The organism is Planomonospora alba, from assembly GCF_039534085.1.
GTDB lineage: Bacteria > Actinomycetota > Actinomycetes > Streptosporangiales > Streptosporangiaceae > Planomonospora_B > Planomonospora_B alba.
Map to the genome: position 1 here is coordinate 1 of NZ_BAAAUT010000052.1, position 50,278 is coordinate 50,278.

Below are 50,278 nucleotides of genomic sequence, written 5' to 3' on the forward strand. Positions count from 1 at the left end.
GGCCCGAGCCGGCCGGCCGGGACGGCCCCCCCCCCCCCGCCCGGCCAGGGCGCGCCGGCCGCCCCCCGCGGGGCGGGCGGCGGTGGGCGGCCGGCGGTGGACGGCCGCGCCGCGTGCGGGACGCTTCCGCGTGCGGACACTCCCGCGGATGCCGTCCGGCGGATCCCCGAGGACGTCAGCCGGCGGCGCAGGGGGCGCCGTTGAGGCTGAAGGCGGCGGGCGCGCCGGTGCCGCCGGTGTGGGTGCCCTGGAAGCCGAAGTCGGCCGAGGCGCCCGGCGCGATGGTCCCGTTGTAGGAGGCGTTCCTGGCCGTCACCTGCCCGCTGGAGGGTGAGACGGTGGCGTTCCAGGCGGAGACGACCGTCTGCCCGGCGGGGAGGGCGAACGCCAGGGACCAGCCGCCGATCGGGGAGGAGCCGGTGTTGGTGATCCGCACCGAGGCGGTGAACCCGGTGTTCCAGGCGTTCACGGTGTAGGCGACGCGGCACCCGGTGCCCGGCGTCACGGTCGGGGTCGCCGTGGGGGTCACGGTGGGCGTCGCGGTGGGCGTCGCTGTGGGCGTCGCTGTGGGGCCGCCGCCGTCCAGGCCGAAGAACCGGATCGCGGCCTCGGCCATCCCGCCCATCGGCAGGTTGTGCCCGACGCCCTGCAGGCTGACGGCCTCCACCGGGGCCTGGTCACCGGCGGTCCCGTAGCGGGTGCGCGTCCAGCCCGGGCGCGGGCTGTCGCTGAGCACCGGGGTCTGGCCGATCCCGTGGACGTTCGTCCACTGCTTGATCTGCTCCTGGAAGTTCGGGTAGCGGAGCGTGCCGTCCTCGGTGCCGTGCCAGATCTGCATGCGGGGGCGCGGGCCGCTGTAGCCGGGGTAGGCGGCGCGCACCAGGTCGCCCCACTGCTGCGGGGTCCTGACCACCTGCCCGTTGGCGCAGGCGCTGTTCCAGCTGGAGCCGTCGGTGGTGGCGAAGCAGCCGAACGGCACCCCCATGAACGCCGCCCCGGCCTTGAACACGTCGGGGTAGTCGCCCAGCAGGACGTTGGTCATCATGGCGCCGGAGGAGGCGCCGGTGACGTAGACCCGGTCGGGGTCGCCGCCCAGCCGCTGCAGCACGTACCGGACCATGGACATGATCCCCACCGGGTCGCTGCCGCCGTCGCGGCGGAGCGCCTGCGGGGAGGAGACGTCGAAGCAGGAGCCGCTCCGCGTCGCCGACGGGTACACGACGACGAAGCCGTACCGGTCCGCCAGGGAGGCGAACTCCGTGCCCGAGTGGAAGGCCGGGCCGGAGCCGGTGCAGTAGTGCACGGCCACCAGGACCGGGGGCCTGGCCTGCACCCGGTCCGGTACGTACAGGTGCATCCGCAGGTTGGTCGGGTTGGTGCCGAAACCGGTCACCTCGGTCAGGGTCGCCGAGGACGCCGGGGAGGCCGCGGTGACGACCCAGGCCGCGACGACCGTCAGGGCGGCGGCCACCGCTCCCAGCACTCTGCTTGTCATCCTCATCCGCTGTCCTGTTCTCCCGTGCAGGGCCGCGGGAACCGGCGACCCCTTGAAAGCTTCGGAATAGCATCGAAACTTTTCAACAGGCAAGGAGGGGCCGCATCGCGTGAGGATGCGGCCCCGCTCACCTGCGGCGGGACGGCCGGGCGGGATGAGGGAGGGTGAAAGTTTCGTGCGGATGGCCGTGGGCGGGGGCAGTCCGCACGGCCGCCCGCGGGGCCGGCGCCGCATGGCGGCCCCGCCCGGGGCCGGTGCCCGCCGTCAGAGGTCGGCCGGCAGAAGGCGGCCGGTGATCCAGTCCGTCACGAGGGCGAGGACCTCCGGGTCGGTGGGCCTGCGGACCTGCTGCTTGTAGCCGCGCAGGCCGCCGTCGCCCTCCCCCTCGCGGCGGAGCAGGTGGCTGACGCCCGGCACGAGGACCGTCGTGACGTCGCCGTCCACCAGGGCGGCGATCGTCTCCAGGTCGGCGGGGTCCACCTGCACGTCGTTGGCCCCGGTGACGGCCAGGACGGGCACGCGCAGCGCGCGCAGGTGCGGCGCGGGGTCGAAGGCGATGAACTCGCGGGTCCAGCGCGCGTTGGTCTTGCGCCCCTGGATCCAGGCGACGTCGGTGGTCGTGGCCTTGATCCTGGACACCGCCTCGGCCTGCTTGGCGATCACGTCGGTGCGCAGTACGCGCAGGACGAGGCGGACCGGTGCGGGCAGGTCGCCGGCGATCTGCCGGGTCTGCCAGGTCAGGGTCTCCTCGCCGGTCTTCGCCATGCCGGCCAGCAGCACGATCCCGGCCAGGTCCGCCGTGGGTTCGGCGGCCAGGGCGGTGGTGATGACGGCGCCCTCGCTGTGCCCGATGACGAAGACCGCCGAGGGGTCGATCTCCGGGCGGCTCCGGAGCCAGTCCAGCGCCGCCCGCGCGTCGTCGACGTTGTCGTGCAGTCCGGCGGCGAGGTAGTCGCCCTGCGACTCCCCGACGCCGCGCTTGTCGTAGCGGAAGGAGGCCACTCCGGCGCGGGCCAGGGCGTGCGCCAGGTCGCGGCTGGTGCCGATGCGCATGCTCCTGTGGTTCGCGTCCCGGTCCAGCGGGCCCGAGCCGGTGATGACCAGCGCCACCGGGTGCGGCCCGGCTCCGCCCGCGCCCGCGGGCGGGAGGGCCAGGGTGCCGCCGAGGGTCAGGTCCCCGGAGGGGAAGGTGACGCGCTCCTCGGCGGCGGGCTCGGGCAGGCCGGCCGCGGCGCGCACGCGGTCGGCGAGGGCCTGCGCGTCGGTGTCGCCGACCATCAGCTCGGTGTAGCCGGCGCCCTCCAGGGTCACCCGCACGGCCGGCGTGCCGCGGCGGGCGACCACGAAGGTCCGGCCTCCCTGCCGCCGCCAGGTCCCGATCTTCGTCCGGCCGGGGACGGCCAGGCCGGGGGCGCGCAGTCCGCGGACGCCGGTCACGGGGTCGTCCACGACGGCGACGTCGCGGACCGCGGAGAGCGGCACGCGGATGTCCCCGTGGACCCCGGCCACCTTCTCGCTCCCGCTGAGCGCCACCACGAGCTCGCTCCCGGTCACCGTCATCGTCGCCATCGTGCGTCCTTTCCCTTTCGCCTGGTCATGAGTATTCTCATATTTGAGATTGATGTCAAATGTGAGAGCATTGGGTCGTGAAGACCACGAAGACGACGAGTGTCGACCTCCTCCTCCACCCGGTACGGCTGCGGATCATCCAGGCGCTGCTCGGCGACCGCCGCATGACCACCGCGGCCCTCGCCGCGGAGCTCTCCGACGTCTCCACCGCCACGCTCTACCGCCACGTGGCCGCGCTGGCCGACGCCGGCGTCCTGGAGGTCACCGGGGAGCAGCGGGTGCGCGGCGCGGTGGAGCGCACCTACGCGCTCCACCTGCCGGCGGCGCAGCTGGACGAGGAGGAGCTGGCCGCGATGACGCCGGGGGACCACCGGCAGGCGTTCATGGCCTTCGTCGCGGGCCTGCTGGCCGGCTTCGACCGCTACCTGGAGCGGGGTGACACCGACCTGCGCCGCGACGGCGTCGGCTACCGGCAGACCGCCCTGTGGCTCTCCGACGAGGAGTTCGCCGCCTTCGTGGCCGACCTGCGCGCGGTGTTCGAGGCCAGGGCGGCCAACGGGCCGCGGGAGGGCCGCACGCGCAGGATGGTCACCACCGTGCTGATGCCGTCCGTGCCCTGACCGCACGGCGCGGTGCTAGTCGGGGTGGTGCTGGTGCTGCAGGTAGGCGGCGGTCTCGGGGTTGGCGGGGAAGTACGCCTCGATGGCCAGCTCGGCGACGGTGATGTCGAGGGGGGTCCCGAACGTCGTCATCGTGCTGAAGAAGGCCAGCTCGCGGTAGCCGCGGCGGAGCCTGAGCGGGATCACGATCTGCCCCGGGCCCGTGCCGATCTCCGGCTCCGGCTGGTCGCAGGGGTAGCCGTCGAGCTCCCGCCAGAGCTCCGTCAGCTCGGGGTCGGCGGTCAGGCTGATCTGGCGGCGGAGCCGGTGCAGCAGGTGGGCCCGCCACTCGCCCAGGTTGAGGATCCGGTGTGCGATCCCCTTGGGGTGCAGGCTCAGCCTGAGCACGTTGACGGGCGGCTCCAGCAGCTCCGGCGCGACGCCGCGCAGCAGCAGGCCGGTGGCGGGATTGCGGTCCACCAGGTTCCAGCGCTGGTCCACGACTACCGCGGGGTACGGCTGGTGCCCGCCGAGCACCTGGCCGATGGCCTCGCGGACGGCGGCCATCTCGGGGGAGTTCAGCGGGGTCTCGGCGAAGACCGGGGCGAAGCCCCCGGCGAGCAGCAGGTGGTTGCGCTCGCGGAGCGGCAGCTCCAGCTCCTCGGCGAGGTGGAGGATCATCTCGCGGCTGGGCTTGGAGCGGCCGGTCTCCACGAAGCTCAGGTGGCGGGTGGAGATGTCGGCCTGGATGGCGAGGTCGAGCTGGCTCATCCGGCGCCGTTCCCGCCACTGGCGCAGCAGTTCGCCGACGGGGCGGTTCGCGCTGGTGGTGGCCACGGTCGACACGATAGTCGGCGATGATCGGCGAAACCATTACGTGTCGCGTAACGGCACCACTGACGCGACAAGCGGGGTGGTATCGCGGATACCGGCTGTAAGTCCCTTGATCCATCGCAAATGCTGACTGTCTATCCTGTTGATCCTGGAAAGTGCGAGAACTAGGGTGAGGTGCCGTGGCGACGTTCCGGATCAGCGAGGCCGCGGCGCTGCTCGGGGTCAGCGCCGACACCGTCCGCCGGTGGGTCGACGCGGGCAGGCTCGCGGCCCGGCGCGACGAGCACGGCCACCGGGCCATCGCCGGTCCCGACCTCGCCGCGTTCGCGCGCGCGCAGGCGGCCCGCGACGAGCACGGCGGCAGCACCTCCTCGGCGCGCAACCGCTTCCGCGGGATCGTGACCGAGGTCGTCAAGGACACGGTGATGGCCCAGGTGGAGATCGCCGCGGGGCCCTTCCGCGTGGTGTCCCTGATGAGCCGCCGGGCCGCCGACGAGCTCGCCCTGGAGCCCGGCGTGGTGGCGGTCGCGGTGGTCAAGTCGACCACCGTCGTCGTCGAGGTCCCCGACACCCCCTGACGCTGGAGGCGGAGTGAGACTCGTCCGGGCCGTCCTGGCCCTCCTGGTCGCCCCGGCCCTGCTGGCCGGATGCGGGTCCCCGAGGGCCGGGCACGAGGGGCGGCGGACGGTCACGGTGTTCGCCGCGGCCTCGCTGACCGGGGTCTTCACCGAGCTCGGCGCGGCCTTCGAGGCCGCGAACCCGGGCGTGGCCGTCAGGTTCAACTTCGGCTCCAGCGCCACCCTGGCCCAGCAGATCGTGCAGGGCGCCCCCGCCGACGTGTTCGCCGCCGCCAACCCCGCCACCATGAGGACCGTGACGGACGCCTCCCTGGCGGGCCCGCCCGCCGTGTTCGCCCGCAACCGGCTCCAGATCGCGGTCCCCGAGGGCAACCCCGCCGGGATCACCGGCCTGCGCGACCTCGCCGACCCCCGGCTCAAGGTCGCTCTGTGCGCCCCCCAGGTGCCCTGCGGCGCCGCGGCGACCGCGGTCCTGGCCGCCGCCGGGGCCGAGGTCACCCCGGTCACCCTGGAGCAGGACGTCAAGGCCACGCTCACCAAGCTGGAGCTCGGCGAGGTCGACGCGGCCCTGGTCTACCGGACCGACGTGCTCGCCTCCGGAGGCGGGGTCGAGGGCGTCGACGTCCCCGAGGCGGGCGAGGCGGTCAACGACTACCCGATCGCGGTGCTGAGGGACGCCCCGGCCGGGGAGCCCGCCGAGCGCTTCGCCGCCCTGGTCCGCTCCCCGCGGGGCGGGGAGGCGCTGGCCCGGGCCGGGTTCGAGGTCCCGCGGGCATGACGGGCACCGTACGGCGCGCGGGCGGGGCGGGACGGCCGGGAGGCCGGGCCCCGTGGCCGCTCGTCGTCCCGGCGGTGGCCGGGCTGGCCTTCCTCGTCCTGCCCCTGGGCGGCCTGCTGGTGCGGGCCCCGTGGCCGGAGATGGGGGCGCGGCTGGCGGAGCCGCTCGTGCTGGAGGCGCTGCGGCTCTCGCTGGTCACCGCGACCGCCGCCACCGCGGTCTGCCTGCTGCTCGGGGTGCCGCTGGCGTGGCTGCTGGCCCGGGGGCGCTTCCCCGGGCGGCGGCTGGTCCGGGCGCTGGTGACGGTGCCGCTGGTGCTGCCGCCCGTGGTCGGCGGCGTCGCCCTGCTGCTCGTCCTCGGCCGCAACGGGTCGGCCGGCCGCTGGCTGTACGAGACGTTCGGGATCTCGCTGCCGTTCACCACGGCGGGGGTCGTGCTCGCCGAGGCGTTCGTGGCCATGCCGTTCCTGGTGATCAGCGTCGAGGGCGCGCTGCGGGCGGCCGACCTGCGCTACGAGGAGGCGGCTGCCACCCTGGGGGCGTCCCGCTGGCGGATCTTCACCCGGGTCACGCTGCCCCTCGTCGCGCCCGGCGTCTCGGCCGGGGCCGTGCTGTGCTGGGCCCGGGCCCTGGGCGAGTTCGGGGCCACCATCACCTTCGCCGGCAACTTCCCGGGCCGGACGCAGACCATGCCGCTGGCGGTGTACCTCGCGCTGGAGACCGACCCCGAGGCCGCGATCGTGCTCAGCCTGGTGCTGCTCGCGGTCTCCGTGCTCGTGCTGGCCAGCCTCCGCGACCGGTGGGCGGGGACGCCGTGACGGCTCCGGGCGCGGGCGGCCGCGAGGGCGTGCAGCGGGACGCCGCGACGGCGTCGGACGGGCCCCGGGGAGAGGCCATGATCACGAGCCGGCTGGTGGTGGAGCGGCCGAGGTTCCGCCTCGACCTGGAACTGGACGTCGCCGCCGGCGAGGTGGTCGCCCTGCTCGGGCCCAACGGCGCGGGCAAGACCACGGCCCTGCGCGCGCTGGCCGGGCTGCTCCCGCTCTCCGCCGGGCACATCCGCCTGGACGGCGAGCCGCTGCACACCGTGCCCGCCGAGCGCCGCCCGGTCGGCATGGTGTTCCAGGACTACCTGCTCTTCCCGCACCTGTCCGCGCTGGACAACGTCGCCTTCGGCCCGCGCTGCCAGGGCATGCGGCGGCGGCGCGCCCGCGAGACCGCCCGCCAGTGGCTGGCGCGGGTCGGCCTCGCCGGGTACGAGGACGCCAGGCCCCGGGAGCTCTCCGGGGGCCAGGCCCAGCGCGTCGCCCTGGCCCGGGCGCTGGCCGTACGGCCCCGCCTGCTCCTGCTCGACGAGCCGCTGGCCGCCCTCGACGCGCACACCCGGCTGGACGTCCGCGCGGCGCTCCACCGCCACCTCGCCGACTTCGACGGCGCCGCCGTCCTGGTCACCCACGACCCGCTCGACGCGATGGTGCTGGCCGACCGGCTCGTCGTGGTCGAGGACGGCGCGGTCGCCCAGCAGGGCCCGCCCCCGGCCGTCGCCCGGCACCCGCGCACCGAGTACGTCGCCCGGCTCGTCGGGCTCAACCTGTACCGGGGCGTCGCCGACGGGCACGCCGTACGGCTGGACGGCATCACGCTGAGCGCGGCCGAGTCCTGCACCGGCCCGGTCTTCGTCGCCTTCCCGCCCACGGCGGTCGCCCTGTACCGCACCCGCCCGGACGGCACGCCCCGCAACCTCTGGGAGGCGGTGGTCGGCGGGGTGGAGCGGCACGGCGACCACGTCCGGGTCCTGCTCACCGGCCCGGTCGAGGCCTCCGCCGACGTCACCGCCGCCGCGGTCGCCGACCTCGGGCTCCGCCCCGGCGAGCGGGTCTGGGCCGCGCTCAAGGCCACCGAGACGCACGCCTACCCGGCCTGAGCACCGCGCCGCCCGCCCGCCGGTGCCGGTTCGCGCCCGTCCGTCCGTCCGTGCCCACCCCACCCGTCCGTGCCGGTTCGAGCCCGCCCCGCCCGCGTCCGTCCGCCCGCCCCGTGGACGCGGACGGGCGCGCGTCAGGCGGTCCGGGCGCGCGCCAGCGCCGCGCGGATCTCCCGCGCCGGGTCGCCCTCGTGGTACACCCGCTCGCCGTCCTCGATGCCGTCCAGGAACTCCTGGTAGCGCACGGCGTACGTCAGGTGCCCGAGCGGTCCGGCCAGGGCCAGAGCCCTGCCCGGATCGGAGCCGGGCACGCACGCCGACCAGGCCGCCGTCCAGGCGTCCGCGGCCTGCCGCCGGAGCCGCTCCGGCAGGAAGTCACGCGCGCGCAGGCCGTCCAGGACGGGGTTCCCGGCGTGGCTGTCGGCGAAGTCGACCACGGCGGTGCGCCGCCCGTCCGAGCGCCAGTTGCCGGGGTGGAAGTCGGCGTGCACCACCGTGCGCGGCAGGCCGCACTCCTCCAGGGCGCGGACCCGTGCGGGCAGCGCGTCGGCCAGCCGCCGCGCCGCGGACCGCTCGTCCTCGGCCAGCGGGGCCGCCGCCGCGCCGTCGAGCAGCGCGTGCACGCGCTCGGGCAGGGTGCGGGGCGCCCGGTCCGGCAGGCCGTGCGGGGTCCGGTCCAGGCGCTCCGCGACCGCCGCCTGGACCTCGACCCAGCGGCCGATCATGGTGCTGACCACGTCCGGCGGGGCGTCCCAGCAGTCCTCGCCGGGCAGGTGCGACAGGAGCGTCCAGCCCCGCTCGCGGTCCTCGGCCAGGACCGCCGGGACGATCTCCGCGTCCACGTCCGCGAGCAGGCCGATCGGCTCCGCCTCGGGGGTCGTGAAGGCGGGCGTCGCCTTGAGCCAGACGGGTCCCGAGGCCGTGGGGATGCGGAACAGGCCCGACAGGTTCCAGGTCTTCACCTGGCGGGGCGGCCCGGCCGGCGGCAGGCCCGCCGCCCGCAGCGACGCCTCCGCCCACGCCAGGGCCCGCCGCAGGCCGTCGGCGGTGGCCCAGCCGGACCGGCGCGGGGCGGGGTCCAGCAGGCCGCCGAGGTCACGGGGCGGCGGGCCGAGGAGTCCCGGCCGGGGCCGCCCGAACGCCTCGGCGTGGTAGGTCACGTGCCCGCCCCCGGCGTGCGCGCCGCCCTCGACCCCCACCAGGCGCAGCACCATGACCGGCACGCCGAGGGCCGCGGTGAGGTGCGCGGCGACCGGTTCGACGTCCGCCCACCACGGCGTGGCCACCGGGAAGGGCCCGAAGGTCCCCAGACACGTCTCGCCCGCCGTCACCACCGCACCGGCCGTGCGGTCCCGCTGTCCGTCCATCCGGCCAGTGTGGCCCGCGGACGGGCCCGGCCGCGAGTGGTTTGTCCGGCGCCCGCCGTACGGTTCAGGCTCTCGCGGTACGGCTCGGGCCCCGCCGTCCGGTTCCGGCGCCCGTGGTCAGCGGCCGCGGGCCCGGGCGGACAGGCGGCCCGCGATGCGCTCCATCTCCGTGCCGAACGGGTTCTCCTGGACGAGGTAGGTCCAGGTCGCGGTGGGGCGGGTCAGGCCCGCGCCGTCGAGGTCGAGGCCGTCGGCGGTGATCTCGGCGCTCTCGAAGGCGGCGACCGAGCGGGAGCCGACCTCGTCCAGCATGCGCCGGTAGGCGGCGACGGCCTCCTTGTGGAACTCGTCGAGCGGGTTCGCGCGGCCCAGGACGCGCAGGTGGATGCCCTCGCGCACCTCGGCGAGGTGGGCCAGGTGCTCGGCCCAGCAGCGGTCGAGGTGGAACAGGACGATCTGCCGGGCGGCCTCGTCCAGCACCTCCTCGGCCCCGCCTCCCGGGCTCCCCAGTCTCTCCACCAGCTCGGCCCAGCGCCCGGGGGCCGCCGAGGCGAGGGCTTCGGAGGCGGCCCGCCCGCGCAGGACCTTCCCGCGGCGCTCCAGCACCTCCTCGCGCTGGCGCTCCAGCAGGCGCGTGTAGCGCCAGGTGTTGCGGTGGATCTCCAGGTTGACGCCCTCGGCGACGCGCTGGGCGTGCGCGACGAGCCGCGCCGGGGGCACCCCGCCGCGGTACTCGTCGGCGACGTAGTGGGCGATCAGGTCGTCCTCGCCGCTGACGAAGAAGACCGAGCCGCCGGGGTCGCCCTGCCGCCCGGCGCGGCCGCGGAGCTGGTCGTCCAGGCGGCTGGCGGCGTGCCTGCCGGAGCCGATGACGTACAGCCCGCCCAGGGCGTCCACCCCCTCCCCGAGGCGGATGTCGGTGCCGCGCCCGGCCATCTGGGTGGAGACGGTGATCGCGCCGCGCTCCCCGGCCCGGGCGATGATCGACGCCTCCTCGGCGTCGTTCTTGGCGTTGAGGACCACGCATTCCAGGCCGCGCCCGGCCAGCGTCAGCGCGAGCCGCTCGGACTCGGCCACGTCCGGCGTGCCGACCAGGACCGGGCGGCCCGTGGCGTGCACCTCGGCGATCTCCTCGACCAGCGCCCGATCCCGCTCCATGGCGTGCTCGAACAGCCGGTCCGGCGCGTCGGCGCGGACCAGCGGCCGGTTCGGCGGGACGACGGCCACCTTCAGGTCGTAGAACTCGCGGAGCTGGTCGCCGACCGCCACGGCGGTGCCGGTCATCCCGCACCTGACGGGGTAGCGGGTGATCAGCCCCTGGACGGTGATCGAGTCGAGGATCTCCCCGGTCTCCGAGGGGGGCAGCGCCTCCTTGGCCTCGACCGCCGCCTGCAGGCCGTCCGGCCAGCGCTGCAGCAGCGCCACCCGGCCGCGCGACGGGTTGACCAGGTGGACCCTGCCGTCGCGCACGATGTAGTCGACGTCCCGGGTCAGCAGGGCGTGGGCGTGCAGGGCGAGGCTGACCTCGGCCAGGGTGCGCGGGTCGTCGTACAGCTCGACGCCCAGCGCCTCCTCCACGGTGTCGATGCCCTTGGAGGTCAGGTGGACGTTGCGGGCCTGGTCGTCGATCTCGTAGTGGTAGCCCTTGACCAGCCGCCGGACCAGCGCCGCCGTCTCGGGCACCGCGCCGCCCGGGTCGGCGGCCCCGGCCAGCACCAGCGGCACCCGCGCCTCGTCCACCAGCACCGAGTCGGCCTCGTCGACGAGCGCGACCTCCGGCTCGGGCACGATCAGGTCCGCGGCGTCGGTGCGGAGCCGGTCGCGCAGCACGTCGAAGCCGATCTCGCTGACCGAGCCGTAGGTCACGTCGCAGGCGTAGGCGGCGCGGCGCTCGTCCGGGGTGGAGCCCTGCCCGATCCAGCCGACCGAGACGCCCAGCGCCTCGTACAGCGGGGCCATCCACTCGGCGTCGCGCCGGGCCAGGTAGTCGTTGACCGAGATCACGTGGACCCGCCTGCCCTGCAGCGCGTAGCCCGCGGCGGCCATCGCCCCGGACAGGGTCTTGCCCTCGCCGGTGGCCATCTCCGCGACGTGGCCGGCGAGCAGGGCGAGCGTGCCGACGAGCTGCACGTCGTACGGGCGCAGCCCGAGCGTGCGGTCGGCGGTCTCCCGCAGCAGGGCGCAGAGGGCGGCCGGGTCGTCCGCCTGCGGCTCGGGCAGCTCGTCGAGGGAGCCCAGGCGCTCGGAGTGGGCGCGGGAGGCCGCCACCGTGCGTTCGAAGGGCGTCAGGTCGACCGAACCGGGGCGTTCCAGGAACCGCCTGACGAACTGCTTTATCGAGGCCACGTTCCCTCCAACGTCCGCTCCCGGGGCCGCGTTCCCCGGCGGGCCCGGCCTCCACCGTACCGATCCCGGGTCCGCGCGGGCGGTGGGCCCGGGATCGGATCGGACCGGGCGGCGTCTGCGGGTATCTTGTCCCCGCCACCGAGTGCCCGCCGCCGGCGGGACCGTGCCGCCGAAGGTGAGGGCGATGACCGCTGACGAGACAGCCGTGCCGCCTCCCGCGCGGGCCCGCGCGGGCCGCTGGAGCGCGCAGGGGTGGGTCAACGTCATGCTGCTGGGCATGGCCCTGCTGCTGTGCGTGTCCGCGGTGACGGGCGCCACGGCCCTGCAGAACACCGCGGAGGTGTCCAACCGGCTGGCCGACCAGATCTCACCGGCCCGGGTCGAGGCGGAGCGGCTGCAGGCCGCCCTGCTCAACCAGGAGACCGGCCTGCGGGGCTTCGTCATCACCGGCCGGGACGAGTTCCTCGAGCCGTACATGACCGGCCGGCAGGCCGAGCAGCGGTCGATGGGCGAGATCAGGCGGCTCATCTCGGACGGGCGGCTGCTGCGCGAGCTGGTCGAGGTGGAGCGCCGTACCGCGCTCTGGCGCGCACAGCACGCAGAGCCGATGATCGCGCTGATCCGGGAACAGGGACCGGAGAAGGTGGGCGCGGCCCAGGTGGAGGCGGGCCGGGAGGCGTTCGAGGCCGTCCGCGCCGCGCTGGAGGCGCAGAACGCCGCGTGGACGCGGGTGCGCGACGACGCGCGCGCGGACCTGGAGCAGTCGCGCGTGGTGCGGGACGCCGCGTTCCTCGGCATCCTCACCGTCCTGCTGTTCGCGATCATCGGGGTGGCGGTGCTGCTGCGCGTGGTGGTGTTCCGCCCGCTGGAGCGGCTGGGCGCCGCCTCGCGCCGGGTCACCGGCGGGGACTTCGCCCACCACGTGGACACCGGCGGCCCGGCCGACATCGCCGCCCTCTCCCACGACATGGAGGCGATGCGCGAGCGGATCGTGGCCGAGCTGGAGGAGACGCGCCTGGCCCGGCAGCAACTGGAGGAGCAGGCCACCGAACTGCGGCGCTCCAACGCCGAGCTGGAGCAGTTCGCCTACGTGGCCAGCCACGACCTGCAGGAGCCGCTGCGCAAGGTGGCCAGCTTCACCCAGATGCTGGAGCAGCGCTACGGCGAGCAGCTCGACGACCGGGCCAAGCAGTACATCGCCTTCGCCGTGGACGGCGCCAAGCGCATGCAGGTGCTCATCAACGAGCTGCTCACCTTCTCCCGGGTGGGCCGCGTCACCCGGGAGCCGGTGACGTTCGGCCTGGAGGAGACGGTCTCCATGGCGCTGCGCAACCTCACCGCCGCCGCCGAGGAGTCCGGGGGGCGGGTCGAGGTCGGGACGCTGCCCCGGATGACCGGCGACCGCTCCCAGTTCGTGATGCTCTGGCAGAACCTGATCGGCAACGCGCTGAAGTTCCGCCATCCCGACCGCGCCCCGGTGGTGCGGGTCGACGCGCGGCGCGAGGGCGCGGAGTGGCTGATCAGCGTGGCGGACAACGGCATCGGCATCGACGCCCGGTTCGCCGACAAGATCTTCATCATCTTCCAGCGGCTGCACAACCGGGAGGCGTACGAGGGGACGGGCATCGGCCTGGCGATCTGCCGGAAGATCGTCGAATACCACCGGGGGAGGATCTGGCTCGACACCGGTTACACGGACGGATCGCGCTTCTTCATCGCCCTGCCCGTGACCGACGAGGAGGAGGAGACCGGGCCGTCCGGCGGGGAGCCGGCCGTCGCGGAGCCGCAGGAGGGGGCGGTCGCGGGCCTGTGACGTGCTTTTCCGGCAGAAGGTTGGTCTGTTGGGGTATGCGATGAATCACCCCGTGAAACCGCTTCCGCCGGGATGGCCGCGTGTCAGGATGATCTCCGGTTTCCCTCGAACGGAGAGAGAAGAAATGCGTAAGACCTCGGTCGCCGCGGCCCTGGCCGGTGCGGCGGCGCTCCTGCTCGCGGCCTCCCCCGCGCCCGCCCTCGCCGCGCCGTCCTCGCCGGCGGCCCTGACCGCCGCCCCGGCTCTGGCGGCCGGATCGGGCCTGAAGACGGTGTACGGCTGGGCGAAGCGGTCCGGCGACTCCGCCATGATCGTCACGCCGCACCGGGCGCACCGCGAGGGCGCGAAGGGCGACTGGCATCTCGGCAGGCGCGCCGGCGCCCCTGTCAGGATCGACTACACCGAGGGCCTGGACTACCGGCAGATCAACAGGAAGTGTGGTTACGGCCCGTCGTCCCGCAAGAGCCGCAACACCCGCAGCGCCTCGGCGACGGGCGCGGCGAAGTGCACTCCCGGTGACCTCTACCTGCGGCTCCGCAAGGGCCGCGTCCCGGTGAAGGTCGTCTACGACCCCGCGGGCCCGATGGCGGTCAGGGTCCACGAGCTGGTCGGGCCGTGACGGCGTCCGGCGTGCCGCGGGGGCCCGCGCGCCGGATCGGTGCGGATCGGCCGCCCGTACCTGACATGAGATGACAGGTACGGGCGCCAGGATCGGCGCCATGACCATCACAGCGAAACTTCTCGCCGTCACCATCGACTGCGCCGAGCCCAAGCGGCTCGCGGAGTTCTACGCGACCGTGCTCGGCTACGAGGTCCAGTACGCCGAGGACGAGTACGCCGGCATCGGCGACGGCGCCGACGACACGGTGCGCGTCTACTTCCAGAAGAACACCGAGCGCAGGCCCGCCGCCTGGCCCGGCCCGGACAAGCAGTTCCACCTGGACGTGCGGGTCCCGGACGTGGAGCAGGCGGTCGAGGACTACCTGAAGCTGGGCGCGAGCAAGCCGGACTTCCAGCCCGGCGGGGAGAACTGGACCGTGCTCGCCGACCCGGAGGGCCACCTGTTCTGCGTCTGCCCGATCCCCGGCCAGGCATAGCCCTGATCGGCCCCGGATCGCGGCCGCCCGCCCGGCCGCGATCCGGGACCGCGCCGCGCACGCCGGACGGACATGTCCCTCATGTCCCACGGCACCGCCCGGGGAGAGGGGTCCTCCCCGCCCACCCGCCGGACGGCGCCGGGAACCACGGCCCGGTGCTGATCGTTCGCAAGGGCGGTCACATCAATCTGATCGGAGAGAGGAAACCGTGGTCTTCAAACGGATGCTGGGAGCCCTCGGCGTCGGCGCCCCCTCGGTGGACACCGTTCTGGCCACCCCTCGCGTGCGGCCCGGCGAGCTGCTGCGCGGCGAGGTCCGCCTCAAGGGCGGCGACTTCGACGCCGCCATCGAGCACGTCACCCTCGGCCTGGTCACCCGGGTCGAGGCCGAGTACGGCGAGGGCGAGGGGGTCGGCCTGATCGAGTTCCTGCGCACCGAGGTGTCCGGGCCGTTCACCCTGCGCACGGGCGAGGACCGCGTCATCCCCTTCCAGTTCCCCGTCCCGTGGGAGGCCCCGGTCACCGAGGTCATGGGGCAGCCGCTGCACGGCATGGCCATGGGCGTGCGCACCGAGCTGGCCATCGCCAAGGCCGTCGACAAGGGCGACATGGACCCCTTCCAGATCGAGCCGCTGGCCTCCCAGCAGGCCGTGCTGGAGGCCTTCGCCCGGCTGGGCTTCCGTTTCAAGGGCGCCGACCTGGAGATGGGCCGCATCCACGGCGTCGACCAGCGGCTGCCGTTCTACCAGGAGATCGAGTTCCACCCGCCGGCGCAGTACGCCGGGCAGGTCAACGAGGTCGAGCTGACCTTCGTGGCCGGCCCCGCCGGGATGGACGTCGTGCTGGAGGCCGACAAGCGCAGCGGCCGGTACGGCTCCGGCGGTGACGCCTTCGGCCGCTGGAGCGTCTCGCACGCCGAGGCCCCGCACCGGGACTGGGCGTCCGAGATCGACGGCTGGCTGGCCGCGCTGTCGCAGTACGCCGCCGGCGGCTTCCACGGCCACCACGACCCGTACGCCCACGGCGGCCACCACGGCGGTCACCATGGCGGGCACCACGGCGGCGGGGCCGGCCTGGCGGCGGGCCTCGCGGCGGGTGCGGTCGCCGGTTTCGTCGCGGCCGAGGTGGTCGACGAGATCGGCGACTTCTTCGAAGGCGACGAGGAGTGACCGGACCGGGGAGCGCGGCGGCGTCCCGCCCAGGGCGGGCGGGAGGCGCCGGGCGCTTCCCGGGGCGCCGGGTCAGGAGAGCGGCTCACCGGTGAGCTCGGCCAGGCGCCGTTCGACGGCGGCGAGCCGGTCGGTGAGCGAGGGGCTCTGCAGCAGCTCGGCCAGCTGGTCGGCCTCGTCCTCGTCGAGTTCTATGGTCTGCGCGGGGACGTCGGGATCAGCGCTTCCGTAGACGAGGAGGGTGCGCCGCTCGTCGCCGTGGTCGATGACGCCGAGCCGCTGCCCGTGCCGGGTCTCGCACTGGTGGACGGTTCCGGTGCCGGGGATGGTCGCTGGGATGATCTCCATTTCAGATGGCCTCCGTTCGGTGGTGAGGGGACGGGATTCGGCTCGGCCTGTCCGGTCTCGCCGTACCAGTGGGCCAGGCGGCCCCGCCGGCCGACCGCGCGCAGGCGGCGCTCGGCGGCCTCGCGGGTGGCGCCGGTGGCGACGATGAGCAGCTCGTCCCCCTCCCGCAGCCGCGTGTCGGGGGCGGGCACGCACGTGGTCCGGTCACGGATGATCAGGCTGATGGCCGACGGCGGGGGCAGCCGCAGCTCGGCGATCTCCACCCCGTGCAGTCGGGAGCCGGGCGGGATGGAGACCGTGAGCAGCTCGGCGTCCAGCACGTCCAGCGGGGCGGACTCGATGTCCGCCTCCCGCGCCTGGTCCGGCTGGGCCAGTCCCAGCAGCCGGGCCAGGCCCGGCAGCGTCGGCCCCTGGACCAGGGTGAAGATGACGACGAGGACGAAGACGATGTGCAGCAGCCGCTCGCTGCCGGGCACGCCGGCCACCACCGGGAAGGTGGCCAGCACGATCGGCACGGCGCCGCGCAGACCCGCCCAGGAGATGAACGCCTGGTCCCGCCAGGGGACGCGGAAGGGAAGCAGGCAGAGCACCACGGAGACCGGCCGGGCCACCAGCAGCAGGACCAGGCCGACGACGAGGGCCGGCAGCAGCGCGCCGGGCAGCCGGCCGGGGTCGACCAGCAGGCCGAGCATGACGAACAGGCCGATCTGGGCCAGCCAGGCGGCGCCCTCGGCGAAGGAGCGGGTGGCCGCGCGGTGCGGCAGCACGGCGTTGCCGAGGACGATCCCGGACAGGTAGGCGGCGATGATGGCGGAGGCGCCCGCCGCGCCCGCGGCGGCGAAGGCGATGATGCCCGTGCCCATGGTGGCCAGCGGGTACAGGCCGCTGGCCGGGAGAGCGGCGTAGCGCAGGGCGATCACGCCGGCCCCGCCGACCAGCAGGCCGATGACGGCTCCGACGATGATCTGGTAGACCATCTGCCCGCCGATCGCGAGGGGGTCGGGCACGCCGCCGGACGCGCTGAAGACCAGCACCAGGATCACGGTGGGGGCGTCGTTGAAGCCGGACTCGGCCTCCACCATCGCCGACAGCCGCTTCGGCAGCGGCAGCGAGCGCATCACCGCGAAGACCGCCGCCGCGTCGGTGGAGGAGACGATGGCGCCGATCAGCAGCGCCAGCTGCCAGTCCATGCCCAGCAGCAGGTGCGCCCCGGTTGCGGTGACCAGCACGCTGACGACCACCGCGGCGGTGGCCAGCAGCGCGGAGGGGGCCAGCAGGCGGCGCAGGCCGGACCAGCGGGTGCTGAGACCGCCCTCGACCAGGATGACCGCCAGCGCCGAGGTGCACAGCGTCTGCGCCAGCTGCGCGTCGTCGAAGCGGATGCCGAGGACGTCCTCGCCGAGCAGCACGCCGAGGCCGAGGAAGAACAGCAGGCTGGGCAGGCCGAGGCGGCCGGCCGTGCGTGCCGCGACGATGCCGGCCACCAGCACCAGCCCGCCGGCCAGCAGGACCCCGTACAGCTCCGGCAGAGTCATGACGACGCCCTCCCGGTCCCCCAGCCGCCGGGCGGCGACTGATCGCGCTGCTCCGCCCCTGTCGCGCCGGGTCCCCGGCCCCGGCGGTCCCGATGACGGCCGTCCGCGGGCGGGGGCGCGTCACCCGCGGCGGAGGCGGCCTTTGCACGGGGTCCCCCTACCCGCGCAGCGGCGGCGTTACCGGCCCGGCCGCGCGCCGGCGCAGGCAGAGGCCGTGTGGCAGGCCGTGCGGCCGGCTGTACGGCCGGCCCGGCGGCCGGGCCGGCGTGCGTGCACGTGGTCGTCGGATCCGTCCGCGCCCCCGTCACGCGAAGTACCTCAGCGCGGCGCAGACCCAGGCCAGCACACTCGTGCTGGGAGAAGAAGACCTCCGCTCCGGGGGCCGGCATCACCCCGGCGGCGATGAGCACCACTTTGGCCTTGTCCGCCTTCCCCGTGGCGATGAAGAAGAACGCCACCACGAAGACGGCCAGCACGACGGCGGCGCTCATCGGCCGCTCCCCGGGGGGCCGGTCCGGGCCCTGGCGGGGTTGAGGGCCGAGGCGTCGCGGCGGGCGGACGCCGCTGACGGTTCCGGGAGCCGGGCGCGCCACGAGGGCGTCGTCAGGGGGAGGTCGTACACGGCAGTGCCTTTCGGTGGTCGTTCGCATGCGCGGTGTGGCGGACCGCGCGGATGAGGAGCCGGGACGACCCGGCGGGGTGGTGCGCGGGCCGTCAGGATCGGGCGCTTCTCCTCTCGGAGGGGCGTATCCGTTCAGCTCCGGAGCCCTCGGCTCGGGAGCGGAACCCGTTCCGCTCCGGGGCGGTCCGGCCGCGGCCGTCCGCGAAGCCCTCCGCCCAGCGGATCAGGTCGCTTCCGAAGGGGATCTCGATCCGGGTGAGCTCGACGGAGGCGATGCCGACGCCCCACTCCCGGGTGCGGATCTGAAAACCGCCAGGCGCTCGCCGGCGGGGACGAGGCGGACGGAGGAGACGGCGAGGAAGGCCAGGACCAGGCCGCCCGCCACGATCCACAGGTGCGGGCCGTCGACGGCGGCGATCGCCTGTGGCAGGATCGGCGGCGTCGGCGTGCCGTGCGCGGGCACGGTCATGACGTCTCCCTCCTGTGGTCGTGGCGGCGGCCCTTCCATTCTCGTGAATACGGACAGATGGGACTATCGGGTCTGACACCCATTTCCATCGGGAAGCGGTATGTACGGCGGCGCGGGCGGGCGCGGGGACGCCGGACGCACATGGGGGGCGCCCCGCATGGACAGACCGGCCGCGCCCCGGTGAGGCTGGAGACATGAACGATCGCACCGACCGGCCCGCCGCGGGGGAGCGGCCGGCCACCGCCGAGGGCCCGCCGGACCCGCCCCCGGGGCGGCGCACGCCCGCGCAGTCCCTGTTCTGGCGGCTGTTCGCGATCAACGGCCTGGTCTTCACCGTCGGCACGCTCGTCCTGGCGCTCTCCCCGGCCACGGTGTCCTCACCGGTCCTGCTCACCGAGATCCCGGTCCTCACCGTCGGGCTGGCGCTGATCCTCACCGCCAACGCGCTGCTGCTGCGCCGGAGCCTGGCCCCGCTCGACGCCCTGGCCGCGATCATGCAGCGCGTGGACCTGCTCCGCCCGAGCGACCGGCTCGCCGTCAGCGGCAACGGTGACCTCACCCACGTGATCGGAGCCTTCAACGCCATGCTGGACCGCCTGGAGAACGAGCGCAGCGCGGCCAGCGCCCACGCGCTCGCCGCGCAGGAGGGCGAGCGGCAGCGCATCGCCCGCGAACTGCACGACGAGATCGGCCAGAGCCTCACCGTGGTGCTGCTCGGCCTGAAGCGGGTGGTGGACCGCGCGCCCGAGGAGCTGCGCGAGGAGCTGCACGCCGTCCAGGAGACCGTCCGCGCCAGCCTGGACGAGGTCCGGCAGGTCGCCCGCCGGCTCCGGCCGGGCGTGCTGGAGGACCTCGGGCTGACCAGCGCCATGAACGCCCTGGTCGCCGACTTCTCCGCGATGAGCGGCGTGCCGGTGACCCGCCGCCTCGACCCGCGGCTGCCCCCGCTGGGCGAGGACGCCGAGCTGGTGCTGTACCGCATCGCGCAGGAGGGCCTGACCAACATCGCCCGGCACGCCGCCGCCTCGCGCGTGGAGTTCTCGCTGCGCAGGGAGCGCGGCGCCGTGGTGCTGTCCATCGCCGACGACGGCCGCGGCGGCCCGATCCGGGAGGGCGCCGGCATCCGCGGCATGCGTGAGCGCGCCCTGCTCATCGGCGCCCGGCTGGCCATCGACCATCCGGCGGGGGGCGGGACCGAGGTGCGCCTGGCCGTACCGGCCGGAGGAGGGCGGGAGTGACCGTGGAAGAAGCGATCGGGGAGGAGGCGGCCGCGGAGGGGCGGCGCGCGACCCGCATCCTGCTCGCCGACGACCACGCGCTGGTCCGGCGGGGGCTGCGGCTGATCCTGGACGCCGAGCCCGACCTGACCGTGGTCGCCGAGGCGGGCAACGGGGCCGAGGCCGTCGAGCTGGCCGACGCCCGCGAGGTCGACCTGGCCGTCCTCGACATCGCCATGCCCCGGATGACCGGCATCCAGGCCGCGCGGGAGATCTCCCGGCGCGCGCCGGGGATCCGCCTGCTCATGCTGTCGATGTACGACAACGAGCAGTACCTGTTCGAGTCCCTGCGCGCCGGCGCCTGCGGCTACGTGCTCAAGTCCGTCGCGGACCGGGACCTGCTGGAGGCGTGCCGGGCCGCCATGCGCGGTGAACCGTTCCTCTACCCCGGCGCGGTCACCGCGCTCATCCGCGACTACCTGAGCCGCGACGACCTCGCCGAACGGCCGCCCGCCAGCGTGCTCACCCCGCGCGAGGAGGAGATCCTCAAGCTCATCGCCGAGGGGCACTCCTCCAAGGACATCGCCGACATGCTGGTCATCAGCGTGAAGACCGTCGACCGGCACCGCGCCAACATCCTGAGCAAGCTCGGCATGCGCGACCGGCTGGAGCTGACCCGCTACGCCATCCGGGCCGGCCTGATCGAGCCGTGACCCCGGCCGTTCCGGGCAGCGGAGCGGCCGGTGCGGACGGCCCGGGGAAGGGCGGGGCGGCCGGTGCGGACGGTCCGGTGGAGAGCGGGGCGGTGCGTCAGAGAACCAGGCAAACTGGTCAATTCTGATCTCGGATGCCATTACCCGCGCGTCAGGCGCTCTAAGCTGGGTGGATGACCCGACAACCGTTCCTCCCCCCCTGCCCGGCTTCCCCTGGTGGGTGGCGATGACCTGGGTCGGGGTCCTGATCGCCCTCGCCGGCGCGCTCGGCTACGCGCTCGGCGCCGCGCTCCAGCAGCTCGAGGCGGTCAACGAGGGCGCCTCCCTGAAGCTCATGAGACGCCCCCGCTGGTGGGTGGGGGGCGTCATCGGCTTCACCGGCGCCTCCCTGCACGCGGTGGCGCTGAGCTTCGCCCCGCTGGTCGCGGTGCAGCCGGTCAGCGTCGCCACGCTGGTCTTCGCGGTGCCGCTCGCGGCGATGCTGCACGGCAGGAAGGCGCACCGGGCGGAGATCATCGGGTCGGTCGCGGTGGCCGCCGGTCTGCTGGGCCTGCTGCTGCTGGTCCCCTCGCACACCGTGACACCGCACATGACGGGCCGGGAGGCGTTCGGCTTCCTCGGCTGCATCGCGCTGGTCGTGCTGGTGACCCACCTGGCCGGGCGGAAGGCGCGGGGCCCGGCCAAGGCGCTGGTCCTGTCGATCGCCGCGGGCGCGGTGACGGCCAGCGTCTCCACCTTCGTCCGGGTGGTGGGCGGCAACTTCGGCGGTGAGTGGGCCAACCTGCTCAGCTGGTTCACCGTCGCGGTCCCGGTGCTGCTCGTCTGCGCCGTCGTGCTGCTGCAGAAGTCCTACGAGGTCGGCTACTTCGGCATCGCCTACGCGGGGGTCCAGGTGGTCGACCCGATCACCTCGGTCCTCGCCGGGGCGATCCTGCTGGACGAGGCGATGCCGTCCGGCTGGGGGAACGTGCTGCCCGCGCTGCTCGCCGGCGCGCTCATGGTCTGGGGGACCATGACCCTCGGACGCCTCGCCCCGGACCACAAGGCCCCCGCGCCGGAGCCCGCTCCCGCACCCGCCGCGGAGGACGTCGTGGACGGCACCATGAAGGACGCGGCGCCGTCCACCGGGGACGAGACGGTGGACGACGCGGTGGGGAGCGCCGCGGGGGGCGTCCCGGTCAGTCCGTAGGCGGGCGCCAGCCGAAGACCTCGTCCGCCGCGCCCGCCGCCTTCCCGGGGGCGATCCGCGCGGCGAGCGCCATCGCGGTGTCGCGCAGCCGTACGGCCAGCGGGTTGCGGACCATCGTGGCGCGGCAGACCGCGGCGGACCGGGAGACCAGCGTCGAGGTCCGCGCCAGGCGCGCGGCGGTGTAGCCCGCCAGCCGGGCGGTGAGGTCGCCCGCGGGACCGTCGCCGGGCCCGGCCGCATGGGCCAGGACCACCGCGTCCTCGATCGCCTGGCAGGCGCCCTGGCCGAGGTTGGGCGTCATGGCGTGCGCGGCGTCGCCCAGCAGCGCCACCCTGCCCCGGTGCATCGCCGGCAGCGGGGTCGCCAGGTAGTGGACGTCGTTGCGGAGCACGCTCTCCGGGGCCGCCGCGGCGAGCAGTTCCGGGATCGGGGCGTGCCAGGTGCCGAACAGGCGCCGCAGCTCCGCCAGGCGCGCGGCGCCGTCGCCGGGGTCGCCGCCGGGCGGGACGGTGTCGGTGGCGTAGCAGTAGGTCAGCCCGCCGGCCAGCGGCATGATCCCGAAGACCCGGCCCGCGCCCCAGCTCTCGGACGCCTGGCCGGGCACGCCCTCGGCGGGCACGAGCAGCCGCCAGCTCGTGATGCCGGAGTAGCGCGGGCCGGGGTGGCCGGGGAACAGCGCGCGCCGCACGGGGGAGCGGATGCCGTCGGCGGCCACCACCAGGTCGGCCGCCGTCCGGCCCGCGGCGGACGTCACCTCGCCGGTCTCCGGGTCCACCCCGGTCACCTCGGTGCCCAGTCGTACCGTGCCGGGCGCCAGCCGCGCGACGAGGGCGTCGGCGAGCTGGGCGCGGCGCAGCAGGACCGTCAAGTCGCCGTGCCGGGCGAAGAGGGCCTCCGCGCTGGTCTTCGCCAGCCACCGGCCGCTCGCGCTCCGCACCCCGCCGTCCCCCTGGACGGCGGCGAGGGCGCGGACGTCGTCACCGGCGCCGATCGTGTCCAGGGCCCGGAGCGCGTTGGCCGCGACGGCGAGCCCGGAACCGACCGGTTCCAGCGAGGCGGCCCGCTCCAGCACCGTCACGTCCCAGCCGCGCCGTTGCAGCGCCGCGGCCGCCGTCAGCCCGCCGATCCCGGCCCCGATCACCACTGCCCGTGCCATGCCCCACTCCTCACTACGGATGTAGTTACCGTACTACTCCTGTAGTTGAACTACAAGTGTAGTATCCGAGGATGAAGTCCCAGCGGGCGGAACTCGTGGCCGAGACCGCCATCACCCTGCTGGCCGAGCGCGGGATGCGCGGCCTGACCCACCGGGCGGTCGACGAGGCGGCCGGTCTGCCGCCCGGTTCGACGTCGAACCTGGCGCGCACCCGCTCGGCTCTGCTGGAGCTGGCTCTCGCCCGGCTCGTCGAGCTGGAGACGGAGCACTTCGCCGCGTCCGCGGCCGGCCTCCCCGGGGCGCCCCCGGACTGGAGCGGGACCCCGGGGCCGGGCGGGCGGGCCGGGACCGGCGGGTCGGAGGCTCCGGACGGGCGGGTCCGCGCGGGCGGGCCGTCCGCCCCCGGCGGGGAGGGCGGGCCGGGGGCGCTGGAGGTGCTCGCCGAGGCCATGGCCCGGGCGCTGTGGGCGCAGCTCACCGCCGACCGCCGCCGCACGGTCGCCCGCTACGAGCTCGCCCTGGAGGCGACCCGCCGCCCCGAACTGCGGGCGGTCTACGACCGGGCGGGGGCCGGGTTCCGCGAGCCCGCCGTCGCCCTGCTCGCCGCGGCGGGCTCCGCCGACCCGGTACGGCACGGCCGCCAGCTGGTGGTCTTCGCCGAAGGGGTGATGTTCGACGCCGTCGTCGGGGCCGGTGCGGAGCCGACCCTCGACGACCTCCGCCTCGGGATCGGGGAACTGCTGCGCGGGATGCTCTCCTGATCGCCGGGGCGGGGCCGCGCGGGGCCGGGCGGTCGCCGGGGCGGGGATCAGGCGGTCGCCGGAGCGGGGGCGGCGCGGGCGAGCAGGCGGGCGCGGCAGGCGGGCCACTCCTCGTCGAGGATGCCGAAGTAGACCGTGTCCCGCCAGGTGCCGTCGGGCCGGCGGCGGTGGCGGCGGAGCGTGCCCTCCCAGGTCCCGCCGATCCGCCGGATGGCGGCCTGGGATCGGGTGTTGAGGCAGTCGGTCTTCAGCTGGACCCGGTTGAGGCCGAGCCGGCCGAAGGCGTGGTCGATCAGGAGGATCTTGCACTCCGTGTTCACGGCGGTGCGCCAGACGGCTCTGCCGTACCAGGTCCAGCCGATCTCGACGCTGTGGTCGAAGCCGGGCGTGTCGATGTAGGTCGTCCAGCCGACGGCCCGGCCCGTCTCCTTGAGGATCACCGCGAACGGGAGGTGCCGGTCGTCGCCGATCAGGTCCCGCGCGATCGCGGCCAGCTCCGCCTCGGTCCGCGGGGCGGCGGCCGGGAGCCAGCGCCACACCTCCTCGTCGCCGCCGCCCGCGGCGAAGAGGGCGGGGACGTGGCCGGGGGCCAGCGGTTCGAGCCGTACGGCGGCGCCGTCGAGGATCACGGGGGAGGGCATGGTCGCGGTCATGCGGACGACCCTAGGGAGGCGGGTGGTCCACCGGTAAGGACCACTTCGCGGTCTTTGCGGGGTGCCACCCGTGGCGGTCCGTGGCCGGTCGTGGACGCTCCGGGGCGGGCGGGCGATCCCGGAACGCGAGTCCGGGGTCCCTGTCGACATGCATACCGTCCGGTCGGTACGCTCCTGGGGAGAATGTGAGGAGGACCCCGTGGACTTCGGGTTCGATGCGAGGACCGAGGAGCTCAGGCAGCGGCTGCTCGCGTTCATGGACGAGTGCGTGTATCCGGCGGAGGCGGAGTTCGAGGCCCAGGCCGGCGCGTCGGGCTGGAGCCCCCCGCCGCTGCTGGAGGAGCTCAAGGCCGAGGCGCGCCGCCGCGGCCTGTGGAACCTCTTCCTGCCGGGCGAGCACGGTGCCGGGCTGACGAACCTGCAGTACGCGCCGCTGGCCGAGATCATGGGCCGGTCGCCGCGGATCGCTCCGGCCGCCACCAACTGCGCGGCCCCGGACACCGGGAACATGGAGGTCCTGGCCGAGTTCGGCGACGAGCGGCAGCGCAAGGAGTGGCTGGAGCCGCTGCTGCGCGGGGAGATCCGCTCGGCCTTCGCGATGACCGAGCCGGCCGTCGCCTCCTCCGACGCCTCCAACATCTCGCTCTCCATCGAGCGCGACGGCGGCGAGTACGTCATCAACGGCCGCAAGTGGTTCGCCTCCGGCGCGATGAACCCCGGCTGCCGGATCCTCATCGTGATGGGCAAGACCGACCCCGAGGCGCCCAAGCACCGGCAGCAGTCGATGGTCCTGGTCCCCACCGGCACCCCCGGCGTGCACGTCCGGCGCGGCATGCACGTGTTCGGCTACACCGACGCCGACCACGGCGGGCACGCCGAGATCGACTTCACCGACGTCCGGGTCCCCGCGGAGAACCTCATCGGCGAGGAGGGCGGCGGCTTCGCGATCGCCCAGGCCCGCCTCGGGCCGGGCCGGATCCACCACTGCATGCGGCTGATCGGGATGGCCGAGCGGGCCGTCGACCTGATGTGCGAGCGCGCGGTGTCCCGGACCACGTTCGGCAAGCCGCTCGCCCGGCAGGGCGTCGTGCAGGACTGGATCGCCGAGTCGCGGGTGAGGATCGAGCAGCTCCGGCTGCTGGTGCTGAAGACCGCCTGGCTGATGGACACCGTCGGCAACCGCGGCGCCCACACCGAGATCCAGGCCATCAAGATCGCCACCCCGCGCGAGGTGGAGTGGATCCTCGACAAGGCCATCCAGGTCCACGGCGCCGGCGGCGTCAGCCAGGACTTCCCGCTGGCGGGCCTGTGGGCGGCGGCCCGGTCGCTGCGCCTGGCCGACGGCCCGGACGAGGTCCACAAGCGCTCCCTCGCCTACCGGGAGCTGAAGAAGCACATGACCCCGCCGTCCGCCTGAGGCGGACGGCGCCGCGCCGCCGGGCGGCCCCGGTGGCCCTCTCGCTGGATCCGATGGGAGATCTGTGATGACAGAGGAAGAGGTCGAGGCGCTCGCCAGGGGGTTCCTGGCGGCGCACGACCCGGGTGGCGACCGGCTGGAGTTCCTGCGCGCCCGGTTCGACGCCGGGCTCGCGTGGGTGCACTTCCCCGAGGGACTGGGCGGCCTGGGCGTCCACCGGGAGCTGCAGCAGGCCGTGGACCGCGTGCTCGCGGGCACGCCGCAGCCCGACGTCGGCGTCCAGGGGATCGGTCTCGGCATGGCGGCGCCGACGATCCTGGCCTTCGGCACCGAGGAGCAGAAGAAGCGCTTCCTGCGGCCGCTGTGGACGGGCGAGGAGATCTGGTGCCAGCTCTTCAGCGAGCCCGGCGCGGGCTCGGACCTGGCGACCCTCGCCACGCGGGCCGTGCGCGACGGCGGCGAGTGGGTGGTGGACGGCCAGAAGGTGTGGACCTCCGGCGCGCACCACGCCCGCTGGGCGATCCTGGTGGCCCGGACCGACCCGGACGTGCCCAAGCACCGGGGCCTGACCTACTTCGTCTGCGACATGCACGCGCCGGGGGTCGAGGTCCGGCCGCTCCGCCAGATCACCGGTGAGGCCGAGTTCAACGAGGTCTTCCTGACGGGCGTGCGGCTCGGCGACGACCTGCGGCTGGGCGAGGTCGGCGACGGCTGGCGGGTCGCGCAGACGACCCTGATGAACGAGCGGGTCGCCATCGGCGGCGGCCCGGTACGGCGCGGCGGCGGCATGATCGGCGTGGTGGCCGAGACCTGGCGGAACCGCCCTGAGCTGCGCACCCACGACCTGCACCAGCGCCTGCTGCGGCTCTGGGTGGAGTCCGAGGTGACCCGGTTGGCCGGCGCCCGGCTCCGCGAGCAGCTGGCGGCGGGGCAGCCGGGGCCGGAGGGCTCCGGCATGAAGCTCTCCTTCGCCGCGCTCAACCAGGCGCTGTCCGGGTTCGACGTCGAGCTGCACGGCGCGGAGGGGCTGGAGTACGACGACTGGTCGTTCCGCCGCTCCGACAGCGTGGACTTCTTCGGCCGCGGCCCCGGCTACCGCTACCTGCGCGCGAAGGGCAACTCGATCGAGGGCGGCACCTCGGAGATCCTGCGCAACATCGTCGCCGAGCGCGTGCTGGGCCTGCCGTCGGAGCCCCGCGTCGACAAGGACGTGCCCTGGAAGGACCTGCCCCGGTGAGCCCCCTGATCCCGGGCCGGGCCGTCGGCGGAGCGGAGCGCGGGCGGCGGGTGCTCCGCGCGGCGAGTGAGGAGTGCGACCAGTGACACTGCTGTACACCGAGGTCGAGGAGGAGCTGCGGGCCTCCGTGCGGGACCTGCTCGCCGACCGGTGCGGGCCGGAGGCCGTGCTGCGGCGCGCCGAGTCGGACGCGCCGTACGACCTGGAGCTGTGGAAGACGCTCTCCCGGGACATCGGGGTGGCGGGCCTGCTGGTGCCGGAGCCGTACGGCGGGGCGGGCGCGTCGGCGCGCGAGGCCGCGGTGGTGCTGGAGGAGCTGGGCCGGGCGATCGCGCCGGTGCCGTTCCTCGCCAGCGCCGTGCTGGCGACCAAGGCGCTGCTGGAGATCGGGGAGGAGGACCTGATCCAGGAGCTCGCCTCCGGTGACGTCACGGCGGCGCTGGTGGTGCCGCTGGCGGCCTCGCCGTACCGGTCGCTGCCGGAGGCCGTCACCGTCGGCGCGGACGGCACGCTGCACGGGCGGGTGCGCGGAGTCGCGGGGGCGGAGGTCGCCGACGTGCTGCTCGTCCCGGTCGGTCCCGGCGCGCTCTACCGGGTGGAGGCCGCGGACGCCCGGATCGAGACGGTGCCCTCGCTGGACCTGACCCGGCCGGTCGCGACGGTCACCTTCGACGGTGCCCCCGGGGACGTGATCGGGCACTTCGAGAGGCGGACGGTGCTGGCGTTCGGGGCCGGGCTGCTCGCCTCCGAGCAGCTCGGCACGGCGCAGTGGTGCCTGGACACGACGCTGGCCTACATCAAGGAGCGGCACCAGTTCGCCCGGCCGGTCGGGTCGTTCCAGGCGATCAAGCACCGGATGGCGGACCTCTGGCTGGACGTGGTGCGGGCCCGCGCCGCGGCCAGGAACGCCGCCGACCGGCTCGCGGCGGACGCGGACCCGCAGGAGGCCCTGACGGCGGCGGCGGTGGCCGCCTCGTGGTGCTCGGAGGTGGCGCTGCACGTCGCCGAGGAGAGCGTGCAGCTGCACGGGGGCATCGGCATGACCTGGGAGCACCCGCTGCACCTCTATCTCAAGCGGGCCAAGGCCGGGCAGATCGCGCTCGGCACGCCCGGCGCCCACCGGGACGCCCTGGCCGGCCTCGCGGACCTGCCCGCGCCCGTCGGCTGAGCCCGGTCCGCGGCGGTCCCGGGGTCCTTCCGCCCCGGGGCCGCCGCGCCCCTCCCGGCGTCCGTGCCCCTCGCCGGGGAGGGCTACCGCTCCCCGGAGGGCTCCCCGAGGGGACGGAGCGAGGCGAGCAGCAGATCGGCGAAGTAGGCGCCGAGCTGGGCGCCGGAGATCGGCCCCTCCGGGCGGTACCAGGTGTTGAGGTGGTGGACCGAGCCGAAGAAGAAGTCGACCACGATGTCGGCGGGGGTGTCGTCGCGGAAGACGCCCTCGCGCTGGCCCTCCAGGACCAGGTCGCGGAAGCGCTCGTGGTAGACCCGGCGCTCGGCGCGCACGCTCTTGCGGGTGTCGGGCGCCAGCAGGTGCATCGAGCGGAAGAAGATCTTGGAGTCGTCGAGGTTCTCGACGGAGGTCCGCACGACGTCGGCGGCGGCCCCGTAGAGGCGCTCGGCCACGGTCCCGGGGCCGTCGGCGAACTGGAGGAGCCGCTCCATCTGCATGCGGAGGACCCGGCCGTAGATCTCGCGGAGCAGGTCGTCCTTCGAGTTGAAATAGTGGTACATGGCGCCCTTGGTGACGCCCGCAGCGGATACGATCTCCTGTACCGAGGTGCTCTCGAATCCCTGCTCGGCGAAGAGGCGGGTGGCCTCGCTGAGCAGCCGCTGCCGTACCGGCTCCTGGTCCTGGGCCATGCTGCTTCCCCCTAGATGTGGTGAGAGAAGCATACCGACTGGTCGGTCGAAGTGTTCGCCGGTGACCCGCGCGTGTTACTTGCGTCACCTTTGCCGACCTGGAGCTCCCGCTTGGGTACGGGTTATCCGAGGATCTTCACCGTGGCAGATCCCTGCCTTCCGACCACTCGAACTGTGGGGGTTCGTTGTGCCTGGCGGATCTATCTACGTGCCGCCCGATGACCAGGTTCACGGGTTGTCACCGCAGGTGATGTACGAGCAGAACTGGCACAAGGAGGCCAGGGAGCGCTGGAAGGCACGGGGCCTGAAGGCCGTCGGCGGCGTGGCCGCGGGCGTCGCGCTGGCCTACCGGTTCGGCCTGTCCCCGGTGGTGTCCGGGCTCGTGCTCGGCCTGCTGGTCGGCGCCGCGGACCTCGCCTGGTCCTGGTGGTCCTTCCGCTCCACCGCGGTCTGGCGGGGCAGGCGGCGGGGCGAGGCCGTCACCGGCAGGCTGCTCCGCCGCCGGCTGCGCAGGCACGGCTACCAGGTCCTCGACGGCCGGGCCGTACCGGGCCAGGCCTCGATCGACCACCTCGTCATCGGCCCCGGCGGGGTCTGGGTGGTGGACAACGAGGCGTGGGACCCCGAGACCGAGATCGCCACCTACGGCGGGCGGCTGTTCTTCGGCGAGAAGTACGGGTCGAAGGAGGCCAAGGCGCTCGTCGAGGCCGCCGGAGCGCTGGCCGGGGTGCTCGGCCGCGAGGCGGGCGTCCCCGTCACGATCGAGCCGCTGCTGGCCGTGCACGGCGGGCAGCTCGTGCACGGCACCGAGCGCCGGCGCTCGGTCACCGCCGAGGGCGTCACCCTGCTGCGCCCCCGGCACGTCGCCTCCTGGATCCTCGGCACCCCGCACCAGCGGCTCGACGGGAGCCAGGTGGAGCTGCTGGCCCGGACGGCCGCGCGGGTGCTGCGGCGCATGGGCTGACGGCGCTCCGGCGTCCGCCTCCGTCTCCCGCCCGGGACCGGAGGCGGACCCGGCTCAGGCGAGCTCCTCGACGAAGGCCGCGAGCTGGGCGACGTTCCGGCACTCGTGCATCGGCACGACCGCGCCGTAGGCCGTCGCCGCCGAGTCGCCGGTGTCCCACTGGGCGACCGGCTCCGGATTGAGCCAGTAGGCGTGCCGGGCGCCGGAGACCAGGCGCCCGAGCGTCTCCAGCGCGGGCGGCTGGTAGTTGGACCGGGCGTCGCCCAGAATCAGCAGCGACGTCTTCGGCCCGACGGCGTCGCCGTACCGCTCGGCGAAGCGCTCGAACGCGCGGCCGTAGTCGGTGCGGCCGAAGCGCACCATGTCGGCCTCGTTCGCCAGCCGGGTCATCGCCTCGGCCACGTCGGCGCCGGGGACGAAGAAGCGGGTGATCTCGTCCACGGTGTCCACGAAACCGAACGCGCGGACCTTGGTGAACTGCTCGCGCAGCGCGTAGGTCAGCAGCAGCGTGAAGTGGGCGAAGGAGGCGACCGAGTCGCTGACGTCGCAGAGCACGACCAGCTCCGGCTTGTGCGGCCGGCGCGGCTTGAGGTGCGTGGTCAGCGGCACGCCCCCGGTGGACAGCGAGGCCCGCACGGTGCGGCGGAAGTCCAGCCGGCCCCGGTGGCCGAGCCGGTGCTTGACGGTGAGCCGGGCGGCCAGGCGGCGCGCGAGCGGGTGCACCTCGCGGCGGAGCCGGGCGAGGTCGGCCCGGGTGACGCGCAGGAAGTCGACCTGCTCCAGCGGGGGCCGCACGGCCGAGCGCGCGATCCTCTCGATCCCGGACTCCTCGGCGATCCGGCGCCGGACGTCGGCGGAAACGGCCTCCTCGAACCGCCTGATGCCGCGGGTGACGCGCTCCCTGGCGACCTTCTCGGCCAGGCCGCCGCGCTCGGCCCCGGCCAGCACCTCGGCCAGCAGGCGGGCCATCAGGGTCTCCGGGGACAGCGCCCGCAGCACCGGGTAGGAGAACCAGTTCTGCCGTCCGGGGCTCGCCGGCTGGCGGCCGAAGCGCTCCACCATCTGGCGGGCGAAGGCGTTCAGCTCGCCCTGCGCCCGCCCGTCCGCCAGCAGCAGCCCGGCCAGCCGGTCGCGGAGCTCGGGGATCTCCGCGGTCCGCGGGTCCGTCCCGGCGGCGGGGCGCTCGCCGTGCAGGCCGGTGGTGGAGGGCGGGAACCACAGGTCGAAGAGCGTGTCGAAACCGGGCCGGTGGGAGGGGCGCTTGACCAGCGTCGCCGCGTAGGCGGCGCGCAGCGACTCCCGCTCGGTCAGGTCGATCACCTGCAGCGCCCGCACCGCGTCCAGCCCCTCGGCCAGTGACACGGGCAGCCCCGCCTCGCGCAGTGCGTGCACGAAGCCGACGTGCCGGTCCACCAGGCTCACGGCGCCTCCTCCGCCGGCCGCGGGAGCGCGGGTGCGCCCGCCGCGCCGGGTCCGCGCGGGGCGTCCGCAGCCCCCGGGGCGGCCGGGCGGCTCACAGGCCCAGCTCCTTGCGGGCCCGCTCCTGGTCGGAGGCGTGCTTGAGCACCACGCCGAGCGTCGCGGCGGTCGTCTCCTCGTCCAGCGCGGTCCGGCCCAGCGCGAGCAGGGTGTTGGCCCAGTCGATCGTCTCGGCGATCGACGGGGACTTCTTCAGCTCCAGGGAGCGCAGCGTGGCGGCCGTGCGGGCGAGCTGCTCGGCCAGTCCCGCCTCGATCAGCGGCACCTGCGCCAGCACGATGTCGCGCTCGCGCTCCGGCGACGGGTAGTCCAGGTGCAGGTAGAGGCAGCGCCGCTTGAGCGCCTCCGACAGCTCGCGGGTCGCGTTGGAGGTCAGCACCACGTACGGCCTGCGCACCGCGGTGACCGTGCCGAGCTCGGGGATCGTCACCTGGAAGTCGGACAGGACCTCCAGCAGCAGGCCCTCCACCTCGACATCGGCCTTGTCGGTCTCGTCGATCAGCAGGACCGTGGGCGTCTCGGCGCGGATCGCCTTCAGCAGGGGGCGTTCGAGGAGGAACTCCTCGGTGAAGATGTCGTCGTGGGTGGCGTCCCAGTCCCGGCCGCCGGCGGCCTGGATGCGCAGGAGCTGCTTCTTGTAGTTCCACTCGTAGAGCGCGCGGGCCTCGTCCAGTCCCTCGTAGCACTGGAGCCGGACGAGCCGCGCCCCGGTCGCGGCGGCGACGGCCTTGGCGAGCTGGGTCTTGCCCACGCCCGCGGGACCTTCGGCGAGCAGCGGCTTGCCGAGGGCCGCGGCGAGGAACACCGAGGTCGCGATGGCGTCGTCGGCGAGGTAGTCGACGGCGGAGAGCCGTTCACGGACGTCGGTGGGCGAGGCGAACCACATGTGTGCTCCCGGGCAGTACAGAATGTTGTTCTAGCCTAGCGGACCGGGTCCGGCGGTTCACGGGGTGCGGCCGTCCCTCCCCGCGGACCGGATCCGGCGATTTCGAAACACGGCCGCCGATGCGCTACTCTTCAAGTGCTTCACGCGCCGCTAGCTCAGTTGGTTAGAGCAGCTGACTCTTAATCAGCGGGTCCGGGGTTCGAGTCCCTGGCGGCGCACCGATCGAAGGCCCAGGCCGCCACCGGCGACCTGGGCCTTCGTGTTTCCCGCCGTCGGTCCTCCATCGCCGCGCGGATCCCCGTGTCGGGTGCCGGATGGGTGGATATAACGCCGTGTAGTCATTCGCATGGGTATGGCGCATGCGTGGTGGCGGCCTTGCTCCAGGGGGATCGGCATGGTGAGACAGGCGGGAAGACGACCGGAGAGGCAGCCGGGGAGACCTCCGAGTGGATCTCCGGGGAGACGGGGTGCGGTCGGGCGCGGAGCCGGCCTCGTCGTCGCCGGTGTGGCCGCGCTGCTCACAGCGGTGGCCGCCGGAGCGCCGGTCGGCGCCGCCGGGGAGGTTCCCGGTGCCGCGGCCGCCGGCGGCCGGATCGATCCGGAGACCCGCAGGGACGCGCTGGCGGCCATGCGCGGGGAGGCGTACGCCCACGCCGCCTACCTGGCCTACGCCGTGCAGGCGGGCAGGGAGGGACTGCCGCGGGTGCGGGAGCTGTACGAGGACGTCGCCGGGACCGAGCTCCGCGAGCACTTCACCGAGCAGGCGGAGCTGGTCGGCATGGTCGGCGACGACGCCGCCAACCTCCGCGACGCCATGGCGGGGGAGTCGTACGAGGCGGCCACGATGTACCGGAGATTCGCCACGGAGGCCAAGACGGACGGCGACTTCGCCGCGGCCAACCGGTTCAGCGAGATCGCCAAGGACGAGTCCGCGCACCACGACGCCTTCGCCCGGGCGCTGAGGGCGGTCACCGACCCCTCCTCCGGCGCCACCGTGCCCGCCGGGCGGACCGCGGAGTCGAAGGGCATCCCGGCGGGGCCGCCCAGGGCCGACAAGGCGCGGACCCTGCGCAACCTGCGCACCGCCATGGAGGGGGAGGCGTTCGCCCACGCCATGTACACCCTCTACGCCGAGCGGGCCCGCGCGAGCGGGCAGCCCGCGCTCGCCCGGCTGTTCGAGCGGACCGCCCGGGTCGAGCTGGCCGAGCACTTCGCCGAGGAGGGCAGGCTCGCCGGGCTGGTCCGCGACACCCGGACCAACCTGTGCACGGCGATCAGCGGCGAGACCCGCGAGGGCACCGAGACGTACCCCGGCTACGCCCGGCGGGCCGCGGAGGCCGGGGACCGGGCGGCGGCGCGCCGGTTCGAGGAGGTCGCGGCCGACGAGCTGGGCCACGCCCGCCGCTTCCGGGACGCGCTGGCCGCCCTCGGCGGGACCTGCCCCGGATCGGGCTGACGGCACCGGCTCCGCCGGCGCGCCGGACACCGCGCCGGGGACTCGCGGGGCGCGCCGGACACCGCACCCGGACCCGCGGGGTTCGCGGGACCGGCGGCGGTGCCCGCCGGCCTCAGAGCCGGGTCATCTTGGCGTAGGGCGCCGCGATCCGGACCTGCTGGGGGCCGAAGTCGACGACCACGGCGGCCTCCTCGACCCCGATCACCATGCCGAGGCCGTACTTGTCGTGGGTCACGCGGTCGTGCAGGGCGTACTGCTCGACGGGGGGAGGCGGGGCCTCCGTGCGGTTGAAAGGACTGCCGGGAAGGGTACGCCGGGACGCGGCGCGGGCTGGTTTCATCCCTTCCAGTATGCGCCTGTTAGGACCGTTCATGGGGCGTTTCGCCTAGTGAGGTGTGTCGCCTGCCGATCCGGTGGTGAGGGGACTGGAGGGCGGCGGCTGAACCGGGAGGCGGTGGTCAGGCCGGAGAGGCGGACTCGCCGGCCTCGACGCCGCCGATGAAGGCGCTCCACTCGGCGGGGGTGAAGATCGGCTTGGGGCCGTCCGGATCCTTGCTGTCACGGACGGCGACCGCCCCGGGCAGGTTGGTGGCGACCTCGGCGCACTGGCCGCCGTTGTCTCCGGAAAACGACGACTTCCGCCGCACCGCAGCGCTCAGGTCCATCCCTGTCTCGCTTCCTCGATCATTGTGATGGACCTGGACTCCGGATAGGCCCCTCCGAATGGCCTCATAGCGCTTCCAGATGACGGCCACCACGTCTTGCTCCGCGGTGATCCGTCCTGCTGCGGAGGAGCCCACCTGGACGGGATCCGGCTGCCCGTCCGGAAATCCGGTGATCACGAATGCGCCCGGCAGGCCGGTCGGGCATTCCGGGTCCACGATCTGGATGTGGACCGTCGGTCTCCGCGCGATCTCCAGCAGGTGATCGAGTCGATCGCGCATCACTTCGGCTCCACCGACCTTGCGGTGCAGCACTCCGGCGTCGATGAGCACGATGATGAGCGGAGGGTCGTCCCGGTCAAGGATCCTCTTGCGCCGCAGGCGGGCTCGGACACGCTCCTCCACCTCGTCAGGGGTGATCTGCGGGGCTTGACTGAAGTGATGCCGGGCGTAGGACTCGGGCTGGGGAAGGCCAGGGATCAGGAGCGGATCCCAGGAACGCAGGACGCGGGCGGTGGGCTCGATCTCCTCGGCCCAGCTCCGGAACCAGACCGGGCTGCCGGGCTGGGCGACGATGCGCTGGTAGAGCCGGGTGAAGGAGGCGCCGTCGGGCGTGCCGAAGAGCCGGTCCAGGCGCTCATCGAGAGATGGCACGGTATTCATCGCATTTCCGATCAGATCGGAAAAACAGGACTATCCTCAGGTCGGTCGTGCCAGACCCGGTCCGGGCCATACCAGCGGCTGTCATGACCGGCTCTTCTCCGGACTGCCGAACCGCTCGCCGACCCGATACCGGGAAGGCGGTCCAAATGCGGGTCCTCTCTTCCGGACAGCTCGGAGAAGAAAGCAGCCCATCACCTTCCGGACGGCGAAGAATCCGGCCGCGCGTGCGAATGCGGTATGGCGTTCAACGGCCCTGTCAGGGCATCGGGAAACACCGGGAAGGCGGGGAAACGGCAGGCGGACAGTGCGAGAGGTTCGTTCACCTGGTCCGGCCGGGCCGGGAGCCGTGCGACCCCGGCGTGCGCGCCTCACCGGGCGGGCCGTACGGGGCCTGGCGGCGGGAGCTCCCGGGGGCGGAGCGGTCCGTCCCGGCGGCCCGGGAATGGGCGCGCGGGCTGCTGGCGGGGCAGGTCGCGGCCCCGGTCCTCGACGATGTGCTGCTCCTGCTGAGCGAGGTGGTCACCGACGCGGTCGCGCACTCGGACTCGGGCCGTACGGCCGGCGGACGGGTGGTGGTGTGGCCGGTCCGTACTCCAGACGGCGTCCATGTGGAGGTGGTCGACGCCGGGTCTGCCGTCAGCACACCGGCCGCGCGCGTGCCGGAGGCCGACGAGGACAGCGGCCGGGGCCTGTGGCTGGTGGACCTGCTCTCCGTCGCGTGGGGTTCCCACCACGACGCGGCCGGCGGCTCGGTCTGGTTCCGGGTGGACGAGCGGTGAGGGCCGGACCCGGGAAGCGGACGGCCGGGCACCGGCGACCGGATGCGGAAAGACCGTGGCGGCAGAGATCCGATTGGGTGAAGATCGGTATGTCCCGGTTCCAGACCCGTGGAGGGATCACATGCGCATCGCTCGGTTCCTGGCCCTCGGCCTGGCGGCGGTTCTGGTGATGTCGGGATGCACCTCCGAGCCCGAGCCTTCACTGGAGAAGGCGGTGGCGGAGCTTCAGAAGGACACGCAGCGGTTGGAGACCGACGACCTCTTCAAGAACCCGCTCATGAAGCTCCGCATACTGCAGCGTCCGGATGAGGACATCCCCTGTGATGGGGGGAATTTCAAGCGAGTGCTACGGGCGACGGCTGACAACGAACGACCCGAGAAAGAGGGCCTGGACTCTCACCTGGATAAGTCCGAACAGGTCATGAAGAACACTCTTGCTCAGCTTATGAATTATGAGATAGAGGTAAGTGCCGCCCAGTCGGATGCGTTGGAGGGGCGGTTCATTAACGGAAAGAAGAGCGTGGGGGTCGTTGTTCGCGTTTATGTGGCACCGGATGCTCCTACCTGGAGGTTGCGTGCGGAGACCGCCTGCTTGCCGCGTTGAGAGGGATCAGGCGTTAGGCTTTGCTCTTCAACAGGTTTTTGGCTAGATCGCTGCTCTGGGCTCGTGACGATAGCTCGATCTTTTTGTCGATCTTGTCGTTGCTGTCCATCCAGTCGTTGTAAACATTCAGCTTCTCCTCAAGGATCTGCTCCCACTTCTTTCCGCCTGTGGCCTCGCGCTTGGCCTCGGCCACGAGTTCGTCATACGTCTTGAGGCCACCGGTGGTCGGGCTGACAAGCTCCTTAGGGAGTTCGCTCGCCGGGTAACCGCCACTGTGAAGGAGATATGCCATGTCGTACTTCAGGCGTTTGGTGAGGTCGGCCTGCTCCTTGTTGACCGCCTCGACCTGCGTCTCGAAGCTGGCGGCCCAGCCATCCGATGCAGAGCTGAAGACATACGACTGGACGACATTCCATCCGAGGTCGGCGACCGCGTCGGCGATGGGAACCGTGCCGAGGAGGAAGCCTGCGGTGTTCTTGGTGAAGTTGCGGGCCGCGTCGGCGACGGCATCCTCCTCGCCGAGCACATCGACCGTGCTCTTGAACGCGACGCTGCCGAAATCGCCGAACATGATGGACACGTCGCCGAAGTGATCGGTTTTCCCTTTCGAGTCCAGGCCGGCGGCGGCGATCAGTGTGTCATGACGGAAACGCGCCACCGCCGAGCTGAACGTGTCGGCGGTCTCGTCCTCGCCAACGAAGGTCTTCAGGAAAGCGGAGGTGTCGTCGGGGCTGAGGTAGAAGGAGGGGGTCACTCCGGGGAAGTGCTCCCAGTGCTTGGGGGGCTCCATGCCGGAGGCGCGGTTTTCGGCCCTGTCGAAGCGGCCGCCCGAGACCAGCTCGTGGACGTAGGAGCCGGCGATCACGCCCATGGAGTCCTTGGCCGGGGTCGGCAGGGCGCTGCCGAAGGAGCCTGCGGTCCTCATCAGGTCGAGGGCGAAGGCGGCCGCCTCCCGGCTGTGCTTGCCAGGTTGCTCGGTCGCGGCCTCCGTGCCCGATTCCATCGCCCGGCCGAAGGCGTCGGCCACCTCGTCCCCGGTGCCCGCCGTCCTGGCGTAGTCGAGGAAGAGCTTCATCTTCTCGGGCCGGGTCAGCGTGACGTCCTTACCGCCCATCGAGGCGAACGCGTCCCGCACGGCCTTTCCGTCCCCGGCCAGCACCTCCAGCCCGAGCGCGACCAGGTCGGACGGGAGGCCGTACGCCTTCGTCTCGGTGGGGCTCGCGGCGCGCCAGTCCTGGCGGGGTTTCTTGGCGAAGTCGTCCAGGACGAGGGCGCGGGCCGCCGCGCTCCGCACACCGGCGGGGGCGTTCGCGCCCGCGAGCAGGGCGAGGCGGTTCCACGCGGCCACCTTGCTCCCGGCCGGTCGGGTCAGGTCGCTGCGGACCTTGGCGAACGCCGGGACGAGGGTGGGGGCGCGCAGCGCCGCGCCGAGGGCCTTGCCGAAGGCGGCCAGGTCCTGCTTGGCGGTCTTGCTGCCGGTGCTCGCGATGAGGTTCGGCAGGCTGTCGCGGACCGTTGCAGGGAGCAGGGCGAAGAACGCGGCGGCGGCCTGGGGGTTGTCGGCCAGGTCCTCGATCTTGCCGATGTGGTCGTGGATGAGCGCGGCCTGGAGCTCGCCGCCGTGGTTGGCCAGGATGTCGCTGCCGTACATCCGCGCCAGCGCTTGGGCGGTCTCGAAGGCCTCCAGGTCGTCCGGGAGCCGTACGAGCCCCTGCCCGCCGTCCGGCTTCAGCGCCGGGTCGCCTCCCCCGTCCAGGGCCTGGATCAGCTCGGCCCGGCCGTGCAGCATGGAGACCTGCCTGCGGCCCCAGTCGGCGATGTCGGCGATCTCCCGCAGCTCGGGGGCGTGCACGCCGTACTGCTGGAGTTTCTTCCCCAGGTCCTCACCGATCTCCGTCAGCCGGTCCGCCGCGCCGCGTAGCGAGGTGGCGAGGTCCCGCATCCGGTCGGGGTCGATCCCGCAGAACTCACCGGATCCCGTCACCGCCGCGCCCCTCCCGCGACCCCCTGCTCAGTCCGCCTCCCGCGGCCCCGTCTCCTGCGGTCCCGCCATCCGCGGTCCCGGTCGGCACGGCCGCGGCCTCCCGGTCCTGCCTCCTGCGGCCGTATCCTCCGTCCCGGCGGTTCACAGGCGTCCCGCCATCGTCCGGCGCAGCGCCTCGGCCTCGGCCTCGGTCACCATCGCGGGCCGGCGGCGCAGTTCCTCCTCGACCGCGTCCGCCACCCGCCGGGCCAGCAGCGTCAGCCGGTGGTGCCGCTCCTGCAGCTCGCCGGTCCACTTCTCGGCGGCCGGTCCCGTCCAGACCGCTCCCGACCCCATCACCTCGATCGGCCGCTGGTAGGCCTGCCGGACCTCCCGGCCCCGCTCCTCGACCTCCGCGAGGAGCTCCCGCAACCGGGCGTGCAGCGGATTGGGCACCATCCGGTCGGCCACGCCGCCCCCGTCCTCTCCTGAGACCCGTGATACGAGAAACAGACCGGTCCCCACCACGGGCACCGATCACCGCCACCGACTATGCCACCTCATTCCCGCGTGGTGAATGAGGCGGCATCGCCGGTCATCGCCGTCCCGGATACCGCCCGGCGGCCGGGGGTGCCGCTCAGCCGGTGATCTGGAGCAGGGCGCGCGAGCGGTTGCGGGGCTTCTCGGCCAGGGTCTGCAGCCGCTCCCCGCCGGGGCCGAGGACGACCAGCGTGTTGGCCCGCCTGCCCGAGACCCGGACCACCAGGCGGCCGTCCTTCAGGTACTGGGCGCCGAGCAGCCTGCCCTCGACCGGGAGGGCGACCTTCTTCCCGGTCCGGGTGTCGTGGACCGACGGGGTGAAGGCGGTCGGCCAGGAGCCGTCCCCGGCGTCGTCGGCCGGGCCGATCACGTTCACCACGACGCGCCGGCCGTCGGGGGACAGGCTCGCCACATGGTTGGCCAGCTTGACGCCGGGGACCCGCCTGGCGGTGCGGGTGGCGGTGTCCAGGACGTACACGCCCTCGGTGGTCCCGGCGTATCCGGCGAGGGTCCGGCCGTCGGCCGACCAGGTCAGGTGGCACAGGCCGGGCGTCGTGCCGAGCCTGCGCGGTCCGCCCCCTCCGGCGCCGACCACGGCGACGGCGGCGCGGGGGGAGGAGCCCGCCAGCGGGAAGGCGACGCGCCGGGAGTCGGCCGACCAGGCGGGGGTCATGCAGGGGCCGCCGTAGGCGGCGCCCTCGGCGACGACCTTGTCGGCGGTCCCGCCGGCGGCCGGGCCGGAGACGTGCAGGCGGCCCTTGGCGTCGATCCAGGCGACCTTCCTGCCGTCGGGGGAGACGGAGAACTGCCCGGAGAAGGAGCGGTCGGTCCAGATCGTCCGCCCGCCGTCCGTGACCACCCGGACACCGCTGCCGTAGTCGAGGTAGACCCCCTTGCCGGTCAGCGGCGCCGGCGCCGTCCGCGCCGGCGCGTGCGCGGGGGCGGACGGCCGCGCGGGTACGGCATGCGCCGGTACGGCGAGCGCGGCGGGCACGGCGGTGGACACGGCGAGTACGGCGCCTGCGGCGAGGGCCCGGTGCTTCACGATGCTGTTCTCCTCGAAGATCTCGGTACGGGATGTTGGAGACCTGAGCGGCCGCAAAGGTTTACGTGTTTAGGGTGATTTGCCGTTATTGAAACCCGGGTCCCCTGGCCGGTGGGGCGGGCGCGCGTAGGCTTGCTGAAGAAGCGGCTCTCAGCCTGGAGCGTCGACCGTGTCCGGTCCCGGAGGCTGATCGTGCGGCGTTCCCCGGGTGATCGGTGGCGGTCACCGATCACGGGCCGCGGAGGGGGGACAGGCATCATGATCACGACTATGGTCCGGCGTGCCGCGGTGGTCGTGGGCGCCGTCGCGGCCCTCGGGCTCGTCGGTCACAGCGGTGCGGTGGCCGACGACAGCCACCCGTACCCCTACAGCGGATACGGCTACGGCAAGTACTACGACGACTACGGCTACGGCGGCTACGGCAAGCCCTACTACGGCTACGGCTACGGCAAGCCCTACTACGGTTACGGCAAGCCGAAGTACTACGGCTACGGCAAGTACAAGAACTACGGGTACGGCGGCTACGGCAAGTACGGCAAGCACAAGCACTACGGCTACTACCGCTGAGCGGCCGTGGCGTGACGGACGGCCGCCCGGGCGTCCACGCGCTGCCGTGGGCCGTCCGGGCGGTGGTCCGGGCCGACGCGCGGAGCGGGGGCGGTGCTTGACCTGGAGTGCGCTCCAGCCCGCAGGATGGACGCCATGAAGACACGTACGATCGGAGACGTCCAGGTCGGCGCCGTCGGGCTCGGCGCGATGCCCATGTCGGTGGCGGGGCACATGCCCTCCGAGGAGCAGGCGATCAGGACCGTCCATGCCGCGCTCGACGCCGGCGTGACCCTGATCGACACCGCCGACGCGTACACCCCGTCCCCGGACGACGTCGGGCACAACGAGCGACTGGTGGCCAGGGCCCTGGCGCTGTGGTCCGGCGATCGCGACCGGGTCCTGGTCGCCACCAAGGGCGGGCACACCCGCACCCCCGACGGGGGCTGGGGGCTGAACGGGCGCCCCGACTACCTCCGGCAGGCGTGCGAGCAGTCGCTCAAGGCGCTCGGGGTGGAGACGATCGGGCTCTACCAGCACCACCGTCCCGACCCGGACGTGCCGTACGAGGAGACCATGGGCGCGCTGCGCGACCTCCTCGACGAGGGCAAGATCCGGATGGCGGGCATCTCGAACGCGAACCCGTCCCAGATCAGGGCGGCCCACGAGATCCTCGGCGGGCGGCTGGTGAGCGTGCAGAACGAGTACTCGCCGCGCTTCCGCAGCAGCGAGCCGGAGATCGACGTCTGCGCCGAGCTGGGCGTGGCGTTCCTGCCCTGGTCGCCGCTGGGCGGCATCTCCTCGGCGGGCGGCCTCGGCGGCCCGTTCGCCGAGGTGGCGGCGGCGCGGGGGGTCTCGCCCCAGCAGGTATGCCTCGCCTGGGAGCTCGCCAGGAGCCCGGTCGTGATCCCGATCCCCGGGGCCAGCCGCCCGGAGACCATCCTCGACTCGGTGGCCGCCGCGGAGCTCGTGCTGACCGAGGAGGAACTGGCCCGGCTGGGCTGAGCCGGTCCGGAGGCGCCGCCCCGGCCGAGCCGAGCAGGCGCGGCCGGAGCGGCGCCGTCCGCGGGGTCCGGGCTCGGCCGTCCGCGGGGTCCGGGCTCGGCCGTCCGCGGGGTCCGCCGCCCCGGGCCGGGGACGGAGCCCGTCCGGGCGGCGGAGCCCGTCCGGCGGCGGGACGTCTCGCGGGCTCCGGTCAGCGCCCGCTGGGGACGAGGGTGGCGCGGTGCTTGAGGGGCTCCCACCAGGACCGGTTCTCGCGGTACCAGGCGACGGTCTCGGCCAGGCCGGTGTCGAAGTCCTTGCGGGGACGGTAGCCCAGCTCCTCCATGATCTTGCTGCAGTCGACCGAGTAGCGGCGGTCGTGGCCCTTGCGGTCCTCGACGAACTCCACCATGTCCCAGCCGGCGCCGCAGGCGGCCAGCAGCCGGGCGGTCAGCTCCCGGTTGCTCAGCTCGGTGCCGCCGCCGATGTTGTAGACCTCGCCGGGCCGGCCCGCCTGCCGTACCAGCTCGATGCCCTGCACGTGGTCGTCGATGTGCAGCCAGTCGCGGACGTTGAGCCCGTCCCCGTAGAGCGGCACCTTCACCCCGTCGAGCAGGTTGGTGATGAACAGCGGGATGACCTTCTCCGGGAAGTGGTGGTGCCCGTAGTTGTTGGAGCAGCGGGTCACCCGCACGTCCAGCCCGTGGGTGCGGTGGTAGGAGAGCGCGAGCAGGTCGGCGGCGGCCTTGGAGGCGGCGTAGGGGGAGTTGGGGCGGAGCGGGTCCGTCTCCGGCCAGGAGCCCTCGGCGATGGACCCGTACACCTCGTCGGTGGAGACGTGCACGAAGGTGCCGAGCCCGGAGCGCAGCGCCGCGTCCAGCAGCGTCTGGGTGCCGCCCACGTTGGTGCGGACGAACTCGGCCGCGCTCAGGATGGAGCGGTCGACGTGGGACTCCGCGGCGAAGTGCACCACGGTGTCGTGCTCGGCGACGAGCGGGCCGACCAGGTCCGCGTCGCAGATGTCGCCGTGCACGAACCGGATCCGGTCCAGCACCGGGTCGAGGTTGGCGAGGTTGCCGGCGTAGGTGAGCTTGTCCAGGACGGTGACGGCGGCCCGGCCCTCGGCGGCGAGGGTCCGGACGTAGTGGGAGCCGATGAAACCGGCCCCGCCGGTGACCAGTATCTTCATTTCTTCTCCGTCCTCAGCCTTCCGTGACGGCCGCCGGACGGACGGGCGCCGAACGCGCGGACCACATTTCCCCGCCCCGGGGCCGCCATTTCTTCTGTTCGTGGTCCCGCTGTTGCGAACGCTATTTCGGAAGCATATTCTTTCTCCACCCTTACCTGCCCTTACTCGCGGGCTGCGCCGCCCGGGCCAGGCCGTACGGCGCCGCCCGGTGACCGTCCGCGGCGACCCCTGAAACGGGTCCGGGCACCCCTGTTTTCATTGACCGGCGCTCTGACGGCGTTTCATGCTGCTGTGCATGAATCGACAGCGTAATCCGCGTGGGGTCGATCGGTCCGCCGAGGTCGTCCGGCTGGATTCGGTGCGCAAGACCTACGGCAGGGGCGGCGGGACCGTCGAGGCGCTCGCGGGCGTCACGATCGGGTTCCGCAGCGGCAGCCTCACCGCCGTCATGGGACCGTCCGGCTCCGGCAAGAGCACCTTCCTGCACTGCGCGGCCGGCCTGGACCGGCCGACCTCGGGATCGATCGTATTCGACGGCGAAGAGATCACGGGACTGGGAGAGGTCGCGCTGACCAGGCTGCGGCGCGAGCGCATCGGCTTCATCTTCCAGTCGTTCAACCTCCTGCCGGCCTTGACCGTGCTGCAGAACGTCACGCTGCCGATGAAGCTGGGGGGCCGCGAGCCGGACCCCGGGTTCGTGGCCGAGGTGATCGCCCGGGTGGGCCTGCGCGACCGGGTGGACCACCGGCCGAGCGAGCTGTCCGGCGGCCAGCAGCAGCGGGTGGCGATCGCCCGGGCGCTGGTCACCCAGCCCGCGGTGATCTTCGGTGACGAGCCGACCGGGGCACTGGACACCCGCACCGCGATGGAGGTGCTGACCCTGCTGCGGGAGGCGGTGGAGGAGGCCGGCCAGACCGTGGTGATGGTCACCCACGACCCGGTGGCCGCCTCCTACGCCGACCGGGTGGTGTTCCTGGCCGACGGCCGGCTGGTCGGTGAGATCGCGAACCCGACCGCCGAGGCGGTCGCCGAGCGCCTCACCCACCTGGGCGCCTGGGACGAGCGGCCCCGGCGGCAGGCCCCCTCCCGGGCCGGGGGTGGCTACTGATGTGGAGCCTGGCCCTGAGCACCCTCCGCTTCCGGCGGAGCGCCTTCCTGGCCGGCTTCGTCGCGGTCCTCCTCGGGGCGGCGATCATCACGGCCTGCGGCGCGCTGATGGAGACGGGCATCCGCCTCGACGTGCCGCCGAAGCGGCTGGCCGCCGCCACGGTCGTGGTCGGCGGCGACCAGGTCTACACCCTGCCCAAGGCGGACCCCGCCGACGAGGAGGAGGACCTGCAGTGGGGCACCCTGCCCGAGCGGGTCCGGCTCGACGCCGGCCTGGCGGGCACGGTCGCGAAGGTGCCCGGCGTGGCCGCGGCGATCCCGGACCTGTCGTTCCCCGCCCTGCTGGTCGGGTACGCCGGGCCGGTCTCCGGCCACCCGTGGGCCTCGGCCGAGCTGGCGCCGTACGGCCTGCGCGAGGGCGCCGCCCCGGCGGCCGAGGGCGACGTCGTGCTCGACGCGGAGACCGCGCGGCGGTCCGGGAAGAAGACCGGGGACCAGATCGAGATCACGGTCCGGGGGGTCATCGGGACCTACCGGGTGACCGGGATCGCCACCGCGCCCGCAGCCGGTGACGGTTCCGCGGCAGGCCCGGAGCCCGCGGTGTTCTTCGGAGCGGCGGACGCCGAGCGGCTGTCCGGGCTCGCCGGGAAGGCGGACGCGATCGGCGTGATCGCGGCGCCGGGCGTCGGGGCGGAGGAACTGCGGGCCCGGATCGACGCGGCGCTGCGCGGGAAGAACACGGTCACGCTGATCGGGGACGACCGCGGGCTCGCCGAGTTCCCGGCGGCGCTCACCAGCTCCGAGAACCTCATCGTGCTGGCCGCCGTGTTCGGCGCGATGGGCATCATGGTCGCGATGTTCGTGGTGGCGAGCACCCTGGGCCTGTCGGTGCAGCAGCGCCAGCGGGAGATGGCGCTGCTGCGGGCGATCGGCACGACCCCCGGCCAGGTCCGCCGGATGGTCATCGGCGAGGCGATGGCGGTCTCCACCCTGGCCACGCTGGCCGGGATCGTGCCCGGTTTCCTGCTGGGCGGGTGGCTGTTCGACCGGCTCGTGGCGGCCGGCGTGGTCCCGGAGGTGGTGGTGTTCCGCCAGGGGCTGCTCCCGGTCCTCGTCGGCGCCGGCGTCTCCCTGCTCACCGCGTTCACGGCGGCGCTGGTCACGGCGCGGCGCGCGGCGGCGACCAAGCCGACCGAGGCGCTGGCCGAGTCGGCCCTGCAGCCGTACCGCAGGCCGGGGCCGGGCCGCTGGATCCCCGCGGTGATCTGCTTCGTCGGCGGCCTGTCGCTGGCCGGGGTGACCGTGTTCATCATGAGCGGCCCGCTGACTTCCAGCACGGCGGGTCCGGCGGTGCTCGTCTGGGCGCTCGGCCTGGCGCTGCTGGCCCCCGCCCTGACCAAGGCGCTGACCGAGCTGCTCGGCCGCCCGCTGCTGTCGCTGTCCGGCACGCCCGGCTACCTGGCGCTGCTCAACGCGCGCGCCCGCACCACCCGCATGTCGGCCGCGGTCCTGCCCGTCATGCTCGCCACCGGGATGGCCACCGCCAACCTGTACATGCAGACGACGCAGGTCAGCGCGACCGAGCGGGCCTACACCGAGAGCCTGCGGGCCGACGCCGTCGTCACCTCGGCCACCGGGGGGCTGGCCCCCGGGCTGCTGGCGAAGGTCCGGGAGCTGCCCGAGGTGGGCCAGGGCGGCGCCACCGAGCTGGTGACCAGCACCGGGTACGTGGAGAAGCCGCACGACGGCTGGCAGCGGGAGGAGGGCTGGCCGATCCAGGGCGTCACCGCCGAGGGCGTGGCGCGCACCATCGCGCTCACCCCCTCCGAGGGCTCCTTCGGCGACCTGCGCGGGAAGACCGTCGCGCTGGAGGCCGACCACGCGCGGGCCATCGGCGGCGGCGTCGGCATCGGCGACACGGTCACCGTGCGGCTGGGCGACCGGTCGGCGGTGGACCTCAAGGTGGTCGCGCTCTTCGAGACCCGGACGGGCTCGGAGAAGTTCCTGGTCCCGGCCGACCTGCTGGCCCCGCACACCACGGCGGGCCTGGCCCCGCAGATCCTGGTCAGGGCGGCCGACGGCGTCGGCGCGGACGCGCTGATGGCGGCGCTGGGCCGGCTGGCCGAGGGGCAGGAGGGCGTGGTCGTGGCCGACCGCGACGCGCTCACCGCGACCCACGCCGAGCAGCAGCGGACGCAGGCGTGGGTGAACTACCTGCTCGTCGGCATGGTCCTGGCCTACACGGCGATCTCGATGGTCAACACCCAGGTGATGGCGACCGCGCGGCGCCGCAGGGAGTTCGGCCTGCAGCGGCTGACCGGCTCGACCCGGGCGCAGGTGATGCGGATGATGGCGCTCGAAGCCGGCCTGGTGGCGGGGATCGGCATCCTGCTCGGCACGGTCGCCTCGCTGATCAGCCTGGTGCCGTTCAGCATCGCGGTCGACGACACCCCGTTCCCGTCGGGGCCGGTCTGGATCTACCTGGCGGTGGTCGCCTTCGCGACGCTGCTGACCGTGGCCGCCACCCTGGCGCCCACCTGGCTGGCCACCCGGTCGCGCCCGGCCGAGGCGGCGGCCGCCGCGGAGTGACGCGCGCACGGCACGCCCCCGCCGGGCCGCTCCCGGCCGGGGCGTGCCGCTGTGATCCTCCCGGGGCGGGCCGCGCGGCCCGGGCGCGCCGAGACCCCCCGGGCGCGCCGCCGGTCCGGGTCCGGGCGGGAGGAAGCGCCGGGGCGCGCCGCCGGTCCGGGTCCGGGCACGCGAAGGCCCCGGGGCCGTGCGGGCCCCGGGGCCGTGCGGGGCTTCAGAAGCCGCTCGCGATGCTCATCACGTACTGGCCGTAGCTCGACTTGGGGATCTCCGCGCCCAGCCGGTAGCACTCCTCGGCGTCGATGAAGCCCATGCGCAGCGCCACCTCCTCCAGGCAGGCGATGCGCACGCCCTGGCGCTCCTCCAGGGTCTGGACGTACTGCCCGGCCTGCAGGAGCGACTCCGGCGTGCCGGTGTCCAGCCAGGCGAAGCCGCGGCCCAGGTCGACCAGCTTGGCCTGCCCGCGCTCCAGGTAGACCCGGTTGACGTCGGTGATCTCCAGCTCGCCGCGCGGGGACGGCTGGAGGTTCTTGGCGATGTCGACGACGTCGTTGTCGTAGAAGTACAGGCCGGTGATGGCGCGGTTGGAGCGGGGACGGGCGGGCTTCTCCTCGATGGAGACCAGCCGGCCTGAGGCGTCCACCTCGCCCACGCCGTAGCGCTCGGGGTCCCGTACGGCGTAGCCGAACAGCACGCAGCCCCGCACGTCCCGGGAGTTCTCCTCCAGCACCTCGGAGAAGGCCTGCCCGTGGAAGATGTTGTCGCCCAGGATCAGCGCCGCCGTGTCGTCGCCGATGTGGTCGGCGCCGATGAGGAACGCCTGCGCGATGCCGCCCGGCTCCGGCTGCTCGGCGTAGTCGATGCTGAGCCCGAGCCGGGAGCCGTCCCCGAGCAGCCGCCGGAAGTGCGGCACGTCCGCGGGCGTCGAGACGACCAGGATCTCGCGGACCCCGGCGAGCATGAGCACCGAGAGCGGATAGTAGATCATCGGTTTGTCGTTGACCGGGAGAAGCTGTTTCGAGACGGCCAGGGTTATCGGATGGAGCCTGGTTCCCGAGCCGCCGGCGAGGATGATTCCCTTCATTACCGGATACCCCCATTCTAGGAATGTGAATAACGCTATCCGCGCAGGTGGGAGCACTCAATAGAGCCGTACGGATTCCGGGGTGACGGCCCTTCTTCTAGGGGTTGCGGGCCTGTGCCGGGCAAAAATACCGTTGAATCGCGAATCCAGAGGAAGGATAGTGATGGCCACTCTTGTCTGGGACTACCTGCGGGAGTACGAAAAAGAGCGCGAGGACATTCTCGACGCCGTCGAGACCGTCTTCTCCTCGGGGCGGCTGGTGCTCGGTGAGAGCGTGCGGGCCTTCGAGGAGGAGTTCGCCGCCTACCACGGCCTGGCGCACTGCGTGGGCGTCGACAACGGCACCAACGCCATCAAGCTCGGCCTGCAGGCGATCGGCGTCAAGCCCGGCGACGAGGTGATCACGGTCTCGAACACCGCGGCGCCGACCGTGCTGGCGATCGACGCCGTCGGTGCGACCCCGGTCTTCGTGGACGTGCGCCGCGAGGACTACCTGATGGACGTCGAGCAGGTGGAGGCGGCCATCACGCCCCGCACCACGTGCATCCTCCCGGTCCACCTGTACGGCCAGTGCGTCGACATGGCCCCGCTGGAGCGGATCGCCGCCGAGCACGGCCTTTCGATCTTCGAGGACTGCGCGCAGGCGCACGGCGCCCGCCACCACGGCCGGCTGGCCGGCACGATGGGCAAGGCCGCGGCCTTCTCCTTCTACCCGACCAAGGTGCTCGGCGCCTACGGGGACGGCGGCGCGACGGTCACCTCCGACGACCAGGTCGAGCAGAACCTGCGCCGGCTGCGCTACTACGGCATGGACAAGGTCTACTACGTCGTCGAGACGCCCGGCCACAACAGCCGGCTCGACGAGGTGCACGCGGAGATCCTGCGCCGCAAGCTCCGCAGGCTCGACTCCTACATCGCCGGGCGGCGCGCGGTGGCCGAGCGCTACGCCGAGGGCCTGGGCGACACCGACCTGGTGCTGCCCGCCCTGGCCGAGGGCAACGACCACGTCTACTACGTCTACGTGGTGCGCCACCCCCGCCGCGACGACATCATCGAGGCCCTCAAGGCCTACGACATCCACCTGAACATCAGCTACCCGTGGCCGGTGCACACCATGACGGGCTTCGCGCACCTCGGCTACGAGAAGGGCCGGCTCCCCGTCACCGAGGAGCTGGCCCAGGAGATCTTCTCGCTGCCGATGTACCCGTCGCTGGACCCCGGGGTCCAGGACAAGGTGATCAGCGCGGTGCGCGAGGTGCTCGACTCCCTGTAGGGAGCGGTGTGGACAGGCTGTGCAGGCACGCGACGAGACTGCGTGCCTGCACGTTCACGTAGTAGCTGTGCCGCAGCAGCTCGCCGAGCTGGTGGACGGCCAGCCAGCGGTAGCCGGGCAGGCCGGGATCGGCGTCCTCGCCGGTCTCGACGATCAGATAGCGGTTGCGGGCGTTGAGGAAGCGCCCGCCCTCCTCGGACAGGACCGTGTCGAACCTGATCCGCTCCGGCCCCGCCCCGAGCACCTCCTCCAGCAGGGGCGGGCGGGCCCCGGCGGGCAGGTGGTCGTAGTTCTCCGGGGTGCACTGCACGGTCGGCGCCAGCTCCACCACGTCGGAGGAGCCCGGCTCGGCGCGCGCGTGCACCAGCGCGTGCAGCACCCCGCCGACCCGCTTGACCATGAACGCGATGACCCCGGTGCCGTGCGGCTCGATCACCGGCTGCATCCAGCCGCCGACCTCGCGGCCCTCGGCGGTGACGCCGACGCCGACGACGTCGAAGAACCGGCCCGTCTCGTGGGTGATCCTCCCGCCGGTACGGTGCCAGCCCCGCACCCGGTCGAGCGGGACGCGCTCGGCGGTCAGGTCGGTGAGGCTGCGCACGTCGGTGATCCAGCTGAGCACCTCCCCGGTCCCGTGCAGGGCGCCCGCGGCCGGGTCGCAGGAGCGCGCGAGCGCGGCGCGGAAGGCGTGGCCGGGCCCGGCGGGCGGCTCGGAACCCGCGCCGGGACCGGAGAAGGGCAGGCACGACAGCACCGTCCGGGCGTCCATGTTCACCAGGTCCGGCACGGTGAGCAGCTCGTGCAGCTGGCCCAGGGAGAGCCAGCAGAAGCCGTCGAGCTCCTCGACCTCCTCGGTGACCTCCACGATCATGTTGCGGTTGCGCTTGCGGTAGAACCAGGCGCCCTGCTCGGACTGGCGCACGTCGGCGAGGACCGAGTGCCGGGAGGTGTCCCGGAAGTAGTCGAGGTAGGGGACGGGCCTGCCCCGGTGGACCTGGGTGTAGTTGCTCCGCGTGGCCTGCACGGTCGGCGACAGCTGCAGGCCGTTGCAGTTGCCGGGCTCGTTCTTGGCCTGCATCAGGCAGTGCAGGACGCCGTCGAACTCCTTGACGAGGATGCCGAGGATGCCGACCTCGGGCTGGTGGATGATCGGCTGGCTCCAGGAGGGCACGGGGCCGTCCGGGTCGCGCACCTCGACGCCCTCGACGGAGAAGAACCTCCCGCTCCGGTGGACGAGGTTGCCGGTCGCCGGGTCGGTCAGCCACCCGTCCAGCCGGTCGAGCGGGACGCGCTCCACCCGCATGCGGGTGCGTTCGGCGGTCGCGGAGAACCACGCGTGGAAGGCGCCGAGGTCGGCGAAGCGGGCCCCGCCGGAGACGGCGGACTCCGCGATCCGCAGGTGGGTCGGTTTCGGGGGACGTGCCGCCTGGAGGGAGAGGCCGGCCATGGGGTTGCTCCTTCGGGGCTCGGCGGTGCCGGGGAAGACGTCGGGGAAGCGGCCGGGCGGGGCCCGGCGCCGGAGACGGGTCGCCCCGGCCGTGCCGGGTCCGCGGCGCCGGTCGGGCGGCGCCGCGGACCGGGGACCGGGGCGTGGCCCGCGGGAGCCGCGGGCCGCGGGGGCCCGGGCCCCCGCGGAAGCCGGGGGGTCGGGGGAAACGGGTCGAGGGAGGGGACCGGGGGGGACGGGCGGGGTCAGGGGGCGGGGGCCAGGGAGGCCCACATG

The 50,278-nt window shown here is 73.7% G+C and carries 46 protein-coding genes, 1 tRNA gene and 1 pseudogene; 27 read left to right on the forward strand and 21 right to left on the reverse strand.

What is annotated here, in order from left to right; all coding sequences use genetic code 11:
- Positions 1–175: 175 nt before the first annotated feature.
- Both ABD823_RS26430 and ABD823_RS26435 read right to left on the reverse strand, forming a co-directional pair.
- Positions 176–1,495: an extracellular catalytic domain type 1 short-chain-length polyhydroxyalkanoate depolymerase gene (locus tag ABD823_RS26430; protein WP_344864162.1), complete on the reverse strand. Its 1,320-nt coding sequence runs from the start codon at positions 1,493–1,495 to the stop codon at positions 176–178.
- A gap of 264 nt (positions 1,496–1,759) precedes the next feature.
- Entirely contained in the window at positions 1,760–3,064 is a 1,305-nt protein-coding gene (locus tag ABD823_RS26435) for an alpha/beta hydrolase family protein (RefSeq protein ID WP_344864164.1), read from the reverse strand.
- A 77-nt stretch (positions 3,065–3,141) separates the two neighbouring features.
- On the opposite strand from ABD823_RS26435, the gene ABD823_RS26440 reads away from it, so the two are divergent.
- The gene (locus ABD823_RS26440; protein WP_344864166.1) at positions 3,142–3,684 is read left to right on the forward strand and encodes a helix-turn-helix domain-containing protein; all 543 of its coding nucleotides are present in this window, start codon (positions 3,142–3,144) and stop codon (positions 3,682–3,684) included.
- 15 nt (positions 3,685–3,699) lie between these two features.
- Here the strand turns inward: ABD823_RS26440 and ABD823_RS26445 are convergent, their stop codons facing one another.
- Entirely contained in the window at positions 3,700–4,500 is an 801-nt protein-coding gene (locus tag ABD823_RS26445; RefSeq protein WP_344864168.1) for a helix-turn-helix domain-containing protein, read from the reverse strand.
- A 176-nt stretch (positions 4,501–4,676) separates the two neighbouring features.
- On the opposite strand from ABD823_RS26445, the gene ABD823_RS26450 reads away from it, so the two are divergent.
- From ABD823_RS26450 to ABD823_RS26465, 4 genes are all read left to right on the forward strand, one after another.
- Positions 4,677–5,075 (forward strand): TOBE domain-containing protein, encoded by a 399-nt coding sequence (locus tag ABD823_RS26450; RefSeq protein ID WP_344864169.1) that lies wholly within the window; start codon positions 4,677–4,679, stop codon positions 5,073–5,075.
- Positions 5,076–5,088: 13 nt separating this feature from the next.
- The gene (modA, locus tag ABD823_RS26455) at positions 5,089–5,853 is read left to right on the forward strand and encodes a molybdate ABC transporter substrate-binding protein (RefSeq protein ID WP_344864171.1); all 765 of its coding nucleotides are present in this window, start codon (positions 5,089–5,091) and stop codon (positions 5,851–5,853) included.
- On the forward strand, positions 5,850–6,671 hold the full coding sequence (gene modB, locus ABD823_RS26460; protein ID WP_344864172.1) for a molybdate ABC transporter permease subunit: 822 nt from the start codon (positions 5,850–5,852) through the stop codon (positions 6,669–6,671). Before modA ends, modB begins: the two co-directional genes overlap by 4 nt.
- Before the next feature lie 77 nt (positions 6,672–6,748).
- Complete coding sequence (locus ABD823_RS26465) at positions 6,749–7,777, forward strand: ABC transporter ATP-binding protein (protein ID WP_344864174.1); 1,029 nt, start codon at positions 6,749–6,751, stop codon at positions 7,775–7,777.
- Positions 7,778–7,911: 134 nt separating this feature from the next.
- Here the strand turns inward: ABD823_RS26465 and ABD823_RS26470 are convergent, their stop codons facing one another.
- Both ABD823_RS26470 and secA2 read right to left on the reverse strand, forming a co-directional pair.
- Positions 7,912–9,144 carry an aminoglycoside phosphotransferase family protein gene (locus tag ABD823_RS26470; protein ID WP_344864176.1) on the reverse strand — a complete coding sequence of 411 codons (1,233 nt, stop codon included), beginning with the start codon at positions 9,142–9,144 and terminating at the stop codon, positions 7,912–7,914.
- 117 nt (positions 9,145–9,261) lie between these two features.
- Positions 9,262–11,481: an accessory Sec system translocase SecA2 gene (gene secA2 / locus ABD823_RS26475; protein ID WP_344864248.1), complete on the reverse strand. Its 2,220-nt coding sequence runs from the start codon at positions 11,479–11,481 to the stop codon at positions 9,262–9,264.
- Between the two features lie 193 nt (positions 11,482–11,674).
- Here secA2 and ABD823_RS26480 point away from each other — a divergent pair, with 193 nt between their 5' ends.
- The 4 genes from ABD823_RS26480 to ABD823_RS26495 all read left to right on the forward strand — a co-directional run bounded on the left by ABD823_RS26480 (position 11,675) and on the right by ABD823_RS26495 (position 15,568).
- Positions 11,675–13,303, forward strand: coding sequence for a sensor histidine kinase (locus ABD823_RS26480; protein WP_344864178.1), 1,629 nt, complete (start codon positions 11,675–11,677; stop codon positions 13,301–13,303).
- 124 nt (positions 13,304–13,427) lie between these two features.
- Positions 13,428–13,922: a hypothetical protein gene (locus ABD823_RS26485; RefSeq protein WP_344864179.1), complete on the forward strand. Its 495-nt coding sequence runs from the start codon at positions 13,428–13,430 to the stop codon at positions 13,920–13,922.
- Between the two features lie 100 nt (positions 13,923–14,022).
- Positions 14,023–14,400 (forward strand): VOC family protein, encoded by a 378-nt coding sequence (locus ABD823_RS26490; protein WP_344864180.1) that lies wholly within the window; start codon positions 14,023–14,025, stop codon positions 14,398–14,400.
- 208 nt (positions 14,401–14,608) lie between these two features.
- Positions 14,609–15,568, forward strand: a complete 960-nt coding sequence (locus ABD823_RS26495; RefSeq protein ID WP_344864182.1) for a sporulation protein — start codon at positions 14,609–14,611, stop codon at positions 15,566–15,568.
- A 72-nt stretch (positions 15,569–15,640) separates the two neighbouring features.
- Here ABD823_RS26495 and ABD823_RS34795 read toward each other — a convergent pair.
- Positions 15,641–15,856, reverse strand: a pseudogene (locus ABD823_RS34795) (cation:proton antiporter regulatory subunit); the annotation flags it as partial.
- On the reverse strand, positions 15,760–17,451 hold the full coding sequence (locus ABD823_RS26500; RefSeq protein ID WP_344864184.1) for a potassium/proton antiporter: 1,692 nt from the start codon (positions 17,449–17,451) through the stop codon (positions 15,760–15,762). The pseudogene ABD823_RS34795 and the gene ABD823_RS26500, both read right to left, overlap by 97 nt.
- A 402-nt stretch (positions 17,452–17,853) precedes the next feature.
- Between ABD823_RS26500 and ABD823_RS26505 the strand changes: the two genes are divergently transcribed.
- Entirely contained in the window at positions 17,854–17,985 is a 132-nt protein-coding gene (locus ABD823_RS26505; protein WP_344864186.1) for a hypothetical protein, read from the forward strand.
- 311 nt (positions 17,986–18,296) lie between these two features.
- Here ABD823_RS26505 and ABD823_RS26510 read toward each other — a convergent pair whose 3' ends face one another.
- Positions 18,297–18,542, reverse strand: coding sequence for a hypothetical protein (locus ABD823_RS26510; protein ID WP_344864189.1), 246 nt, complete (start codon positions 18,540–18,542; stop codon positions 18,297–18,299).
- 194 nt (positions 18,543–18,736) lie between these two features.
- On the opposite strand from ABD823_RS26510, the gene ABD823_RS26515 reads away from it, so the two are divergent.
- From ABD823_RS26515 to ABD823_RS26525, 3 genes are all read left to right on the forward strand, one after another.
- A complete protein-coding gene (locus tag ABD823_RS26515; protein ID WP_344864191.1) occupies positions 18,737–19,780 on the forward strand; it encodes a HAMP domain-containing sensor histidine kinase in 1,044 nt (347 codons plus the stop codon).
- Positions 19,777–20,472: a response regulator gene (locus tag ABD823_RS26520; RefSeq protein WP_344864193.1), complete on the forward strand. Its 696-nt coding sequence runs from the start codon at positions 19,777–19,779 to the stop codon at positions 20,470–20,472. Before ABD823_RS26515 ends, ABD823_RS26520 begins: the two co-directional genes overlap by 4 nt.
- A gap of 169 nt (positions 20,473–20,641) precedes the next feature.
- Complete coding sequence (locus ABD823_RS26525; RefSeq protein WP_344864195.1) at positions 20,642–21,661, forward strand: DMT family transporter; 1,020 nt, start codon at positions 20,642–20,644, stop codon at positions 21,659–21,661.
- Here the strand turns inward: ABD823_RS26525 and ABD823_RS26530 are convergent.
- Positions 21,651–22,817, reverse strand: a complete 1,167-nt coding sequence (locus ABD823_RS26530; protein ID WP_344864197.1) for an FAD-dependent oxidoreductase — start codon at positions 22,815–22,817, stop codon at positions 21,651–21,653. The genes ABD823_RS26525 and ABD823_RS26530 overlap by 11 nt on opposite strands.
- Before the next feature lie 71 nt (positions 22,818–22,888).
- On the opposite strand from ABD823_RS26530, the gene ABD823_RS26535 reads away from it, so the two are divergent.
- Positions 22,889–23,578 carry a TetR/AcrR family transcriptional regulator gene (locus ABD823_RS26535; protein ID WP_344864199.1) on the forward strand — a complete coding sequence of 230 codons (690 nt, stop codon included), beginning with the start codon at positions 22,889–22,891 and terminating at the stop codon, positions 23,576–23,578.
- Between the two features lie 47 nt (positions 23,579–23,625).
- Here ABD823_RS26535 and ABD823_RS26540 read toward each other — a convergent pair whose 3' ends face one another.
- On the reverse strand, positions 23,626–24,231 hold the full coding sequence (locus ABD823_RS26540; RefSeq protein ID WP_344864201.1) for a GNAT family N-acetyltransferase: 606 nt from the start codon (positions 24,229–24,231) through the stop codon (positions 23,626–23,628).
- A 199-nt stretch (positions 24,232–24,430) separates the two neighbouring features.
- Between ABD823_RS26540 and ABD823_RS26545 the strand changes: the two genes are divergently transcribed.
- The 3 genes from ABD823_RS26545 to ABD823_RS26555 all read left to right on the forward strand — a co-directional run bounded on the left by ABD823_RS26545 (position 24,431) and on the right by ABD823_RS26555 (position 28,053).
- Positions 24,431–25,648, forward strand: coding sequence for an acyl-CoA dehydrogenase family protein (locus ABD823_RS26545; protein ID WP_344864203.1), 1,218 nt, complete (start codon positions 24,431–24,433; stop codon positions 25,646–25,648).
- Positions 25,649–25,715: 67 nt separating this feature from the next.
- On the forward strand, positions 25,716–26,885 hold the full coding sequence (locus tag ABD823_RS26550; protein ID WP_344864205.1) for an acyl-CoA dehydrogenase family protein: 1,170 nt from the start codon (positions 25,716–25,718) through the stop codon (positions 26,883–26,885).
- Positions 26,886–26,967: 82 nt separating this feature from the next.
- Positions 26,968–28,053 (forward strand): acyl-CoA dehydrogenase family protein, encoded by a 1,086-nt coding sequence (locus ABD823_RS26555; protein WP_344864208.1) that lies wholly within the window; start codon positions 26,968–26,970, stop codon positions 28,051–28,053.
- Between the two features lie 83 nt (positions 28,054–28,136).
- On the opposite strand, the gene ABD823_RS26560 is transcribed toward ABD823_RS26555, so the two are convergent.
- Positions 28,137–28,742, reverse strand: coding sequence for a TetR/AcrR family transcriptional regulator (locus ABD823_RS26560; protein ID WP_344864210.1), 606 nt, complete (start codon positions 28,740–28,742; stop codon positions 28,137–28,139).
- Between the two features lie 235 nt (positions 28,743–28,977).
- Between ABD823_RS26560 and ABD823_RS26565 the strand changes: the two genes are divergently transcribed.
- On the forward strand, positions 28,978–29,706 hold the full coding sequence (locus ABD823_RS26565; RefSeq protein WP_344864212.1) for a nuclease-related domain-containing protein: 729 nt from the start codon (positions 28,978–28,980) through the stop codon (positions 29,704–29,706).
- Positions 29,707–29,760: 54 nt separating this feature from the next.
- On the opposite strand, the gene ABD823_RS26570 is transcribed toward ABD823_RS26565, so the two are convergent.
- A complete protein-coding gene (locus tag ABD823_RS26570) occupies positions 29,761–31,128 on the reverse strand; it encodes a vWA domain-containing protein (protein ID WP_344864214.1) in 1,368 nt (455 codons plus the stop codon).
- Positions 31,129–31,219: 91 nt separating this feature from the next.
- Positions 31,220–32,071, reverse strand: a complete 852-nt coding sequence (locus tag ABD823_RS26575) for an AAA family ATPase (RefSeq protein ID WP_344864215.1) — start codon at positions 32,069–32,071, stop codon at positions 31,220–31,222.
- A gap of 144 nt (positions 32,072–32,215) precedes the next feature.
- Between ABD823_RS26575 and ABD823_RS26580 the strand changes: the two genes are divergently transcribed.
- Positions 32,216–32,289 (forward strand) — tRNA-Lys (locus ABD823_RS26580).
- 287 nt (positions 32,290–32,576) lie between these two features.
- Positions 32,577–33,527 (forward strand): ferritin family protein, encoded by a 951-nt coding sequence (locus ABD823_RS26585; RefSeq protein ID WP_344864216.1) that lies wholly within the window; start codon positions 32,577–32,579, stop codon positions 33,525–33,527.
- Between the two features lie 112 nt (positions 33,528–33,639).
- On the opposite strand, the gene ABD823_RS26590 is transcribed toward ABD823_RS26585, so the two are convergent.
- Positions 33,640–33,867: a hypothetical protein gene (locus tag ABD823_RS26590; protein ID WP_344864219.1), complete on the reverse strand. Its 228-nt coding sequence runs from the start codon at positions 33,865–33,867 to the stop codon at positions 33,640–33,642.
- Positions 33,868–33,985: 118 nt separating this feature from the next.
- Complete coding sequence (locus tag ABD823_RS26595; protein WP_344864221.1) at positions 33,986–34,843, reverse strand: DUF397 domain-containing protein; 858 nt, start codon at positions 34,841–34,843, stop codon at positions 33,986–33,988.
- A gap of 368 nt (positions 34,844–35,211) precedes the next feature.
- On the opposite strand from ABD823_RS26595, the gene ABD823_RS26600 reads away from it, so the two are divergent.
- Together ABD823_RS26600 and ABD823_RS26605 are read left to right on the forward strand one after the other, a co-directional pair.
- Complete coding sequence (locus tag ABD823_RS26600) at positions 35,212–35,631, forward strand: ATP-binding protein (protein ID WP_344864222.1); 420 nt, start codon at positions 35,212–35,214, stop codon at positions 35,629–35,631.
- A 121-nt stretch (positions 35,632–35,752) separates the two neighbouring features.
- Complete coding sequence (locus tag ABD823_RS26605; protein ID WP_344864224.1) at positions 35,753–36,235, forward strand: hypothetical protein; 483 nt, start codon at positions 35,753–35,755, stop codon at positions 36,233–36,235.
- A gap of 13 nt (positions 36,236–36,248) precedes the next feature.
- On the opposite strand, the gene ABD823_RS26610 is transcribed toward ABD823_RS26605, so the two are convergent.
- The 3 genes from ABD823_RS26610 to ABD823_RS26620 all read right to left on the reverse strand — a co-directional run bounded on the left by ABD823_RS26610 (position 36,249) and on the right by ABD823_RS26620 (position 39,783).
- The gene (locus ABD823_RS26610) at positions 36,249–38,219 is read right to left on the reverse strand and encodes a hypothetical protein (RefSeq protein WP_344864226.1); all 1,971 of its coding nucleotides are present in this window, start codon (positions 38,217–38,219) and stop codon (positions 36,249–36,251) included.
- A gap of 141 nt (positions 38,220–38,360) precedes the next feature.
- Positions 38,361–38,669 (reverse strand): hypothetical protein, encoded by a 309-nt coding sequence (locus ABD823_RS26615; RefSeq protein ID WP_344864228.1) that lies wholly within the window; start codon positions 38,667–38,669, stop codon positions 38,361–38,363.
- A gap of 166 nt (positions 38,670–38,835) precedes the next feature.
- Entirely contained in the window at positions 38,836–39,783 is a 948-nt protein-coding gene (locus ABD823_RS26620; protein ID WP_344864230.1) for a hypothetical protein, read from the reverse strand.
- Positions 39,784–40,041: 258 nt separating this feature from the next.
- Here ABD823_RS26620 and ABD823_RS26625 point away from each other — a divergent pair, with 258 nt between their 5' ends.
- Both ABD823_RS26625 and ABD823_RS26630 read left to right on the forward strand, forming a co-directional pair.
- Positions 40,042–40,350: a hypothetical protein gene (locus ABD823_RS26625; protein WP_344864232.1), complete on the forward strand. Its 309-nt coding sequence runs from the start codon at positions 40,042–40,044 to the stop codon at positions 40,348–40,350.
- 135 nt (positions 40,351–40,485) lie between these two features.
- The gene (locus ABD823_RS26630) at positions 40,486–41,334 is read left to right on the forward strand and encodes an aldo/keto reductase (protein ID WP_344864234.1); all 849 of its coding nucleotides are present in this window, start codon (positions 40,486–40,488) and stop codon (positions 41,332–41,334) included.
- Positions 41,335–41,524: 190 nt separating this feature from the next.
- Here ABD823_RS26630 and rfbB read toward each other — a convergent pair whose 3' ends face one another.
- Positions 41,525–42,502, reverse strand: a complete 978-nt coding sequence (gene rfbB / locus ABD823_RS26635; RefSeq protein ID WP_344864236.1) for a dTDP-glucose 4,6-dehydratase — start codon at positions 42,500–42,502, stop codon at positions 41,525–41,527.
- 295 nt (positions 42,503–42,797) lie between these two features.
- Here rfbB and ABD823_RS26640 point away from each other — a divergent pair, with 295 nt between their 5' ends.
- Both ABD823_RS26640 and ABD823_RS26645 read left to right on the forward strand, forming a co-directional pair.
- On the forward strand, positions 42,798–43,610 hold the full coding sequence (locus ABD823_RS26640; RefSeq protein ID WP_344864238.1) for an ABC transporter ATP-binding protein: 813 nt from the start codon (positions 42,798–42,800) through the stop codon (positions 43,608–43,610).
- Positions 43,610–46,198 (forward strand): FtsX-like permease family protein, encoded by a 2,589-nt coding sequence (locus ABD823_RS26645; protein ID WP_344864240.1) that lies wholly within the window; start codon positions 43,610–43,612, stop codon positions 46,196–46,198. Before ABD823_RS26640 ends, ABD823_RS26645 begins: the two co-directional genes overlap by 1 nt.
- A 214-nt stretch (positions 46,199–46,412) precedes the next feature.
- Here the strand turns inward: ABD823_RS26645 and rfbA are convergent, their stop codons facing one another.
- On the reverse strand, positions 46,413–47,282 hold the full coding sequence (rfbA, locus tag ABD823_RS26650) for a glucose-1-phosphate thymidylyltransferase RfbA (RefSeq protein WP_344864242.1): 870 nt from the start codon (positions 47,280–47,282) through the stop codon (positions 46,413–46,415).
- Between the two features lie 163 nt (positions 47,283–47,445).
- Between rfbA and ABD823_RS26655 the strand changes: the two genes are divergently transcribed.
- On the forward strand, positions 47,446–48,555 hold the full coding sequence (locus ABD823_RS26655) for a DegT/DnrJ/EryC1/StrS family aminotransferase (protein WP_344864244.1): 1,110 nt from the start codon (positions 47,446–47,448) through the stop codon (positions 48,553–48,555).
- On the opposite strand, the gene ABD823_RS26660 is transcribed toward ABD823_RS26655, so the two are convergent.
- Positions 48,521–50,002 carry an NDP-hexose 2,3-dehydratase family protein gene (locus ABD823_RS26660; protein ID WP_344864246.1) on the reverse strand — a complete coding sequence of 494 codons (1,482 nt, stop codon included), beginning with the start codon at positions 50,000–50,002 and terminating at the stop codon, positions 48,521–48,523. The genes ABD823_RS26655 and ABD823_RS26660 overlap by 35 nt on opposite strands.
- Positions 50,003–50,278 lie beyond the last annotated feature (276 nt).

Bases quoted from the DNA above. Each gene is read 5' to 3' on its own strand.
- ABD823_RS26430 (WP_344864162.1), bottom strand. From the start codon at position 1,495: ATGACAAGCAGAGTGCTGGGAGCGGTGGCCGCCGCCCTGACGGTCGTC.
- ABD823_RS26435 (WP_344864164.1), bottom strand. From the start codon at position 3,064: ATGGCGACGATGACGGTGACCGGGAGCGAGCTCGTGGTGGCGCTCAGC.
- modB (WP_344864172.1), top strand. From the start codon at position 5,850: ATGACGGGCACCGTACGGCGCGCGGGCGGGGCGGGACGGCCGGGAGGC.
- ABD823_RS26465 (WP_344864174.1), top strand. From the start codon at position 6,749: ATGATCACGAGCCGGCTGGTGGTGGAGCGGCCGAGGTTCCGCCTCGAC.
- ABD823_RS26470 (WP_344864176.1), bottom strand. From the start codon at position 9,144: ATGGACGGACAGCGGGACCGCACGGCCGGTGCGGTGGTGACGGCGGGC.
- ABD823_RS26480 (WP_344864178.1), top strand. From the start codon at position 11,675: ATGACCGCTGACGAGACAGCCGTGCCGCCTCCCGCGCGGGCCCGCGCG.
- ABD823_RS26485 (WP_344864179.1), top strand. From the start codon at position 13,428: ATGCGTAAGACCTCGGTCGCCGCGGCCCTGGCCGGTGCGGCGGCGCTC.
- ABD823_RS26490 (WP_344864180.1), top strand. From the start codon at position 14,023: ATGACCATCACAGCGAAACTTCTCGCCGTCACCATCGACTGCGCCGAG.
- ABD823_RS26500 (WP_344864184.1), bottom strand. From the start codon at position 17,451: ATGACTCTGCCGGAGCTGTACGGGGTCCTGCTGGCCGGCGGGCTGGTG.
- ABD823_RS26505 (WP_344864186.1), top strand. From the start codon at position 17,854: ATGAGCACCACTTTGGCCTTGTCCGCCTTCCCCGTGGCGATGAAGAAG.
- ABD823_RS26510 (WP_344864189.1), bottom strand. From the start codon at position 18,542: ATGACCGTGCCCGCGCACGGCACGCCGACGCCGCCGATCCTGCCACAG.
- ABD823_RS26515 (WP_344864191.1), top strand. From the start codon at position 18,737: ATGAACGATCGCACCGACCGGCCCGCCGCGGGGGAGCGGCCGGCCACC.
- ABD823_RS26530 (WP_344864197.1), bottom strand. From the start codon at position 22,817: ATGGCACGGGCAGTGGTGATCGGGGCCGGGATCGGCGGGCTGACGGCG.
- ABD823_RS26535 (WP_344864199.1), top strand. From the start codon at position 22,889: ATGAAGTCCCAGCGGGCGGAACTCGTGGCCGAGACCGCCATCACCCTG.
- ABD823_RS26540 (WP_344864201.1), bottom strand. From the start codon at position 24,231: ATGACCGCGACCATGCCCTCCCCCGTGATCCTCGACGGCGCCGCCGTA.
- ABD823_RS26550 (WP_344864205.1), top strand. From the start codon at position 25,716: ATGACAGAGGAAGAGGTCGAGGCGCTCGCCAGGGGGTTCCTGGCGGCG.
- ABD823_RS26560 (WP_344864210.1), bottom strand. From the start codon at position 28,742: ATGGCCCAGGACCAGGAGCCGGTACGGCAGCGGCTGCTCAGCGAGGCC.
- ABD823_RS26575 (WP_344864215.1), bottom strand. From the start codon at position 32,071: ATGTGGTTCGCCTCGCCCACCGACGTCCGTGAACGGCTCTCCGCCGTC.
- ABD823_RS26590 (WP_344864219.1), bottom strand. From the start codon at position 33,867: ATGAAACCAGCCCGCGCCGCGTCCCGGCGTACCCTTCCCGGCAGTCCT.
- ABD823_RS26605 (WP_344864224.1), top strand. From the start codon at position 35,753: ATGCGCATCGCTCGGTTCCTGGCCCTCGGCCTGGCGGCGGTTCTGGTG.
- ABD823_RS26625 (WP_344864232.1), top strand. From the start codon at position 40,042: ATGATCACGACTATGGTCCGGCGTGCCGCGGTGGTCGTGGGCGCCGTC.
- ABD823_RS26630 (WP_344864234.1), top strand. From the start codon at position 40,486: ATGAAGACACGTACGATCGGAGACGTCCAGGTCGGCGCCGTCGGGCTC.
- rfbB (WP_344864236.1), bottom strand. From the start codon at position 42,502: ATGAAGATACTGGTCACCGGCGGGGCCGGTTTCATCGGCTCCCACTAC.
- ABD823_RS26640 (WP_344864238.1), top strand. From the start codon at position 42,798: ATGAATCGACAGCGTAATCCGCGTGGGGTCGATCGGTCCGCCGAGGTC.
- ABD823_RS26645 (WP_344864240.1), top strand. From the start codon at position 43,610: ATGTGGAGCCTGGCCCTGAGCACCCTCCGCTTCCGGCGGAGCGCCTTC.
- rfbA (WP_344864242.1), bottom strand. From the start codon at position 47,282: ATGAAGGGAATCATCCTCGCCGGCGGCTCGGGAACCAGGCTCCATCCG.
- ABD823_RS26655 (WP_344864244.1), top strand. From the start codon at position 47,446: ATGGCCACTCTTGTCTGGGACTACCTGCGGGAGTACGAAAAAGAGCGC.
- ABD823_RS26660 (WP_344864246.1), bottom strand. From the start codon at position 50,002: ATGGCCGGCCTCTCCCTCCAGGCGGCACGTCCCCCGAAACCGACCCAC.